Origin of the sequence: Novosphingobium sp., assembly GCF_965229225.1 — a bacterium.
GTDB lineage: Bacteria > Pseudomonadota > Alphaproteobacteria > Sphingomonadales > Sphingomonadaceae > Novosphingobium.
In genome coordinates, this window is the sequence record NZ_OZ245867.1 from 1,864,003 (window position 1) to 1,919,479 (window position 55,477).

A 55,477-nucleotide genomic window follows, 5' to 3' on the forward strand; every position below is an offset into this window, starting at 1 on the left:
GTTCAACAAAGACCCGGAAGGCTGCCGGCGGATTGCGGCGGCTGGGGTAATAGAGACAAATCGGCGCAAGCGGCGGTGTCCACGCCGCGAGCAACCGCGCCAGCCTTCCCGCCGCGATATCCTCACGCACATCGGATTCCATGAAATAGCCGATTCCGACGGAGGCGAGCACAGCGATCCGCGCCAGACTGGCCTCGTCGAGCGTAAGCGGGCCATCGACATCCACCTGCACCGGCTGCCCTTCGGCTTCGAACTGCCAGCGCAGCAGCGCGCCATTGGGCAGCCGCGTGCGGATGCAGTCGTGTCTGGCGAGGTCCGCCGGAACATGAGGCTTGCCGCGCTCCGCCAGATAGTCGGGTGAGGCGACCACAGCGTGACGACGCGGCGGTCCTAGCGGAATGGCGATCATGTCGCTGGGCACGAGATTCCGGCTGCGGATGCCGAAATCGAAACCATGGGCAACAATGTCCACGAGGTTGCCCTCGGTCACCAGATCGATGCGGATCTCGGGAAACCGCTTCAGGCATTCGAGCACCAACGGGCCAAGCACCTCGCGCCCGGCGGTGGCGAAAGTGTTGATCCGCAGGGTGCCGGCAGGAGTATCCTGCTGCGCGCGAACCGTGTCGAGCGCCTGGTGAATATCCGTGAGAGCAGGCGAGACCTGTTCGATGAACCGGCGCCCCGCATCCGTCAGCGCAACGCTGCGCGTGGTGCGATTGAACAGGCGCACGCCAAGCTGGCTTTCGAGTTTGGCAATCATGTTGCTGAGCGCGGTCGTTGACACGCCAAGATCGAGCGCGGCCGCGCGGAACGAGCCTCTGCGCCCGATAGCCAGCACCGCATCGAAATCAGCAAGGCTGTAGCTGCGCATTGTCCCATTTCTCGAAATTCCTTGTCCCTATTTATCCCGCTTATGCGGACGACGTCAAAGCCCTATTCCGGTGTCGGTCATTTTCGAACCCAACCGGAGAATGCTGATGAGCCTTGATCTGCCCGACCCGATCGCCCGCTATTTCGCTGCCGACAAAGCCAGCGACGCCGGATCGATTGCCGCCTGCTTCACGCCCGATGCCATCGTGATCGACGAAGGCAACACTTATGCCGGGCGCGAGGCGATCCGTCAGTGGATGGCGCATGCCTCCACCCAGTACACCTACACGGTCGAACCGTTCGCGATGGCACAGGATGGCCACCACACCGTCGTCACCAGCCGCCTCTTCGGCAATTTCCCCGGCAGCCCGGTAGATCTGCGCTATCGGTTCGTCACCGAAGGAGACCGGATCGCCGAGCTGGAGATCGTCCCATGAGCCCGTTCCTGACGCTGGAGGGCAAGCGCGCCCTTGTCACCTCCGGCACCCGTGGGGCAGGAGCTGCCACCGTTGCGCTGTTCGAAGAACTAGGCGCACGCGTACTCACCACGGCACGCAGCAAGCCGGCCGACATGCCGGACGCGCGGTTCATTGCCGCCGACCTGACAACGAGTGCAGGATGCACCGCGGTCTCCGACGCGGTGCTGGAGCGGTTCGGCGGGGTCGATATCATCGTGCACATGCTGGGCGGTTCCTCATCGCCCGCAGGTGGCTATCAGGCGCTGGGAGAGGCGCATTGGCAGAGTGAGCTCGATCTCAATCTGATGCCCGCTGTTCGGCTCGATCGCGCGCTGGTTCCGGCCATGACGGCGCGCGGCTCCGGAGTGGTCATCCACGTCACATCGATTCAGCGCGAATTGCCCCTGCCTGATGCGACCACCGCCTATGCGGCGGCCAAGGCGGCCCTATCCACTTACAGCAAAAGTCTGTCCAAGGAGGTCGCGCCCCAAGGCGTGCGTGTGGTGCGGGTGTCGCCCGGCTGGATCGAAACCGAATCGTCGATCGATCTGGCGCGCCGGCTGGCCGCCGAGCACGGCGTCAACGTGGAGCAGGGTAAGCAGATGATCATGCAATCGCTCGGCGGAGTGCCGATCGGCCGCCCATCACAGCCCGCAGAAATTGCCAGTCTGATTGCCTTCCTCGCATCAGATCGCGCCGGCACGATCACCGGCACTGAATATGTGATCGATGGCGGGACCGTGCCGACGGCCTGATGTTATTTCCGAGTCCACGACGCGACCACAACATTCGCTCGCTGCGACTGGTGATCCTATCGAGAAGCTGCTCAGCAACCAAATGTGTCGGCCCAAGCCTCCTTCCCGCCCAGGGCCAGCCTTTCATAAACTGGCCTGGTCGGAGTTCTTGGCCAGGCGGGCGAAATCTGGGTGTCGGGTTTTGGGAAAGAACCTGCCGTACAACGCGCGACGAGGGAACGACGGCTTCGTCCCAAGATCGGCCCTTTGTACGATCATCATCCAGAGATGTCGGAAGCGGCAGATTGGTTTTCGATCCTTTTAGTTCCAGAACTGCCATAGAGCTCTCGGGTGCCCCGGTAAAATTGCCGATGACCTAGCAGGGCGGCGCGCCGACCGAGCCACGCTGGCAAGTCGGTCGCTACACCTGACGGGCAGGGTCAGCACTGCGGCGCAATCCCTTAGCTGGCCCGCTTCCATCGGGCCCACTGCCCGGTAAAACCTTAGACGGCCTCGGCCTGCCGAATCGGCATGACAGTGCCGCCAGCCGTGGCGGGGTGGGCGCAGTACTCGGCCCATGCATCCATCAGCTTGACGCGGCGGGGTAGCAACGTGGCGCGGGCATAGGATGCCTCAGCCTTGTCCGGAATCTGGTGCGCCAAAGCGTGTTCGATCACTTCGTGGGGGAAGGCCGATTGCTCGCCAGCCCAATCACGGAAGGTGGAGCGGAATCCGTGCGAGGTAATCAAGCGCCCGCCTTCCTTGCGATCGATCCAGCCGGGCCGGCCCTCGGCCTGCTCTGCTTTGTGCATCCGGCGGATAAGCATCGCCATTGCCATGCCGGACAGCGCCTCGCCATCGCTGGCGGGGAACACTGGGGAAGCGGCGCGGCGCTTGGTGTTGAGCGGCTGGACGGCCTCCAGAATGGCCACAACGCGCGGGGGAAGCGGCACGGTATGTTCTTTGCCCGCTTTCATGCGGCTGGCGGGAACGGTCCAAATGGCCGCCGCTAGGTCGATCTCGGCCCATGTCGCGCCGATCACCTCGCCGGTGCGCGCGGCTGTCAGGATTGTAAACTCCAGCGCCCGCGCTGCGACTGCCTCCCGCTTGCGAAGGTCCGCCATGAATGCGGGCAACTCGCCATAGGCAAGCGCGGCATGGTGGCCCCGTTGCAGCTTCCCCGGCTTTGGCAGGATATGGTCCAGATGCCCGCGCCAGAGCGCCGGGTTTTCGCCAGAGCGCATTCCCTGCACCGTGGCAGCGGACAGCACGTTTTCAATCCTTCCCCGCACCCGGCTGGCGGTTTCCGGCTTGGAGCGCCAGATCGGCTCCAGCACCTGCAAAACGTGATCGGTGCCAATCAGCGAAACGGGCAAGTCACCGATGATCGGATAGGCGTAGGTCGCGAGCGTGTTGCGCCATTGCTGGCGATGCTTGTCATTGCGCCAGCCGCCCTCTTTGCGATCAATGAACGCCTCGGCCACGTCGCGGAAGCTTCGGCGCGTTAAAGCCTCGGCTTGTGCCTGTGCGGCGGCTTTGCGGGCTTTGGTACGCTTGCCCTCCAGTGCCTCGCCCTTCGCGGCTTGTATGGACAGTTCGCGGGCCATGGTGCGTGCATCGGCCAGCGCGATCGCACCAGCACCAGCAGCCGGGCCTAGACCAATGTCGCGCGCCTTGCCGCCAGCGGTGGAACGGAACAGCCAAGAGCGTGCCCCGCCATCCTGAACCCGCAGATACAGTCCTCCGCCATCAGCATGGCGACCGGGGGCGGCGCTGCGGACAGAGACTGGGGTTAGAGCATTGTGCAGCTTGCGAGGCATGGCGGACCGTCCTTGTTGCCCATAGCGATGCCCACGATAATAGCGCGGTTGCCCATGAACGGAAAGGGACAGATGCGAACGCATATGAACTATCAATCTCATAAACTACTATGTTTTAGCCCATTATCTGACATCCTGCGACCGTATCCGAACCTTAGTTAGACGGACTCCGTCTCCGCCAACGGCCTATTTCAGGCCGTTTCCCAAAGTTCTTAAGCCGGAAAAGGCTCAACCACTTAGGCAGGGTGACGCGCTTTAGCCTCTTGCCGCTCATTTCCATCTGTCTCCCACAGGCGTGGGTAAGGATATGAGTTAGAACCTCTGGCAATCTGAGTGTAACGACGTTGCGCGGCCTCTCGGTCGGCGGCCGACAGACTGTTACTGCGCATGACAAGCAAGGTCGCGCGCTCATGCATCTGCCGGGGCCTGGCGCCAGAGGTATGGACTGCTCTGTCCTCGTCGATATCGGGGACGCTGTCGCCGCAGGTCCCGCGGGTTTCGGTGGGGAGATCTACTTTGGCAGCGATGAACTCGCAGCCGTGCCGCTTGGTGCCGGCCTGATCTCAACTCAGTGTGGAGTGAATGCCCCCCCGATCGCGCGCCGACCGAGCGTAGCGCGCTGATCGGCACCCGGCTCAGCGCTCCATGTGCACGAGCAGCGATTCAAAGCCGACCCAACGGCGATAATCGGTTTGCTCTTCGTATTGACGCTCCTCGCCCAGCACGGTGATCGCGCTGGTCTGTGTGGCCAGTTGCTGGATGAGGCTGCGCAGGATCGCGCGGGCCTGGGTTGCGCCGAGGCAGTTGTGCACCCCGCTGCCGAAGCCCAGGTGCGGATTGGGCGACCGGTCGAGCCTGACCACCCCGGGATCTTCGAACACGCGTTCATCGTGATTCGCCGAAGCCCAGCACAGTGAGATGCGCTCGTCCGCCTGCACGTCGTGGCTGCCCAGTTGCGTGCGATGGGCACAGACGCGGCCGATGTGGGTGAGCGGTGATATGAAGCGGACGAACTCTTCGGTCGCGAAGGCGATCCGCTTGTGATCAGCGGCAAGGGCGGCAAGCTCCTCGCGGTGTGCGGCAAAGTAGGCAATGATGCGGCTGACCGAATGGATCACCGTGTCACGGCCGCCGGCAAAGGTCAGATTCGCGATCCCGATCATCTCGTCGATTGTCAGCGCGCGGCCATCGACCGTTGCGCGGCGCAGGATCGCAAAGAAGTCGGTGCCATGGACGACATCGGCGGCATCGAGCGCACCGCGGATATAGCGGTCAAGCGTTGCCCCCTTCCCCGTGCTGTCTTCGCCATCGTGAAAGACATGGGTGCCCCAGCCGATCCATTCCTCAGCCGCCTCTTCCGGCATGCCCAGCAGATAAGTGAGCGCGCGCGATTGCAGCGGCAGAGCAAACCCGCGCACGATCTCGATCTCCGGCTGGGCGGTGGCGGCTTCGATCAGCCGCGCGATCAGCGCGTCGATGCGGGCCTGATAGTCCGGCGCCAATGGGCGCAGGAAGATCGGCTTGAGCAGATCGCGAAACTGGGTGTGGAGCGGCGGATCGGCCTCGATCGGCAACTGGCGAACCGACCGCACGCCCTCCTCTGACGGGATCGGCACCCGCATCGGCGCATCCGACGAGAAGATCGTCCAATCCTTCGCTGCCTGGCGAACATCGGCATGGCGCAGGATCATCGGGATGGTTTCGCCGACGAAATCGGCAATCAGGATGCCATGGGCCTGACGCTCGGCGCGAAACGGATCAATGCAATCTTGGTCTGACATGGAAAGATTATCGCACGGGCTGAGCTTGGAAAACCAGCGGACAAAACCAGTCAATTGCTTTCGTGTTCTTGACCTTTGCGGGCCTTGGCCCGGTACTCGCGCGGGCTCATGCCGAAGCGCCTGCGGAACTGGTCGGCAAGGTGCGCGGGGCTGGCAAAGCCGGTCTTGTAGGCGATTTCGTTGATCCGCTCCCCGCCCGAAAGCAGCCGCTGCGCCGCCAGTCGCAACCGATAGGAGCGCAGGCAATCCGAAAAGGTATTGCCAAAGACCAGCTTGAAGCGGCGCGAGAAATAGGCTTCCGAGAGGTGGCAGGCACTGGCCGCGCTGCTCAACGTTATCGGGCTTGCAGGGCTCCGCGCCACGAGGTCGAGCGCTGGCCTGAGCCGATCGAGCCCGCCGCTCTCGCCAGGCGCTTTCTCCGGGTGGCCATCACCGGCGAGCGCAATCGTCCCGAGTATCAGTTCGACGATGCCCGCGGTTGTCGCACGCGCAGGGGCGGGATTGGCCGCAAGTTCCAGTAGCCAGTCGAACAGCGTGTTCATGCGGCCGCGCATGGCGCCATCAAACGTGATCGCCGTGCAGCGGCCGAGCGAGATCTGCGCCTCGCGCGCAGAAATGGCCGCTGTCAGCGATGGATCGAGATGTGCCAGAACCCAGCTGTGCGCGCCCTCGGTTATGGCAAAATCGTGATGGCGCATGGAAGGCACGAACACGAGCGTTCCGGCGCGCAGCGTGAAGACACCGTCCTCGCTGACCAGTTCACCCGAAATCGCCTGGAACCAGACCAGTTCGGCGGCATCGTGAAAGTGCGCAAATCGTTCGGGCGCAGGGTCGGCCAAGGCCGCCATGACGCGCTCGGCCCGCACCAGGGCACGAGGGTGGACCTCGACCGGTTCACAGATTGACCCTCTCGCCATCCTGCAACGCTAACAGCGGTGCCAGGCAAGGTCCATGCGATCTGCGGGCGGCGGATTCCGGCCTCCATTCGCCAAGTCTGAATTCGTATGTCGCTCTGTTTTCATCGCGGTGGCGGCAAGGCAAAGGGTGCCGCCGCATCATGGCTGGTGATTGGAGAGACAATGCCCCGCGCAAGCCAGTTCGTCGAAGCCCGGGCCGCCATTACCACCGGTGCGGGAGACTTGCGGCTCCAGCAGGTACATAACAATTAATGCAAGTAATTGAAAAATATAAGTTATGAAAAGGAAGTCGAGATCGGTGGGTGATAATCTGTGCAGATCGATACGCACGCCCCCAGCCAGGACAGGCGCACGCCGCCATTCTCCATCTGCAAATTCACCCACCTACTCGGCATTGTCCTGCTACCGAGCCACATCACGGTGACGTCGGTTTGGAAATTGGGCAGCAGCGAGATCACTGCCCGAGGTCACTGCACCAGGTCATTTCCGGGCCGTGGACCGCGCTGGCGTTCCCTGCTTGGGCGCCGCGCTCTTCGCAGCGGCCTGTTGCTGCTTGATCTGGCTCTCGCCCATCGCCGAGACAAGCGCATTGCCCTTGCCCGAGAAATTGGCAGCCGGCAGCGTGGCGGTTGCGCCATCGACCTTGACGAGGACCGCCTGCACTTCACCATGCGTATCCGCGATAACACTGCGGACCTTGCCCAGGCGGTTCCCGTCAGGGCCGAGGACGCTCATGCCGCGGTTGACGGAGAAGGCTCCTTCGCCAGCCGCCGCCAGACTGCCCGCAGCAGCCAGATTGCCCGATGCGCCAGACAGCAGGCCGTTGGCGCTGCCGTTCGCCGTTCCCGTTGCACCGCCGCTGGCCGAACCCGCATTCTGCCGGGCGGCCGAGCCGATCATCCCCGCGCTGCTGCGCGCGGTCATCGCGGCATCGGACGCAGCGGTGCGGGCCGCGGTGAGTGTGCCCGTGGCGGTCTGGGTCAGCGCATCGGTGCCGATGAGCTGCGCATCGGCGCTACCTGCGGCGCTGCCCGAAGCGCCACCCGAGGCGCTGCCCGCCATCGCCTGTGCAGGCGTGGAAACTGCCTGCGCCGCCATCCCGGTCAGCCCGGCATTGGCGCTGCGATCGGCATGAACCGTGCCGCTTTTCGCGTTGACGTTCTGACTGCCGGCGGTGCGGGCGCTGGACTTCGAGCTCGCGCGCGTGGCGGTCCCGACAGTGTCGACCGGCGAGCGGACGGTGTCCATCGTCGAGCCAATGCTGCCCGGGCCGCTCAAGGTGCCGCCCAGCGTTCCGCCCAAGGTGCCACCCAGTGTGCCGCCCAGTGTGCCGCCAAGTGCGCCGCCTCCGCCGATGAGCTGGGCGTGCGCGGGCACGATGGTAAGAAACAGCGCGGTGGTCGATGCGAGAAGGATCTTCATGGCAATTCCCTTTCGTTCCGGTGCGGGCACGATCCTTTCGTGCCGCATGCAAGGGAAACGGATGGGCGTTGCGGCTTAATCCATCACAGGCAAAAATTTCATCGCATGCGGCGGCACAGGCCGCAGATGAGGCCGCGCCCGAAGACGGGATCAGGCCCGCGGCGGCCAAGATCGTGCGCTTCGCCGTCAAGCTCGGCCTGCCAGCGCGCGTCTGCAACTGACAAGGCATGCGCGGCACGCACCGCGACCAGAGGCGCGGCGAAGGATGTGCCGCGCACCGGCTTCCACACCCCGGCAGCGTTGGCCGCCAGCATATCGGCGCCCGGCGCGGCATAATCGAGATGGAGCGCGCGGCCGGCTTCGATCAGGGCGCGGTTGCGGCCATCGACTGCTGTCACGGCGAGCACGCCGGGATAGGAAGCGGGAAACGACGCCGGCGCGGCAGGACCATCGTTGCCGACAGCCGCCACCACGACCGCGCCGCGCGCCTGGACCGCCTTGATCGCGCGCTCCAGCACCGGATTGCGCGGACCGACCAGGCTGATCGAGACGACCCGCGCCTGCTGCGCGACCATCCAGCCCAGCGCCTGCGCGATGGCCATGGCATTGCCGCCGGCGGGATCGGTGCCATAGACATCAGCCGCCACGATCTGGGAAGCACCCGCATGCCGCAGCAGCGAGACGACCGCGCTGCCATGATCGCTGGCAAGCGGCGCACCGCGCGCAAAGCCGCGCAAGGCAGCGACGGCCGCGGAAGCCGCAGGCGCCCCGTCGATCACCCCGATCCGCGTGGACACGGCGCCGAGCGGCGGCACCGCCTTGCCGGGCGAGCCGGCTGCTGCCTTGCCAGATGCGAGGTAGAGCTGATCCGCAGCGATCGTCGCGCCAGGCAGCAGCCCGTGCAGCTCCCGCTGCGCTCGGGCAAGCGACTGGCCGGCTGGCACCGCAAGGCGGACGACCGAGATGCCAAGCTCGGGCACATCCTCTCGGGCGATGAGGGTGAAACCGTTCTGCAGCGCACGTGCGAGCGATGCATCGTCCGCACCTTCGAGCAGAAGCTCGCCGCGCCGCGCGGGCTGGCCATCCCCGTCGAACTCGATCGCTTCGCGGTGATCTCGCACCAGCCGGTCCAGCCGCAGGGTCCGGACCGAGGCAAGGCGATCCACCGTCTCGAGGCTGGTGCTCACCGTCTGATCGACAAGACCGTCTATGCTGCCCCTGACCCGGCCCAGCGTCTGGTCGATGCCGGGCAGGCCGAGCTGGGCAGCAGCCGGAGCGGCAGCAACGACCAGCGTGAGTGCTAGGAGCAGGCGCAAATGCATGACTTTGAAGCCTTGATTCTTTTTGCTGAACTGCGGATTAAACGAGTGGGGCCGAGCGTTTCATCCATGAAAGGGCAGAAAGCTGGCCGAACGCTTCGAATTGCAGATCCTGACGCACCTGCCGCGCCTGCGGCGGTTTGCGGCCGGGCTGGCGCGCGATCAGGCCGATGGCGACGATCTGTGCCAGATGACCATCGAACGTGCGCTTGTCCGCCGGGATCAATGGCAGGAAGGGACGCGGCTCGACAGCTGGATGTTCAGGATCATGCGCAACATCTGGATTGACGAAACGCGTTCCCGCTCACGCCGGTGGCAAACCTTCGTCGATGAGGAACACGGCGCAGCCGAAGGAGCCAGCGGCGATCAGGAAGCTGTTGTCGAGCTTGGCAACATCGATCGCGCCCTCGCGCGCCTGCCTACCGAGCAGCGCGAGGCGGTGCTGCTCGTGATGGTCGAGGGCTACTCCTACAAGGAAGCCGCCGAGATCGTCGGCTGCCCGGTCGGTACGCTGAATTCGCGGCTGGTACGCGGCCGCGATGCATTGCTCACTTTGCTTGGGACTACGCCATGACAATCACCCCGGAACAGCTTGCGGCCTTTGCCGATGGTCAGCTCCCGGAAGCGGAGGCGCGGGCCATTGCCGCAGTGGTCGCGCTCGACCCCGATCTTGTCCGCCAGGTGGTGCAGCATCGCGCACTGCGGGACCAGCTTTCCGCCCATTTCGCCCCGATCATGGATGCGCCCATCCCGGAGCGACTGACGGCAGCATTGGGGGAGCCACAAGGCCAGGTGATCGATTTCGCCGCAGCGCGGAAGGAACGGGCGAGCCGCCGGCCGGCTCCCGCTACGGACCGGCGGCCAGGCTTGTCGCGGCGCTGGGCGTGGATTGCCGGACCTGCGTTGGCTGCCACGCTGGTTCTGGCCGTCCTGCTGCCCCGGCTTGCAGATCGGGAAACCCCGATGGCGAATGGTTCGGACTATGCTTCAGGGCCACTTGCCGATGCGCTCGGCAAGCAACTGTCCGCTGAAACATCCGGGACGGCACCGACGCGCATCCTGCTCAGCTTCCGCGACAGGACCGGCACTTATTGCCGCGCCTTCGCGGGCAAGGCGCAGGCCGGAATCGCTTGCCGCGATGAACGGGGCTGGCAGCTACGTAAGGTGTTTGGCGCTCCGGCAGGCCAGTCGGGCGATTATCGCCAAGCGGGCAGCACCGATGCCGCGCTGATGGCCATGGCGCAGGACATGGCGCCGGACGGCGCACTCGACGCTGCGCAGGAACAGGACGCGAGGGCGCGCGGTTGGCGCAAGACGCCACAATGAATGCCGACACGATGGATTAAGCGGCGCGCGGCGTTCGTTTTCGCCACGAAGGCACGGCCCTGTGAGCCGCCATCTCGTGGAGACGACCATGCGCAAATTCATGATTTCCGGCGTTCTGACCGCAGTTCTCTCGTTGCCCTTCCCCGCCTCGGCGCAGGAGCTTTCTGCACCTGGCCCGCATGAGCCCCCAAAAAGCCGAACTACTGCCGAGGTCTTTGGCGGTGTGGACTATGAACAAGGCACTTACGGCACCGGTGCGAAGGTCGAAACCGCTTCGGCGAAGATCGGTGTGGGACTTCGCAAGGGGCGAGTGAGGCTGGCAGCGGCCATACCTTATGTGCGGACAACGGCGCCGATTGACGTGGTCGTCAGTCAGGGCGGTCTGTTTGGAACCCCGCTGCTGGGCAGCAACACCAGCCAAACGGTGCGCACGCGGCGCGAAGGGATCGGCGATGCGGCAATCGAGGCCGCCTACGACCTGCCAGCAGAAGGCTTCATCGCCTCGCTCGGTGCCGGGGTAAAGCTGCCGACAGCCTCGCGCAGCAAGGGTCTGGGAACCGGCAAGGTCGATTACGCAGTGAACGCCGAAATCGCGCGTCCCTTGCGCGGCGGCATTACCCCGTTTGCGGCGGTGGGATACACTCTCGTCGGCAAGCCGGCGGGGTTTGCCGTGCGCAACACGCTCGCGGCCTCGGCCGGAACGCGCATTGCGCTCTCTTCGCGGGCATCGGCGGCGATTTCCTATTCCTACGAGCAATCCGCAGCGCGCGCGCGCGCTGACCGCCAGAGCATCGGCTTCGGAGTGGGCGTTGCTCTTGGACGCAAGCTGCAGTTGGGGCTGCAAAGCGAAGCCGGGCTGAGCCGGGGCGCGCCCGATGTCAGATTGGGCCTGCGCTTGGGAGCAGGTTTCTAGGTCGCTGCGCTCAGCCCGGAGGCATCAGCCTGATCCGGATCGTGCCGACCCGGTCAGTCGGCACAATGCTCAGGCGTTCGTCACCGTTGAGGTTTCGACCGGGCTTCCAGCCCTCGGCAGTCATGCGACCTTCTTCCACCCGGTCGAGTTCGGCGAGCGCCGAACCCTTGGAGAAGTCTGCAGTAAAGCCCTTGCCGATGATCTGGAACGTGTCGTTCCCCTCGGCAATGATGATGCCGAAGGCCCTGCCATCGCCCGGCGCAGGCCGGGCCAGCGGGCCTTCCGTCTCGCTGGGGAGTGGCGGTGGCGGCGGGGGTGCCTGCAGTCCAACGTCGAGCAGCATTTGCCGCAACAGTCCCATCGTTTCCTGGACCGTAATGCTGTAGCCGCCCAACGTGATCACGGCGGGCTTGCCATCGTCGAGCAGAACCCCTGCGATGCGTCCTTCCGCCTGCGCGCGGGCAATCACCGCGTCCATGCCGGAGAGCTGGGACAAGGCTTGCGCGAGTTGGCTATCGACCCGCCCATCCTCGATCCCGAATACCGAGTAACCGATCGCACGGTGCTGCCCGAGCGCCCAGAACAGGTTGCCAGTGCGAAATTCAGCCTCGGGCACGAACACGGGGTTTCCCGCATGATCGTAGTCGGCCAGCACCTGCTTGACGTTGGGCGTGTAGATGTCGGGTGAGAGCATATCGAACGAAGGCGCCGCTGCGCGCCAGACATCGAGCACGCGCCGCGCGGGGCCGCCGCTGGGATACTGCCCTGCCGTGGGCTGGCCTTCCTGCGGACCGAGCCAGCCATTGGTATACATCGGCAGCTTGAGTTCCCGTTTGCCCGCTGCGGCCAGAGCTTCCATGTATCGGGCAAAGTGCCAGGCCATGAACACCTCGTCGGCCTGCCAGTCGGTTCCGAATACCTCGGCCCACGTGCCGGAGGCGCGGCGACCCTGACGGGCCCACAACGCATCGAGTTCGGGTTTCAGGGCACTGCGGTTTGCGGCAAGGAACCTCAAGAGTTCCGTCGGCACCGGTGCTCTCCACGCCGCTTCTGCCAGAGCCGAGCGATCGCGGCTGTCGCGTAGCAGTCCGGATTCGTTGTTCACCTGCACCATGATCACGCGGTGGTCCGGATCGGCCGTGGCCAGATGCTTCATCAGCGCCGCGAAAGCCTTGCGATCAGCCTTGAGCAATTCGGGCGAGAACACCGAAAGCACCGGCTTGGGCATGGCGCCGGGGTAGGTGAACACCTCCTTCAGTGCGCCCTTGGCGACCGCACGGGGGAAGCGCGAAGTGTCTGCGCGGACCCACGCTGGCGCATACGTTGACGCCGCATTCTTGAACGCCCCGAACCAGATCAGCACGATCCGCATATCGCGCCTGCGCGCCTCGGCGATCTGCGCGTCGACCAGGCTGAAATCGAACCGGCCTTCCTTTGGCTCCGAGTCATCCCACGACACGGTCGAGATCACCGTTCGCACGTGCATGGCCTGAAGCTTGTCCCACACCGAACCCATGTATTCCGGGCTGGAAGCGCTGGAATTGTGGAGCTCGCCGCCCAGCGCCAGATAGGGTTTGCCGTCCACCAGCAGTTGGCGATCGCGAAGGGCGGGAAGCGGTTCGGCGGCCATGGCAACCGACACCGGCAACGCCGCCAAGGCCATGGCCATTCCGAGCAGGCGTTTTTGCAAGACAGGATCCTCTTCGCGCTGGCGCATTCTTCACACAACTAGAATGCTCCTTCTCATTTGGCAAATCGTGGTTCAAAGACGTCGTGCAAGCAGGCTCGCTGCCTCGACAGACCTTTTCGCGCAGAGTTTAACGCAATTCGGCATTGTCCGGCCCGCCGAACCGCAGATGCCAGAGCAGCGGGTTTTTCAGCACTTCCGCCCAGAGGAGACTCTGGGGGTCGGCGCGTGCATCAGCACGAAAAGCTTCACCCGGGTGCGGTTTTCCGCCGCGAGCGCGAAGCCTGCCATGGCCGCCGTCAGCGAGCGGCTACCTGAACTGGAACGCGCGATCGCGGCCTGCCTGATCCAGCGCACCGCGCGGAAGCACGCGTTGACCGAGGGCGCGGAGCTGTTCGTCTGCTACTCGCCCGCAGCGCGTGAGCGAAAATGACGGTGCTGATAAACTGGCTGAGAGAGACCTTCCGCAACCCTCCCTGCTGGGACCTCTAGCTCTGTGCCTGGGGCGCGACGATGAGCAATCGGATAGCTACGCGCCAGACCCGGCCATGCCTGACCGCTTTCCCGATACCGGGCATATTGGGGCGTTTCGGGCAACAATCAAATGCCGCGCTGGCCGATAACACTTGGCGGGAAACGGGCTTAACTCGGCAACAGCAAAACGAGGCTTCGCCGATGCCGGAGACACTGCCATGAGCGACCTGCCCAGCGATCTTGCCCGCACCGCAGAGGCAGCCCCTGCCAAACGCGATGGCAGACATCCTGCGCTTCGGCCCACAATCTGCGGGGGGCTGGGCGCCTCGGGCAATGATCGCGGTCACCGCGGCCGAGAGCGGCCCTTGCGCTTTACTTTCGGCAAGCCAAGTACCGAAAAACACGATAAAAATGTTGCTGGAACGCGCGATTCCGGGCGGCATCGATAACACTTTGCATTTGCCTTGCACTGAAGGAGCGAGATCATGACCACCTGGCTTGAAACACTTGTGACCGACACGCCCGAAGCCGGCTTTGCCCTCGCGATGAAGCTGTCGCGCATGGCGGTGAAGCTCACCCAGCCTTCGGACGAAGTGCGCCAGAAGTTGCGTCCGATCTACGAGGACGACGCGAATGCCCTCATCGCCTCATCGCATGTCGTGGCGGTGAACTTCCAGACGATCGCCGCCGCCAATGCCTATTGGCGTTGAGCGCGGCAGCAATGCGGGCGGGCATTGAAGGGGCGCCACGATGACCGAGGAGGCGCCCTATGTCTTCAAGCCGCACGAACGGCCGACGCTGCCGGGTTCGCCCGCGAATCCCGATCATCCCGCATCGCGGCGGCGCGGCGGCGCGGCTATTTCGCGATTGGCGCGCTGGTCGGCATCACCGGCGGGCTGGGCAATGCGCTGACCCTTGTCAATCTGGGCTTCGCGCAAGGCTCGCTCGGACTCTACAGCGACGAGGCGACCTGGCTGACGGCGGCGTATTTCATGACAAATGTGCCGTCCAACCTCTTGCTGGTAAAGTATCGCCAGCAGTTCGGATTGCAGCCGTTCATCCGCTGGATGCTCGCGGCCTATGCGGTGTCCACGCTGCTGCACCTTTTCGTTCACGATTTCTGGTCAGCAGTCGCCGTCCGGGCGATTAGCGGCATCGCGGCAAGCGGCCTTTCGACGCTGACGATCCTCTATTTCATGCAGAGCATGACCGCGCCGCGCCGGCTGGCGGGCGCGATGATCGGCATCTGCGTGCCCATGCTGGCGACACCGCTCGCCCGCGCGCTCTCGCCCCGGCTGCTGGATTGGGGAGACTGGCACATGCTCTACTGGTTCGAGCTCGGCCTCGCGCTGGCCACGCTCGCGGCGGTCATGGCGCTCCCGTTGCCGCCTAGCGAGCGCGAAAAGGTGTTCGAGCCGCTCGATTTCCTCACCTTCGCGCTGTTTGCGCCGGGCATTGGCCTCCTCGTCGCGGTGCTCTCCGAAGGCCGCGTCGAATGGTGGACCGAGCGCCCGTGGATGGGGATCGCGCTGGTGCTGAGCGTCGTGCTGATCGGCGCCTCGCTCATCCTGGAGCATCTGCGGGAAAATCCGCTGATCCAGACACGCTGGCTCGGCACGCGCCACCTCGTGCGGCTGATCCTCGTTGCCGCCTCGATCCGCATCCTCCTCTCCGAACAGGCATTCGGCTCGATCGGCCTGCTCACTGTCCTTGGCATGAGCAACGACCAGATGGTGACGCTGAACCTGATCGTCGTTGCCGCCTCGCTCGCGGGCCTCGCGACGGCAATTCTTACGTTCCGGCCCAGCAACCTCACCGCGCCGATCAACTTTGCCGTGCTGCTGATCGCGATCGGGGCGTTCATCGATGCCTCGGCCACCAATCTGACGCGGCCGGAAAACCTCTATTTCAGCCAGGCGCTAATCGGGTTTGCCTCGCTGCTGTTCCTGGCGCAGGCGATGGTCATCGGCATCTCGCGCACGCTACTGGCGGGGCCAAAGCACTTCATCAGCTTTGTTGTCCTCTTCGCCATGAGCCAGAGCGTCGGTGGGTTGGTCGGGACGGCGCTGCTGGGCACCTTCCAGATCGAGCGCGAGAAGTACCACTCGCACGAACTGGTGCAGTCGATCGTGATGACCGATCCGGTCGTCGCGGCGCGGATGCGCGGCAGTGCGGTGGTGCTAGCGCCGACCCAGGGTGACGCCGCGCTGCGCGGCGCGGCAGGCGGCGCGCTCGTTGCGCAGCAAGTTGCGCGTGAGGCCAATATTCTCGCCTTCAACGATGTGTTCCTGCTGGTCGGCGCGCTGGCGGTGCTGACCGAGCTGTGGGGCCTTGCCATTCGATGGTCGATCTGGCGGCGGCGCGAGCCATCACCCGTCATCCTGTTGCAGCAGAAAATGGCGCAGGCTGCACAGGCAGCCGCGCAGCCAAACCCATGAGGCCAAAGCCATGACCGAGACCGCCACCATCACCTCTTCTCCGCCCGGCACCGCTTCGCCGCCCGGCACCGCCGCCGATCCGCAAGTCGCGGCCACACCGCCCGCAGGCTGGAGCCCGCCCACCAAAAGCCGGACGACGGTGGCGATCATCATCGTGGTGGCGCTGCTGGCGATCGTGGCCCTGCTCTATGCGTGGCGTCTCCCGCCCTTCACCGGGATTACCGAAGCGACCGATAACGCCTATGTGCGCGGTCGGGTAACAATCATCGCGCCGCAAGTCAGCGGTTATGTGACATCAGTGCCGGTGCAGGATTTCACCGAGGTGAAGGCCGGCCAGATCATCGCGACGATCGACGACCGCATCTACCGCGCGCGGGTGGCGCAGGCCGAGGCCAACGTTGCGGCACAGGAAGCCGCGCTGGCTAATTCCGCGCAGGCCCAGCGCTCGCGCGAGACGGCGACGCTCAGCCAGGATGCCGCAATCGCCAATGCCCACGCGCAGCTCGATCGTGCCCGCGCAGACATGAAGCGCGCAGATGCCCTCGTGGCCGACGGATCGATCTCGGAGCGCGAACGCGACCAGACCCACGCCGCGCTGATGGCAGCGGAAGCCGGGGTGCGTCAGGCCGAGGCAGGGCGCGCCATCGGCACGCAGGATGTGCGAACCGTGGTCGTCGGACGCGACGGCCTGCGCGCGGCAGTCGAGGCGGCAAAAGCGCAGCTGCGGCTGGCGCAGATCGATCTCGAAAACACCGTGATCCGCGCGCCGGCCGATGGCCAGCTTTCCGAGATCGGCGTGCGCAATGGCGCCTATGTCACACCGGGTACCCAGCTCGTCTTCCTTGTTCCCCACGATGCTTGGATCGTCGCCAACTTCAAGGAGAGCCAGACGCGTGCCATGGCGGTCGGCCAGCCTGCCACGTTCCGCGTCGATGCGCTGGGCGGGAAGGTGCTGACCGGCCATGTACAGAACATCTCCCCCGCTGCCGGATCGGAATTTGCGGTGATCAAGGCTGACAATGCGACCGGCAATTTCGTCAAGGTCGCGCAGCGGATCGCGGTGCGCATTGGGGTAGACCCCGGACAGGCGGCGGCGCGGCGGCTGCGGCCGGGCATGTCGGTCGAAGTGTCGTTGGACACACGCGCGATGGGGCAATGATGATGCGCGCCGCCCTGCTCATGCCTGTCCTGCTTTTGGGCGCCTGCGTTTCCGGCGGGCAGCCGCAGAACGCGCCGCCGATAGCGCCGCCGCCTGCGTGGCGCGGCGGGGCCGATCAGGGTGGCGGCGCCATCGATGCGCAGTGGTGGCAATCCTTCGGCGATCCGGCGCTCGCGCAGCTGGTCGAGCACGCCGTCGCCAACAACCCGGATGTCGCCATCGCCGCCGGGCGAGTGCGCGAGGCGCGGGCCAATGTGGCGCTGGCGCGCGCGCAGCTTCTGCCCACGCTCGATGCAGGACTGGCGGGCGGCCATTCGCGCACGGTCAGCGCCTTCGGCACCCCGCTCAATCAGGACTTCGCCCAGCCGCAGCTTTCCGCAAGCTACGAAGTGGACCTGTTCGGTCGCCTCGCTGATTCCGTGATGGCCTCACGCGCGGCCTTTCTCGCGAGCGAGGCGGCGCATGACGGTGTGCGGCTGGCTGTGGCGGGGGCTGTGTCCAGCCAGTACATCGCACTGCTCGGCCTCGATGCGCGGCTGCACGTCGCAAGAGAGACGCTGGCCGCCCGCGCTGAGTCCCTGCGCATTGCCCAATCGCGCGACCGGGCGGGCTATTCGCCGAAGCTCGAGCTGCAGCAGGCCCGCGCCGAATATGACGCGACCGCGCAGATCATCCCGCAGATCGAGGCCGCGATCCGGCGCAACGAAGACAGCCTGAGCCAGCTTTCCGGGGACACTCCCGGTGCCATCGAACGCGGCAAGCCGCTCGCCAGCCTTGCCGTGCCTGCGGTACCCGCCGGGCTGCCTTCGGCCCTGCTCGAGCGCCGCCCGGACATTGCCCAGGCGGCAGACCAGCTCGCCGCCACCGACGCAGCGCTTTCCGCCGCGCGCAAGCGCTTCCTGCCGCAGCTGCGCCTCGGGCTGAGCGGGGGGCTGGCGATTTCGAGCCTGCTCGCTGATCCCATCACGCTCTGGCAGCTCGGCGGCAGCGCGCTTGCACCGATCTTTGCAGGCGGGCGCCTGCGCGCGGGGGCCGAAGCCGCGGCGGGGCAGCGCGATCAGGCCGCCTTCGCCTATCGCCGCGCCGTGCTGCAAGGTTTTCGCGAGGTCGAGGACGCGCTGGCCTTCATCAAGGGCATCGACGAGCAGATCGCGCTCGCGCGGCACCAGCGCGATACCTTGGCCGAGGGGCTGCGGCTCGCCACCAATCGCTACCGCGCAGGCTATTCGGGCTATCTCGAACAACTCGACGCGCAGCGCGGGTTGCTGAGTGCCGATCTGGCGCTCGTCAGCCTCGAAACCGATGCGCTGACGGCGCGCGTGCAGCTTTATCAGGCGCTCGGCGGCGGCTGGACAAGGACAGCGGCGGCCTTGGAAAGGTGATGGGCACGGGCTGACCCGGCCAACCCCTGATCGGAGTGCTGCCATCGGCGCTTTGCTTCGCTGAGCGGCTAATTCCTGCGCTGGCAGCCTTTTGGCCGCATTCATCCCCCTCGTATGACTGCCGATACCGAGCGCTGAGTCCGCTTGGCACAGAGGTAGTCACCGGCCTCAGGGAGCATGATCATGGCGAGCGTTCGCGACGAGGTTGGAGTTTACGAATACAGCGGCGGCATCGTCGGGCCCGGCATCGCACCGGCTGCAATCGTGCGCGATGGCGGCGTCATCCGCACGGGGACGCCGCCCGGATGCTGGGGTCCGATGATCACGCCGAAGTTTCAGGGCGGGCACGAAGTAACCCGGCCCGTGCTCGTCGAAGGCGCAGAGATCGGCGATGCGATCGCCATCCGTCTGCGCAAGGTTCGGGTCACTTCGCTGGCGACCTCGTCGGGCGTGATGGAGTTCGTCGATGGCCGCTATGTCGGCGATCCGTTCGTGGCCAAGCTGTGCCCGGCTTGCGGAACGACGGCGCCTTCCAGCCATGTCGAAGGCATAGGTGACGATGCGGTGCATTGCGACAGCTGCGGCGCAGAAGTGAGTGCCTTCCGTTTCAGCAATGGTTATGTGATCGTCCTCGATCGCGAGAACCAGGTCTCGCTGACCGTGAACAAGCAGGTGGCCGAGGCGCTGGCGCAGGACGCGAAAGTCAATTCCGCGCTGCCTGAGGCTTCGGCCCAGCACTCGATCCTCTCGCTGGCCCGCGCAGACATCGCCGGCCTCGCCGCCCGCATGCGGCCTTTCCTCGGCAACATCGGCACATCCCCCTCACGCGATCTGCCGGATTCGCACAATGCCGGGGACTTCGGCACCTTCCTGCTCGATGCGCCGCATGGCTACAGCTTCTCGCAAGAAGAACTCGACCGGCACAAGACGGACGGACACATGGACACGAACAGCGTCCGCGAAGGTGCGATCCTGATCTGCCCGGTCAAGATTCCCGGCGGCGGAATCTACATGGGCGACATGCACGCCCAGCAGGGCAACGGGGAGATCGCCGGGCATGCCACCGATGTCGCCGGCGAGGTTGAACTGCAGGTCGAGGTGATCAAGGGCCTCGCGCTCGATGGCCCGATCCTGCTGCAGAATCTCGACGATGTCCCGTTCCTCGCCCGTCCGCTCGATGCCGCCGAACGGGACGCGGTGATCGCACTCGGCGCCAGGTATGGCCAGAACGAGATCGAAGACAACGCACCGATCACCTTCATCGGGTCGGGGGCAACCCTCAACGATGCGACCAAGAACGGCCTCGATCGCGCGGCGCGGATCACGGGCATTCCCTATGACGAAGTGATGAATCGCGCGACCATCGCGGGGTCCATCGAGATCAGCCGGCTGCCCGGTGTGGTGCGGGTCACCTTCATGTGCCCCAAGACGATCCTCGCCCGGCTCGGCATCCTTCATCTCGTCGAGGAACAGTACGGCTGAGCGCATTTGTGCGCCCCGCGTGCAGGGCGGTGCAGTCGCGGGATAGCGATGCGGCTGACCGCAAGGCTAGCTCATCGGCGCAGGATTGCTGAGGGGGAGGCAAGTCCCCGCGCAGCACAGGTCCAACCCATCAGCGCGCCCGGTCCGATCCGAGAGTGACAGGCGCAGGAGAGCGAGCATGGCAACTGAGGCACTTCAGATCGACAAGGAACCCGGCCGCTGGGCGCGCAAATACCCCGATCTCGGCCAGGAACCGCTTCCGGTCGCGCCCTACATCGACCCCGCGTACTACGAAAAAGAGAAAGAGAGGATCTTCAAGAAGCAGTGGCTCTATGTCGCGCTTGAACGGGAAGTTCCGGAGGTAGGCTCCTACAAGGTCCGCCGGCTGGACCTCGCCGATACCTCGGTGATCATCATGCGCGGGAAGGACAAGGTCATCCGCGCGTTCCACAACGCCTGCTCGCACCGCGGCAACACCGTGGTGACCGAGACCGGCCAGGAAACCTACGGGCGCAATCGCGCCGGGGTGGTTACCTGCCGGTTTCACGGCTGGGTCTACAACGCGCAGGGCGAGCTGGTGAACGTGCCGCAGGAGGAGCGCTTCTACAGCTGCTTCGACAAGGCTGAAAACGGCCTGACCGAAGTGCACTGCGATACCTGGGCCGGGTTTGTTTTCGTCAATGTCGATCCCGGCCCGGTCCAATCGCTCAAGGACTTCCTTGGCGGTTATGCCGATCATTTCGGCGGGTTCGATTTCGCCGCCTGCGACCACGGCTTCACTTATTACACGACCCTCAACTGCAACTGGAAGGTCGCATCGGACGCCTTTGCCGAGGCTTACCATGTCGACACCATCCACGCCGGGTCCTTCCCCAACGTGTTCAAGGGGCCGATCGAGGATGTGGAGCTGTTCGGACCGCACCGGACTTGTTCGGTCAGGCTTCAGGTCGACAACCTGCCGCGCACCCCGATCGGCGATCTGGCCAACGAGCGCTCGCGCGGATCGCTGGCCGCGCAGGGCGGCGCCTCGAGCCTGCCGCCAACACTCAACCCCAACCGCGAGCCGGACTGGGCCTTCGAGCTGAGCGTGCTGTTCCCCAGCGTGCTCCTGCACGTCTCCGAGGGTATCTGGTTTACCCACCAGTTCTGGCCGATCGCGCACGACAAGACGCTGTGGGAAGGCAAATATTACCTGAAGAAGCCGCGCACCTACAGTGAGCTCTGGGGCTTCGAACGGTCGATGGTTCTCCAGCGCAACGCCTGGCTGGAGGATACCGCGACGATGGAAGACACCTACCGCGCCATGCTTTCGGGCGCGAAGAAGGTCCAGCACCTGCAGGACGAAGAGATCCTCATCCGCCACAACTGCAAGGTTGTGGACGATTACGTCAACGCCTGATCCCGCTGGAAGGACCCTGAGCATGAACCAGCCAATGACCGTCCCCGCCGGGTTCGAGGCACTGATCCCCTTCGCCCGCTGGAACCTTGGCACTGCGGACGAGCGCACCTGTGCGCGCCGCGAAGCCAGCGAAGCGGATCTTCACGCCCTTTATGGAGGCGTGCTGCCGCATATCGAGGCGATCCTCGATGCCTGCGACGCCTTCCCGCTCGGCGAGCTGCCGGAATCGCATCGTGGCATTTTCAACATTGCGCTGTCGATGGCCGAAGTCGCGCCGCACATCGAGTTCTACCGGGGCCAGGTGGGCGTGCCTTACGCCTTCGAGGAACAGCGTTTCGTCGCGGTCCACGGCCGCGACCAGACCTGGCAGGCGCTCCCGCCCAACGGACCGCGCTGATCGTGCCCGCCGAACTCGAACTGCGGCTGCGGCGCATCGAGGCCTGTGAGGCGATCCGGAAACTGATCGCGACGTATGCCGTGGGCGCCGACCGCAAGAACGATCCCGCCATCCTCGAGCCGCTGTTCCATCCGGATGCCGAATGGCAGCTGGACGGCGTTGCGCACCTGCAGGGGCGCGACGCGATTGCCGCCGGCTTGTCCGAACTGGCGCAGGGCTTCGTCACCTGGTCGCTGCACTACATGGTCTCGCCGCTGATCGAACTTGGCCCGGATGCGACCACCGCGACTTGCCGGTGGTACCTGTGGGAGCTCGCAACCATGAGGCAGGACGACGGCAGCGCGTGCGATACCTGGTACGGCGGCTGGTATGACAGCGAACTCAGCGAGCACGGCGGTGAGTGGCGGTTCGACCGCGTGCGGCTCGATCCGCGCCTTTCCAGTCTGGCCGCAGCGCCGTGGGCCGGCAAAGTGCCCATGGCCTGAGCGTTCGTGGCTGACCATCCGATCTTAAGGAGACCTCTGTGTTGACACTGTGCCGGGCCGCCGACGTGCCCGCCGACGAACCCCTGCGGGTGGAGCTGGACGATGGCCACGCGCTGGCTGTCTATCGCTGGAAGGACGGCTTCTACTGCACGGACGACTTGTGCAGCCACGGCGAAGCCTCGCTGTCGGAAGGCTATGTGGAGAATGGCCAGATTTTCTGCCCGTTCCACATGGGATCGTTCTGCATCAGCACGGGCGAGCCGCGCGCGGCGCCCTGCTCGGTGCCGATCCGTGCCTACGCGGTGATGGAACAGGACGGCGAACTGCGCATCGAGCGCTAGGACATTAGTCGAGAAATTCCAGTACCGCCTCGGCAAAGGCCGCAGGCTGTTCGATGTTGGACAGGTGGCTGGCATCGAACGAGACGAGCGTGGAGCCGGTAATTGCCTGATGCAGAAACTCGGCATGCTCGGGCGGGGTTGCCGGGTCCTGCACGCCGCTGATCACGAGCGTGGGCCGGTCGATAAGCGAGACAATCCGGCGCAGGTCCATGTCGCGGATCGCGGCGCAGCACCCGGCATATCCAGCAGGGTCGGTTTTCAGCAGGGTTTCGAGAACTTCGGCAGTTGCGGGGGTGCTGGCAAACGCGGGGGTGAACCAGCGCGCGATCACCGCGTCGGCAATCGCGGCCATGCCTTCGCGGCGCACGCGGTTCATCCGATCCTGCCAGCCGGTCGGTGGTCCCATGAAGGCGGAAGTATTGGCAAGCACCAGTCGCCGCACCCGGTCCGGCGCGAAAACGCCCAGCCATTGCCCGGTCATGCCCCCCAGCGAGAGGCCGCAGAAATCCACCTGATCGAGGCCGAGGGCATCGAGCAGGTCCACAACGTCGCGGCCCAGACGATCGAGGCCGTAGTCACCCAGGGAAACGGCTGACTGGCCGTGGCCCCGCGTATCATAGCGCAGGACGCGGTAGCGGGCGGCGAACGCCGGCAGCTGCGGTTGCCACATGGCGCTGCTCGTCCCCAGAGAGTTGGACAGCAACAGGACCGGACCATCCTCCGGCCCTTCGAGGGTCCAGGCGATGGCCGCGCCATCGTTCATCGCTGCAAGGCCGCTGCTTTGTGTCATCGTCTCACCTGTCGAAAGTTGGTTCAGCCGGCCAGGCCGGTCAGATCGAGCGAGGCGCTGGTGCGTTCGCGAACGGTTTCGGCCGAGACGCCGGGGGCGAGTTCGAGCACCTTCAGCCGGTCCGCGCCGCGCGTGCAGGCCAGAACCGCAAGATCGGTGATGATCATATCCACCACCCCGCGGCCCGTGAGGGGGAGCGAACACTGGGTGACGATCTTGGGCGCGCCGTCCTTGCTGCAGTGGTCCATGATGACGACCACCCGTTTGACCCCGGCGACAAGGTCCATCGCCCCGCCCATGCCCTTCACCATCTTGCCGGGTATGGTCCAGTTGGCGATGTCGCCGCGCGCGCTGACTTCCATCGCGCCGAGGATGGCAACGTCGATATGCCCGCCCCGGATCATTGCGAAGCTCGCGGAGGAAGAAAAGAAGCTCGACGAGGGCAGCTGGGTGATCGTCTGCTTGCCCGCGTTGATGAGATCGGGATCGACCTCGTCGTCGAAGGGGAAAGGCCCCATCCCGAGCATGCCGTTTTCCGATTGCAGCGTCACGTGGACGCCGGACGGAATGTGGTTGGCAACAAGCGTGGGGATGCCGATGCCAAGATTTACATAGGCGCCATCGTGCAGTTCAAGGGCGGCGCGCGCGGCCATTTGATCGCGAGTCCAGGGCATCAGGCCGGCTCCCGCTGGCGCACAGTGCGCTGTTCGATCCGCTTTTCGTTGATCGTGCTGAGAACCACCCGGTCGACATAGATGCCCGGCGTGTGCACGCAGTCCGGATCGATTGCGCCTTCGGGGACGATTTCCTCCACTTCCGCCACGGTCACCCTGCCTGCGGTTGCCATGTCCGGATTGAAATTGCGCGCGGTCTTGCGGAACAGCAGATTGCCTGCGGTATCGGCTTTCCAGGCCTTCACGATCGCGAGGTCTGCCCTGAGCCAGGTTTCCCGCACATACTCGTCGCCTTCAAAGATCTCGGTCGGCTTGCCCTCGGCAACCACCGTGCCGACGCCCGTGCGCGTGTAGAACGCGGCAATCCCGGCTCCCCCTGCCCTGATCCGCTCGGCCAGAGTGCCCTGCGGGTTGAGTTCAAGCTCGAGTTCGCCCGAAAGGTACTGCTGTTCGAACAACTTGTTCTCACCCACGTAGGAGCTGATCATCTTCCGGATTTGCCGGGTCTGCAGCAGCATCCAGAGCCCGAAGCCTTCGGCTCCCGCATTGTTGGAGATCACCGTGAGGTTCCGCACCCCGCTGGCCCGGATCTCCGGAATCAAGCTCTCGGGATTGCCCGAGAGCCCGAACCCGCCGGACATGATGGTCATTCCATCGAACAGCAGCCCTTCAAGCGCCGCCGCCGGAGTGGGAAACACCTTGCTCACGCGGCTGCCCGCGGGCGCTGCGAGAAGCCTTGCTCATCAGCCGAGCGGGCCTTCTGCATGCAGAAGTCGAAAGCGATATGCGCCCCATCGCCGGTCCGCTCGGGCACAGGCAGCAGCCCTTCGCGCGTACCGAACGCGAAGTCGTCGCGGGCGTGTGGATCATCGCCGAAATTGATCTGAGTGGTGAGCGTGCGATACCCCGGCGCTTCAAGGAAGAAATGGACGTGAGCCGGGCGGTTTCCGTGCCGGCCGAGCGCGTGCATGAGCTGCTCGGTCGCACCGCCGGGAGGGCACGCATAGCCGCGCGGCATCTTGGAGCGGAACGCGTAGCGGCCATCGGAACCGAGTTTGATCCGGCGGCGGTTGTTGAACGGCGATTGGGCGCCGGTCGGGTCGAAGTGCGAATAGAAGCCCTTGGAGTTGGCGTGCCAGACATGCAGCACCGCATCCTTCACCGGCTCGCCATCCGGGCCTGTCACGGTGCCCGACATCGTCAGGGTTTCCGTTTCATCGGGATCAGTGGTCAGGTTCACGTCGTTGGTGCGGGTCAGGTCGCCATCGACGAGCGGGGCACCGGCCACATAGAGCGGCCCTTCGATCGTGCGCGGCGTGCCGCCGCTGACGCCCTCTTCCGCGTCCTTGGCGTCCATGTGCAGATCAAGGAAATGCTCGATCCCGATTCCCGGTGCGATCAGCCCGAACTCCTGCACACCGTTCTGGAGGAAGGACAGCCCGGCCCAGAACTCGCTTTCGGAAATGTCGTGCTTCTCGATGGTGACGGCGAGCGCCTCGAGCAGATCGCGCAGGATCGCCTTCAGCCGCGCGTTGCCGCCGGTCTGGTCCAGCCCGGCGGCGCGGTCGAACAGGGCCTGCACGGCCGGTGATTTCACGATGTCGGTCATGGCATCCTCCTCGTTGCGGTTCAGTCGGCGGAGATGGCGGAAGGGTGGCGGCACAGGGCCGTCACCTCGGTGGTCATGTAGGGGAACAGCGGGAGGCTGATCATCAGTTCGTGGAGCTCGGCCGCATCGGCGACATCGAAGATGCTGATGTTCGCGTATTGTCCGGCGATGCGCCAGAGGTGCCGCCATTTGCCGCTGCGCTGCAGGTCCTCCGCCCGCGCTTTCTCGGTGGCCTTGAGTGCGTCAAACTTCGCAGGATCGAGCTCGTGGGGCACGTGCACATCCATTCTTACCATGAAAAGCATCAGCTGTTCTCCTGTCGGCCCGGCGTGCTGACCGTTCTTGACGGCGCATCGCGGCGAAAGTGGTTGATCTTGTCGAGATCGAGACTGAGCCCGAGCCCCGGCGCAGCCGGTACCGTCAGGGCAAAGTCGCGATATTCGAGCGGTTCGGTCAGAATGTCCTCGGTCTGGAGGAGCGGCCCGAACAGTTCCGTGCCCCAGCCGAGCGAGGGAAGCGTCGCGAACAGGTGCGCCGATGCGGCGGTGCCGATGCTGCCTTCCAGCATCGTGCCTCCGTAGATGCCGATCTGCCCGGCCTCCCCGATCGCCGCAACGTCGCGCGCCGCGAACAATCCGCCAGCCTGCGCCGGTTTGATCGAGAAGGCATGGCAGGCCCGGGCGGCGACGTAGTCGACCGCATCGACCGGGCCGCGCAAGGCTTCGTCCGCCATTATGGGGAGGGGCGAATGCCTGGTCAGGTGCGCCATCCCCAGTCGATCGGCGCGGGGCAGTGGCTGCTCGATCAGATCGACGCCGGCGTCGGCGAGCATGGCGGCACCGCGCAGTGCGGTGACGGCGTCCCAGGCCTGATTGACGTCGACCCGCACGGACGCCTCGTCGCCCAGCGCGCGCTTGATTGCGGCGACATGCGCCACATCCTGACGCAGAGCGCGCTTGCCGATCTTCAGCTTGAAAATGTTGTGTCGCCGGTCGGCGATCAGGGCCTCCGCCTCCGCAATATCCTTGGCGGTGTCGCCACTCGCAAGGGTCCAGAGCACCGGAATCCGATCGCGCTGGCGCCCGCCCAGAAGCGTGGAGAGCGGCACGCCGAGCCGCTGCCCCTGGATATCCAGCAGCGCGGTCTCCACGGCGTTCCTGGCGAAGTGGTTGCCGACAATGGTGCTGCGGATCGGTGCCAGCTGCGCGGCCGGATCGATCAGCATCTGACCCATCAGCAAGGGCGCCATGTACTGGTCGATCGTCAGCTTGATCGATTCCGGGCTCTCTTCGCCATAGGCCAGCCCCCCGATCGTCGTGCCTTCGCCGAGCCCGATGACGCCATCGGAAGTGTGAATGCGGACCAGCGTCATGCTTTGGCGGCTGATTGAGGTCATGGCCAGAACGTGCGGGCGAATTGTCGGTACATCGACAATCCAGGTATCGATGTGCGTTATCTTGACTGTCATGGCAGGATGGTCTTTGAAGCTGATAGAGACTGAAAACAGGTCGATTTTTGCCGATTGACCATGAATGCCCCCGGAAAACGGCAAGACCTTGAGGGTATGATATGGATCTCAGGCGCCTCAGGTACTTCGTCGCCGTCGCTAGGGAGCGCAATTTCACGCGCGCGGCGCAAGTGCTCAACATGGCGCAGCCGCCCCTCAGCCGGCAGATCCGCCTGCTTGAGGAAGAAGTCGGGGCTGAGCTGGTCGACAGGTCGAGCCGCCCGTTGAAGCTGACCGAGGCAGGCCGACTTCTGCATGAGCAGGCGGTCCAGGTGCTGGCCGGGATGGAGCAGATCCAGTCGATGGTCGGCCGCCTGTCCGATCAGGGCGGGCGCCGGTTCGTTATCGGCTTCGTCGGCTCGACGCTTTACGGGTTGCTGCCGCAGGTGATCCGCCGCTTTCGCGAAGAGTCGATCAGTGCGGACGTTTCGTTGCTGGAGTGCTCTTCGGTCGAGCAGATCACGGCGCTCAAGGAAGGCCGGATCGATGTGGGTTTCGGCCGCCTGCGCGTCGAGGACCCGGCGGTTCGTCGCATCGTGCTGGCGGATGAACCTCTGGTCGCGGCGGTTCCGGCGGATCACCATCTCGTATCGGTTGGCCGCGCCGTGCACTTGTCCGAATTGTTGGTTGAGCCGCTGATCGTCTATCCGAGGCCGGCACGCCCGAGCTACGCGGATCAGGTGCTGGGCGTGATCCATGACCTTGGCCTGACGCCCGCCAAGATCATGGAAGTGCGCGAACTCCAGACCGCGATCGGCCTGGTCGCCGCCTATGCCGGTTTTGCCGTTGTCCCGGAGTCGGTGCAGCGCCTGCGCCGGGATGATGTCCGCTATCTGCCGCTTGCGGACCGCGGCGCGCGCTCGCCAATCATGATGGTCCATCGCTCCGGCGATGTAACGCCCGAACTGGCGACGCTGATCCGGATCAGCTGCGAGATCCACGCGAGCGCTGCGCACGGCCACGGCTAGGCGAAGGCCCGGAGGGAAACGGACGTGTCGCTGACCAATGCCCGGTCAAGGCTCGCACGCGTCCCGATCAGCTTGCGGGCAACCATGAACTCGCGGGCATTGTTGACACAATCGACCGCGATCATCCGGCCTTCGCGCAGATAGACGATCGAGAACGGGCCGTGGTCCAGATCGCCGCGCACCACAAAGTCGTCTGCATCGCGCGCGATTCCGGCCGATTGCAGCCGCAGGTCATACTGTTCGGACCAGAATGTCGGCACGTCCTGATAGACCCGCGTTTCGCCCATGATCGTCATGGCGGCCACTGCGGCGGAATCCTGGGCATGCTGCACGGATTCGAGGCGCCACATGCCGCCCGCGAAGTCGTTGGGATGGCGCGCGCAATCGCCGATCGCGAGGATGCGGGGGGCTGAACTGCGGAAGTGGGCGTCCACCACAACGCCGCCATGGCAGGCAATCCCGGCAGCCTCGGCGAGAGCGGTCTCGGCATCGATCCCGATCCCGACGATGACCGCATCCGCCGCCACCTCGGTGCCATCATCCAGCACCACCGCCTCGACGCGTTCGTGGCCTGCGAGCGCCGATACGGCTCGCCCGAGGTGGAAATCCACGCCATGGCGCCGGTGCATGCTTTCGAAGAAGCGGGATACGGGCGCGGAGGTCACCCGCGAGAGAACCCGCTGTTGCGCCTCGATCACCGTGACGGACTTGCCCAAAGCGCGCGCGGATGCCGCCACTTCAAGCCCGACATAGCCGCCCCCGATCACCGCGATGTTCTGCGCGGTGGCGAGGTGCCGACGGAGGCGCTCCATATCGGCATGATTGCGCAGGACATGGCTGCCCGGCAGATCGGCGCCAGGACAGGTGAGTGCCCGTGCCCTTCCGCCCGTGGCAAGGACGCACCAGTCGAACGCAATGGCCCGGCCATCGGACAATGCCGCCTTTCGCTCCGGCGGATTCAGGGCGGCAACTTCCACCCCGCTCACAAGGTCGATCTCGGCATCGGCCCAGAAGTGGCGGGGACGCAGCAAGGGCGCTTCAGCTTGCGCTGCGTCGAGCAAGCAGAACTTCGAGAGCGGCGGGCGCTCATAGGGCAGGCGCGCCTCGTCGTTGACCAGCATGATCGGGGCGGCATAGCCAGCCTGGCGCAACTGCGCGGCAACGGCCGCGCCGGCGTGCCCTGCCCCGACCACGAGCACGCCCGTTGTCATAGTCTTGCGCATGGTCACTCCCGGATCTCTCGGCGCGTCAGCTCAGGCAAGGCCGCGGACGCAGCGCTCAACCCCATTGCCGAGGTGCCGGACCAGTGTTTCCTCATCCTGGAAATGGATATGCTGCTTCGCGCCGGACTTGAGCTGCGCGCAGATCAGCTCATGGGTGAAGCAATCTTCCATCATCGGATCACGCAAGCCCACCTTGGAGTATTCACGCGCGAAGAGCTCCCCGGCGGTCGTGACCGGCGGATAGTACCCCTTGATCTCCCACACGCTACGGTCGACCGCGACGGGCCAGATGTTGAACGTGAAGTAGAGACCGTTCAGCAGCCCCACGAAGAAGTTGGGGAAGATGTGCCAGAAATCGAACGAGCCCCGAAACTTGTAGCCTTCACCCTCGTTCTCGACCTTCGCGCCAAAGGCCTGGACGGTACCGGTGCCAAAGCGGCTGGCCAGTTGCGCCACGGGCGAGGGCGTGAAGCTGTCTGGCGGCGGCGAGCCGAGCACGCCGTGAAGTCCGTAAAGCTCGATGCTGGCGTGCCGATACTGATTGCCATCGGTCTTCACGGCGCGGGCGAGGGTCTTTTCATGCAGGAAGGGCAGGTGCCAGCCTTCCAGCTGCGCTTCCTGCAGCGTCTTCCAGTTCACCGCCTCATCGATCCGGTAGGAGAATGCCGGGGTGAAGCCGCTGAAGTCGTATCGCCCGATCTCGCCCGCCACCGGGGCGAGGAACTCGGCCAGCGTCTCTTCCGGCTCGGCGGCCAGATTGACGAAGACGAAGCTCTCCCAGACCTCGCAATGAACGGGGGTCAGGCCGTTGTCTTCAGGCTTCACGCCGGGGAAATTCTCGGCATCGGAGATATGCACCAGCTTGCCGGTGGTATCGTAGACCCAGCCATGGAACCGGCAGGCCAGATAGCCCTTGCACGAGCCCTGCGCATCCCACGCCACCGGCGCGCCGCGGTGCGAGCACTGGTTGTGGAAGGCTCTGAACTTGCCATCCTTGCCATGAATGACCAGCAGCGAAGTATCGAGGATCTTGAGGTCGGCGACAAAGTAGTCCCCGGGCTTGGGTGCCTGGAGCACATTGCCGACGTTCAGCCATTTGCGGCGGAATACGCGTTCGCGCTCAAGATCGAAGTATTCCGTGGAGGTATAGCGCTCCACCGGGACGGGATCGCGGCCTTCCTCGGGGTAGCGGTCCATGAAGCGGCACGGCGCGGTGGTCATAGCGTTGCTCCCCGGTTTGCAGCATCCCAGGTGTCGTGCACCGGCACGAACCGTTCGATGGGAAAGACGTATTTGGGCTGCGGATTCTCGTACATCTCGATGGTCGCCGAACACTCGGCGAGCGCGAGGCACAGGTTCAGCAGGCTACGATCCGGTCCGCTGATGGCATCCAGCGCGAACCCGCCGAGATACTCCAACGCCGCCGGTCCGCGCTCGAGCATGGCGTCGTAGAACCGCTGGCTCTCTTCCAGCGAGGAACGCCACCGCTTGGCGTTGCGCCCGACTTCGGTTGGCTGTGCCCATTCGAGAAACGGAGCGAGATCGGCGAAATGATCCGGCAACTGACTTGTGCTCGTCATACCCTCTCCATGACTCTGCTTATTCGCCCAAGGCTGCGCCCTGGGATCAGGTCGGGCTATCCCGAAGGCGCAAGGGCTGGCCGCTGACTGCGGAAATGGGCCAGAGCGGCAGAAAGGTGTCCCGCCGGGAGATGATCGGGGAGCGTCGGATCATACCTTTTGGGTCTGGTACAGTGCCGCATTCAGTATTGGACCTGATGTCACGCGCGGGTCACCTTATTGTCATCGAGTGATCGGGCTGCGGCGCGCTGCCCTGCCTCGCCGCAGAGGCCGTTACCGGCTGAGCCAGCTATCCAGTGAGGTATGGCGTGAGCGACCGAAAGATCAGGATGATCATCCCCGTACCTGTGCCGGAAGAAGGTCTGCGTGCCTTTTCCGCTCAGGTTCCCCCGGAGCTGGCGGATCGGGGGGTGACGGTCGAGATGACCTGCGCGGCCAGAGGCGGCGGCGCGCTCGGCTCGATCTACGAGGGTTCGATTGCGGATGCCTTCTGCCTCGAAGCCGGTGCGAGCGCTGAAGCCGACGGGTGCGCTGCGGTCTGCGTCAACTCGATGAGCGACTCCGGGGTCGCCGCACTCCGCTCGCGGCTGTCCATTCCCGTAGTCGGCGCAGCCCAGCCGACATATGCCCTCGCTGCACAATTGGGGCGCCGCTTCTCGATCCTCAGCATGTGGGACCGGTGGCGCTGGCTTTATGACAAGATCCTCGCCGAGAACGGCCTCGCTGGACGATTAGCGTCGGTACGCTCGATCGGCGTGCGCCCCGATACCAGCGAACTGCTGGCCGGCAAGGAGGACAGCGTGTTTCCGCTTTTGCTGGAGGCCGCGCAGCGCGCCATCGAAGAGGACGGCGCCGATGTTCTGATCCTCGGTTCAACGACAATGCACCAGTCGCACCGCTATCTGGCCGAGCATTTGCCCGTGCCTGTTCTGAATCCCGGGCTGGTAGGTCTGATGACATGCGATATGCTGCTGAATCAGGGACTCAGCCACAGCAAACGGGCCTATCCGAAGCCCGATGTGATCATGGATGGAGTGGTTCTGGGAGCCTGACCGGCTATTGGATAACAAAGGGGGGAGCCGCGCTTATGGTACCTGCACTCGCATCAAGCCGCTGGGACGGCAGCGGCATGCCGCTGGCGAGTTTTCCGCGTCTGCTGTCGCACGACATCGACCAGGTGCATCACCACATGAGCGAGATGTTCTGCCCGCACGATTTGCGCCTTGAGGGCGGCAGGCCGCCCATCGCTTTTCGCCACCACCATGCGTCGCTTCGATCGGTTTCCTTCAACGCCACGGACTATGGCAATCCCTTCGGGCGGGTCATCGTCGACATTCCCCCGATGGATAATCTCTATCTCGTCCAGTTCTCGCTGTTCGGCGCGGTGAGGATCACGCAGGGCAAACGGACTTTCGAGCTGGAGCCGGGGCACATGTGCGTGCTCAATCCCGGAGAGCGGGTCCAGCAGGTCTTTGGCGAAGGCTACAAGCATTTCACGGTGAAGCTATCGAAGGGCGGTCTCGAGGCCGCGCTTTCCCAGGAACTCGGGTTCAAGGCGGCTGACCTGCGGTTCTGCCACACGCCGGTCTCGCTCGCGGGCGCCGCCGTCAGCTTCGCGCAATTGGTGCGCACGATCTGCGACGATCTGGACCGGGGATCATCCTCCTTCAGCCATACCCGCGTGGTTGGCTCGGTCGAACAGGCGCTGCAGCGGTTGCTGCTTGCCGCCGTGCCGCACAATCATTCCGAACTCTTCGATACCCCGGCCGCAGCACCGGCTCCTTACTATGTGCGCCGGGTCGAGGAGTTCATCCGGCACCATGCCGCCGATCCGATCACGCTTGACGAGATGATCGTGGTGTCGGGCGTATCGGCGCGCTCGCTGCATACGGGCTTCCGCCGGTTCCGCGGGACGACACCCATGGTATACCTCAAGAACTGCCGACTTTCGCTCGCGCATCGCCAGTTGCAGGAGGCCGCCGAAACCGGCCTCACGGTGACTGAGGTCGCCCTCTCCTGCGGGTTCACCCACCTGTCGAAGTTCGCGCGCGACTATACCGAGCGTTTCGGGCAGCGCCCATCGGAGACGCTGAAGCGCATCGGCTTCCACTGAGCCCAACCGGCGCCGCCAGACCCGGAACGGTCAGCAGGCGAGGATCTTCGTACAGTTTGAGCAGAAAGGGGGCGGTCGCAAGGCTGCCCCCTTGTTCGTGGCGCCGTCCCGCATGGCTGCCTTCAGTGTACGCGCGGACGGTTCTCCCCAAGCAGTATGCTATCCATGGCCATGTTCGCGGCGCTGACATGTCCTAGCCGGCGTTCAGAGGCTAGCAGCTTTGCGGGCACTCAAGGCATCACACTTGCATAATCGGGCTTGGGGTCCGGGCTGTCTGGCAAACCATCGCCACTGGCCCGTTCTGCTCCGGTCGCACACAATCAGGTAATGACGGGGAGTTAATTATGCAAAGATTGTCGGTGATGTCCGGGGGGATGCCGGTCAAGCAGATCCGTGCGGAAGCGATCAAGCGCTGCGGGTTGCTCATGGGCGCATCGCTGTTTGCAGTGCTGGTTGGGACCGGGACTGCGCACGCGCAGGCCGCCGACACGGCCCAGCAGGCACAAGCAGCCGAAAACACCGGGGTCGAAGAGATCACCGTCACCGCACGCCGGCGCGCTGAATCGCTGCAAGACACCCCCATCGCCATCTCCGCAGTCACCGGCGCTGGCCTGCAGGAGCGCGGGATCGACAACGTCACCCAGATCGGCGACTTCACCCCGAACGTGAAGTTCAACAGCTCGGTCCCGGTTTCCGCCAGCAACGCCACCGCCGCGATCTTCATCCGCGGCATCGGCCAGAACGATTACCAGCTCTCTGCCGATCCCGGTGTCGGGCTCTACCTGGATGGTGTCTACATCTCGCGCGGCGTGGGCAACGTGCTGGACGTTCTCAATGTCGAGCGGATCGAGGTCCTGCGCGGGCCGCAGGGCACGCTGTTTGGCCGCAACACCATCGGCGGCGCCGTGAGCGTGGTGACCAAGAAGCCGGGCCGCGATCTTGGCGGTGCGCTGGAAGCCACCACGGGCAGCTTCGGTCGCATCCAGATCAAGGGCAACGTCGATGTGCCGCTTGCTGAAGGCGTCTATTCGAGCTTCGCCGGGTTCTATCACAAGCGCAACGGCTACGTGAAAGGCGTGATCGCGGGTGCACCGGATCTCGGCGATACCGACAATCTGGCGGGCCGGTTCGCGCTCAGGCTGGAGCCGAGCAGCGATTTCACCATCGACCTTGCGGTGGACGGTTCGCGCACCCGCGAGAATTCGGCGCCCAACGTGGCCATCGCCATCAACGAAAACGCACCGGCTGCCCAGTACTGGAATGCCGCCTATTCCGGCGCACCTGGGGTCTGCCTCGACACGACCAACCCGGCGCGGCTGACCAATACCTCCTGCTACAACAGCCAATGGGTTGTTGGACCCTACCGGCATGGCGGCACTTTCACGACCGTCTCGAACGTGTTCAACCGGTTCAATCCCAAGCCCTATCAGTCAGCCTCGAATGTGAACATCTGGGGCGCTTCCGGCACGGCCGAGTGGAAGGTTGCTCCCAACTTCTCGATCAAGTCGATCACCGCCTACCGCAAGGTGACTGGCTTCTGGACGCGCGATTCTGATCACAGCCCTGCCTCGATCATCCAGACCAACAGCGACTGGAAGCAGCACCAGTTCTCGCAGGAAGTGCAACTTCTGGGCGATTTGTTCGACAAGAAGCTCAACTGGGTAATCGGTGGCTACTACTCCGACGAGAGCGGCAACCATCGCGATCTGGTTGAGATCGTCGACGCCGTCTTCCTTAGCGGCGCGGCGCTGAAGGGCCAAAGCTTGGCATTCTTCGGCCAGGCGACCTACGAAGTGGTGCCCAATCTCAACCTGACCGCAGGCATCCGCTGGACGCAAGACAAGAAGTCCTTCAGCAACGAGAACCAGTTCGTGGTCGAAGCCGGCTTCCTGACCGGTGCGCCGCTCAATCCTGATGGGTCCGGGCTCAAGAACGGCGATCCGCTGATGGGGCCGCTGGGGCGGACGTCCTCGATCAAGGACAAGGCGTGGACGCCGATGACCAGCCTGTCCTACCGCTTCAGCCCTGAGCTCCTGACCTACGTGTCCTACTCGAAGGGCTTCAAGGGCGGCGGCTTCACCCAGCGTGTGTTCCCGCCCTTCGCGTTCATTCCCTCGTTCCGGCCCGAAACCAGCGAGACCTACGAATTCGGCTTCAAGAGCGATCTGTTTGACCGCAAGCTTCGCCTGAATGGTGCAGTGTTCCTCAATAATTACAAGAACCTGCAGATTACGGTGAACGATCCCACCCTCGGCTTTGCACCGATCATCCAGAACGCTGCCGAAGCGCGCATCCAGGGCTTCGAACTGGAGTTCCAGGCGCGGCCCGTGGATGGACTGCGGATCGAGGGCGGTCTCGGCTATCTCGATGCCAAGTACCGCAATGTCGACATCCGCGCGCTCAATGCCGGTGTCACGACAGCAACCAAGCTCCAGAATGCCCCGCGCTGGACGATGAGCGCGGCGGTTTCCTACAACATCCAGGCGGGCAACATCGGCAGCTTCCAGCCGCGCATCGACTGGTCGTACCGCACGCGCGTCTACAACGATGCGATCAACACGCCGCTGCTGATCCAGGACGGCTACCACCTCGTCAACGCGGCGATTGCCTACACCGACCCGACGGAGAAGTGGGGGGCGACCCTCGGCGTAAAGAACCTGACCAAGGCACTCTATCTCGGCTCGGGTTACGCCGATTCCTTCGGCGGGGTCACCGAGGGCGTCTATGGCCGCCCGCGCGAGTGGTATCTCTCGGCACGGTTCTCGTTCTGACGAATGCCGGGGTGGCCCAAGGCTGTGGCCCCGTGCCACCCCGGCAGCGACAGGGAGAAAGACATTGGACACAGGCAATCTCGAACAGCGCCTGCGCCAGCTTGAAGCGCTGCGCGCCATTGACGACCTGATTGCAGACCTCGGGCGCGCCTTCGACGCTGGTCCATCGGCAGCAGCGCTTCGCCCGCTGTTCACGGCTGACAGCCGGTTCGTGATCGATCAGTACGGCAGCTTCGAGGGAAGCGAAGCGATCGCCGCCGGGGTCGCGGGCAACGCCGATGCCGGCTTCCGGTGGACACTCCATTTTCTGGTCTCGCCCATGGTTGCCCTGGCCGAGGATCAAACGACGGGAACGGTCGACTTCTATCTGTGGGAGGCAGCCACGGCAGCCAGCGGCAAGGCCTACTGGATCGGCGGCCGTTACAAGGCGCAAGTCAGGCTCGACGAGGGCCGGTGGCGCTTCGCCTACCTCGAGCTCGAGGCGGACCTGATCTCGCACTACCCGGACGGCTGGCAGCCGAAACCGGCACAATTGTCGGACGCCTGAGCTCGTCCCCATTCCTGACCTAGGAGACTTCACATGAATGATCTTTCCGGTGCAACGCTGCGTCCGGGCGCGGAGAAATTCGCCCATCTCGGCCGTTCGATCGATCAGATCAGAACGGAGCTGGGCGTCGGTCCGGTCGCGATCGATGCCATTCGCGATCCCGAAATCTATGCGCTTGAGCGGGAGAAGGTCTTCGGTCGTGCCTGGCTCAAGGTCGCAACGGATTGGGAGATCCCCGACCGGGGCGACTACAAGGTCAAGGAAATGCCGGTCGCCGATACTTCCGTGCTGATCGTGCGCGGCAAGGACGGCAAGGTCCGTGCGTTCCACAATGTCTGCACCCACCGCGGCAACAAGGTTGTGCCAAGCAGCGGCTTCGAGAGCTTCGGCAAGGCGAGGGCCAATGTCCTTTCGTGCCGGTTCCATGGCTGGGTGTTCAGCACCGACGGACCACTGCGCTCGGTGCCGCTGGAAAGCGGCTTCGGGCAGCTCGACAAGGCCTGCCTCGGCCTGCGGGAGATTACCTGCGATACGTGGGAGGGGTTCATCTTCATCAACTTCGCGGATCAGCCTGAACAGAGCCTCGCCGACTATCTGGGAGACTTCGGCGCCTTGTTCAGCGGTTTCCCCTACCACGAGGCAACCACGGCATTCCGCTATTCGACCGTGCTGGAATGCAACTGGAAAGTGGCCCTCTACGCGTTCTCGGAAGGGTACCACGTCCCCACCATCCACGCCGGATCGCTGCCTGGCTTCACCGGCATCGAGCACGCCGATTTCAAGCTGGTAGGGCCGCATGCCTCCTCGACGATCTACGGTGGCGGAATGGACGCGGCAGCCTCGACGGCACAGTTTGCCGGGGTTCTTCATGCCGACCGCGAGCATGGCCCGCGGCCCGAACTCGTGCCGCCCGGGATCAATCCCACGGGGCGCAGCGACTTCCAGTTCGAACTGCCGAACATCTTTCCGAACTTCCTGATCCACCTTGCGGCGGGGTGCGGCTATCCCGGCATGGCCTTTTTCACGCACCAGTTCTGGCCGCTCGATCATGGCCGCACATTATGGGAGGGCATCAACTACTTCAGGCCTGCCCGCAATGCGGCAGAGCGGATCGCGCAGCTGCACGTCAATGCGCTCCACCGCAATGCCTGGCTGGAGGACACCGGCACCATGGAGGACACCTTCCTCGGCATTCGCTCGGGTGCGATCGATACCATGCAGCTCATGGATCAGGAGTTCATGATCCGTCACGCCGCGCGCACGCTCGACCAGTATCTTGCGCGCTGAGGAGAACGCCGATGACCACGACACTTGCGCTGCCAGCTGCGTTTTCGGACCTCACCGCCATCGCGGAGCAGTGGGGGCGGGCCACCGAGAATGATCGCAGCCGGATCCGCTGGGGCGCGAGCGCGGCAGACTTTGCCAGCTTCTATGCGGCGGTCATGCCTCGGCTGCCGGATATGCTGGAGGAACTGGCCAACTACGCGCTGGACGGGATGGACGAGGCGCAGACCAACCTCTTCAACCTTGCCGCTGCGTTCGCCGAAGCTGCTCCGCACCACGAACTCTATGGTGGAAGCGCCGACGTGCCGTTCAGCTTCGCCGCCCCGCGGTTTCAGCCAGGCCACGGAGACGCAGCATCAACTGCCACGCTGCTGCGATAACGCCGAGCCAGTTGGTGGCCGGAACGCCAGCAATGGATTTGGCCAGATTCAGCGCTGATCGGATGCGCAGTCGCCCTGCCGATATCGTCAAGCAATGTTCTGTCGTCAAAATCGCCGCTACTTGAACATCGTTCCGGCGACAGCGATGGGCAGGTTCATCCGGATTCCCCCAGATTCCAGCGTATTCTGCGTGTTCGAGGCTGGACGCAGGGCGCAGGCCAAGCTAACCGGCGCGTCCAACCGTTGGAGAATTGGGATCATGAATACTGCTGAACTCGCCGAAGCCGTTGCTGCCAGCGCGGGCCTCACCAAGGCCGATGCCAAGAAGCTGGTCGACACCGTGTTCGCGGCGATTGCCGATGCGGCTGCCAAGGGCGAGGAAGTCTCGCTGAGCGCGTTCGGGAAGTTCAAGGTCAAGGAAAGCCCGGCCCGCGAAGGCCGCAACCCCTCGACCGGCGCCCCCATCCAGATCGCCGCTTCGCGCAAGCTGACTTTCGCTGCCGCGAAGTCGGTCAAGGACAAGCTTAACGGCTGATCCGTCATGCGCCCGCAAGGTGCGCTGATGATGCCAGAACGGCACGCGGGGGACCTTCTCTCGCGTGCCGTTCGCGTTTTGGGGAGGAACAAGGCTGATGGGCTTCGATGATCTCATGCGCCGCTACTTCGGCACGGCGGACCTTGGCGGCCTCAGCGCTGCCGAGCTTGCTGCCGGGGCCGAGCGCCTCTCCGTCGATTTCGGGCTGGAAACCGATCCGGCACGCCGCTTTGCGCTTTGGGCGCTGATGCACATCCTGGGCAGCGCGCCCGATCTCGATATTGCCTTCAAGGATCCCACCGAACGCGATGCGGCGCGCAATTTCATGGATCTCTACGGCGGGATGTCGCAGCCTCCGCAATAAGCAGAGGTGCATGGCCCCGCGCGCCGTGGTCAAAGCGGCCCTGCCTACCTAAGGATCACGCCATGACCGATCTCATCCTCGTCGATATCGCAGACGGTGTCGCCACCGTCACGCTCAACCGGCCCGAGGCGATGAATGCGCTGTCGAAGGCCCTGCGCGCGCGCCTTGCCGAAGTGATGACCGCGCTCGATGCAGATGATGCCGTTCGCGCCGTCGTGCTCACCGGCGCCGGCACGCGCGCCTTCACCGCCGGGCTCGATCTCAAGGAACTCGGTTCCCAGGCCGGCGCGCTGGGCGCGGCGAACGCTGAAGGCGCTTCCGAAAATCCGGTCAAGGCGATCGAAATCTGCCGCAAGCCCGTTGTCGGCGCGATCAACGGTGTCGCCATCACCGGCGGCTTCGAAGTCGCGCTCGCCTGCGATGTGTTGATCGCCTCCACCAACGCGCGCTTTGCCGATACCCACGCACGCGTCGGCGTCTATCCCGGCTGGGGCCTCTCGCAGAAGCTCCCGCGCCTGATCGGGATCAGCCGGGCCAAGGAACTCTCGTTCACCGGCAACTTCCTCGATGCTGCCACCGCCGAGCGCTGGGGCCTCGTCAACCGCGTGGTCGAGCCTGAGGCCTTGCTATCCGCCGCGCAGCAGATCGCGCGTGACATGGCTTCGATCGACCCCACTTTCCTGCGCAATTACAAGGCGCTGATCGACGATGGCTATGCCCTGCCCTTTGGCGAGGGCATAGCGCTGGAGGCCAGCCGCTCCTCCGCCGCAAACTCGGCGGTCAAACCGGAAGAAGTCGAAGCGCGCCGCCTCGCGGTGCAAGCGCGCGGCCGCAGCCAGTAGGCCGCAGCCTTAGCGGGCCAGCGCCTGCGCTGCAGCGTGGAACGCAGCGACCACTGGACCTGCCGGGCATCCGGCACCGAGCAGAAACGCCCGGTGGCGACTGATGGCGGCCTGCTCTGCCAACCCCGGAGGTGCGGCAATCCAATCCCGCACCAGCACGACAAGAGCCAGCGCCTGCAGATAGACCGGCAGCGCAAGCACCCCGGAATGCTCCACCGCGCCGCTATCACCGGGCAGGAACGCACCGACAAAAGCGATCAGCGCGCCCAGAAATGCGGCTTTGTCCGCTTCGGACATGTGGGGCAATTCCTGCGCGGCAAGGCGCTGCAAGCGCCTGACTTCGCCCAGCAACCCGGCCCTGCCATCGAGCCCGAACAGGCGATCGGCCCGCTGCTTGTTCTCGTCCTCGGCCACTGTCAGCGCGCTCCGCGCCAGATCGTGCCACAAGGGCGCGATCCTGGCTTCGATCGCCGCAGCCATGGTCTCCAGCCGGAGCAGGCCCTCGATCAGTGCGGCCGCGTTGCCGCCTGCACCGGTGCTATAGGCAAAAAAATCAGCATAGGGCTCTACCAGCGCGGCAAAGCCTCGCGCCAGCGGGGCTCCTGCCGAATCGCAAGCCTCTGCCAAACGATAGTTTGCATCCCGCTCCGGCGCTGAATGCGCCTGGATTGGCAAGGTATGCCATACCATACAACAAGTTCCCGACGGTCCGACCAGATGGGACTAGCGGATTCCTGCTATGGAAACCAGCACCGATACATATCTTTAGATATATTTCATACTGTATAAGGAGTGAGTGCGGCGACGGGCGGCGCCTGCCGTCCGCTCCGCGTGCATTATCCGGCGCCGCACCGCCACGCCCACAAGTCCTAGACAGCCACCGCCAGTTCGGTCGCTTGCAGAATCGCCCGCTTGGCATCGAGTTCCGCCGCCTCGTAGGCACCACCGATCAGCTGCGGCGAAAGGCCCCGCGCGACGAGGTCATCATAAAGCCCGCGCGCCGGTTCCTGCCCGGCGCAAACGATCACGGTATCGACTTCCAGCAGCCGAGGCTCGCCCTCCACGCGGATGTGGAGGCCGGAATCGTCGATCCGGTCATACTCCACCCCGCCCAGCATCTGCACGCCGCGCCGCTGCAAGGTGATGCGGTGCGTCCAGCCGGTGGTGCGGCCCAGCCCCTTGCCCACCGCGCTCGCCTTGCGCTGCAGCAGCCAGACCTCGCGCCCGCTCGAGGCGACTTCGGGCACCACCCCGGTCACCCCGCCGCGCGGGTGGTTCTTGAAATCGATGCCCCATTCCTTGGCAAACACATCGACATCGAGCGAACCCGGCGTCCCCGCATGAGTGATCAGCTCCGCTACGTCGAAGCCGATCCCGCCCGCGCCCATGATCGCCACTTTCTGGCCCACCTGCGCCTTGCCGGTGATCACATCGACATAGCGGACGGCCTTGGGGTGATCGATGCCCTCGATATCGGGCTTCCTCGGCGTGATGCCGGTGGCGATCACGATCTCGTCGAACCCGCCCGCCGCCAGCATATCGGCATTGACCCGCGTGGCGAGCTTCAATTCGATCCCGTTCACCTCGATCATCCGCCCGAAATAGCGGATCGTCTCGTCGAATTCTTCCTTGCCCGGGATCTTGCGCGCCAGATTGAACTGCCCGCCGATCTCGTCCGCCGCATCGAACAGCGTCACCTTGTGTCCGCGCCCCGAAGCGATCGTCGCATAGGCAAGCCCCGCCGGCCCTGCGCCGACCACCGCGATCCGCCGCGCCGTCGTGGCCGGCGCCACCGTGATCTCCGTCTCGCGGCACGCCCGCGCGTTGACGAGGCAGCTCGTCAGCTGGCCGGTGAACGTATGATCAAGGCAGGCCTGGTTGCAGGCGATGCAGGTGTTGATCTCGTCCTCGCGGCCTTGCCATGCCTTCTTCACGATCTCCGCGTCGGCCAGCATCGGCCGCGCCATCGAGATGAGGTCGGCATCCCCGCGCGCCAGCACCTCTTCGGCCACATGCGGCATGTTGATGCGGTTGCTGGTAATGAGCGGGATCGAAACCACATCGCGCAGCTTGCCGGTCACCTGCGCAAAGGCCGCGCGCGGCACCATTGTCGCGATGGTCGGCACCTGGCTTTCGTGCCAGCAGAAGTGCGTGCTGATCACGTCCGCGCCGTTCGCTTCCAGCGCCTTTGCCAGGCTCGTCACTTCCTCCCACGCGAGCCCGCCTTCGAGCATGTCCATCGCGGAAATGCGGAAGATCAGCATCTTGTCATCGCCGAGTGCGGCACGGGTGCGGCGCACGATCTCGATGGGAAAGCGCATGCGGTTTTCCCACGAGCCGCCCCAGCGGTCGGAGCGCTGGTTGGTCTTCTCGACGAGGAAGGTGGAAATCAGATAGCCTGCCGAGCCGATGATCTCGACCCCATCATAGCCCGCCTCCACGGCCAGCGCCGCGCAGTTGGCAAAGGCGGCGATCTGTTCCTCGATTCCCGCTTCATCGAGTTCGAGCGGCGCATGCTTGGCGAGGCGCGAACGAACCGGCGAGGGACCGACTGCTTCGCGCACGTTAGCCATTGGGCCTGAGTGCAGGATCTGCATGCAGATCTTGACCTCCGGATCGGCGGCATGGACCGCTTCCGTCACCGCGCGGTGCATCGGAATTTCGCTCGGCTCGCTCAGCTTCGCGCCGCGCCCGCCGCTGGGGTGCGGGGTGATGCCGCCGGTGATGATCATGCCGACCCCGCCTTTCACGCGCTCGACAAAGTAGGCCGAAAGGCGCTCCGCCGCATTGGGCAGATCTTCGAGGCCGGAATGCATCGAGCCCATGATAATGCGGTTCTTGAGCCGGTTGCCCCGGATCGTCAGGGCGGAGAACATCAGCGGATATTTGGCGTGCGACATGGTCCGTTGTCCGTTCAGTCTGGAATGTAGTTCGGGCGGCGCTTTTCGAGGAAGGCGCGCATCCCTTCGGCGAAATTGGGGCTGGCGGCGGTCATCAGCTGGTTGCGGTTCTCGATCGCCATCGCTGCTTCAAGGCTCGGCGCATCCACCGCGAGGCTCAACCCCTCCTTGGTCATGCGCAGCCCGCGCGGTGAGGCCGCGAGCATGTCAGCGACATAACCTTCTGCCACGGTTTCGAGCTGGTCGTCGGGCACTACCTCGCTCACCAGCCCCGTCGCCAGCGCGCGCGGCGCATGGATGAAGCGCCCGGTCAGCATAAGCTCCGAGGCAACCGAAGTGCCGACGAGGCGAGGCAGGAAGTAGCTGACGCCCATGTCGCAGGAGGAAAGCCCCAGCTTGATGAAAGCAGCATTCATCCTGGCGCTCTCGCCCGCAATGCGGATGTCTGCCGCCAGCACGAACGCAAAGCCTCCGCCGCAAGCCGCACCGTGCACCAGCGCCAGAATCGGCTGCGGGCAGCGCCGCATCTTCACATAGACGTCTGCCAGATGGCCCTGAAAGCCGAAGCCCCCGCCAAACGGATCAGGGCCATTCGCCGCTTGTCGGTCCTTGATATCAAGCCCGGCGCAGAAGGCCCGCCCGGCCCCGCGCATCACCACCACGCGCGTTTCGCGGTCGTTGAACAGGGCGCCGAAGTAGTGGGAAAGCTCGTCCACCATCTCCAGCGAAATGGAATTGAGCTGATCGGGGCGGTTCAGCGTCAGCCAGTCCGCCGCGCCGCGCTTCTCCACCGTGATCGTGCGATAGGTCATGCCGCCTCGCTCCCCCTTCGCGCCTCTGCGGGCGCAAACTCCGTTTCTGTCATGCCGCGCCGCGCGGCAAACCTGCCCATATTGACAGCCAGCCCGGTCATGCGCCGATCCCGCCGATCAGCAGCTCCGCCACCCGCGCCGCATAGGCCGTGATCGCCGCCTCGCTCATCGTCTCCCCCGGCCCGAGCCGCCCGGCATGCGATTCCATGGCCGAAAGCAGCATGTCGGACGCGAGCGCCGCGCTCACGCCATCGCGCAGTTGGCCCCGCGCCCGGCCTCGCCGCAGAATCGCGATGGCCTGCGCCGTCACAGCGCCCAGCACTGGCCCGATCCGGGCTGCAAGCTCGGGATGGGTCATGAGATCGCGCCGCATGTGCCGCGCCACCCCGCCACCCGTCTCCAGATAGCGCGCCAGAACCAGCGCGCCGAATGCGGTGAGATCGCCGTGGAGACTTCCGGTGTCGATCGCCGCCAGCGCCTGCCAGCGCTGCTCGATCATCGCGCAGAGCAAGTCCTCCCCGCTCGTCCAGCGCGCATAGAGCGTCGACTTGCCGATCCCCGCCGCCCGCGCCACCGCATCAAGGCTGAAGCCCGCCCAGCCCCCCGCGCCATAGACTTGCGCCGCCGCCGCCAGAATGCGCGCCTCGAAGTCTGGATTGCGCGGACGCCCCCTCGGTCGCGGCTCCGCAACAGGCGCAGAATCGGGCGAAGAACGTTGCATGGATTCCTTGTATCCTTTATGGACGGTGTTCGTCCAATAATAATCGGGAGGGACCCGGAATGCAGCCAGAGGCCATCGATCGCCCGCTTTCCGGCCTCGTGGTGGTCGATCTCGTCGCCAGCCCGCTCGCGGGAATTGCCCGAACCATGCGTGAACTCGGCGCCGAGGTGATCCGCCTTGAACTGGGCGGACGCGGCGGCTGCCCGCAGGATCAACCCCGCGCCGAACTCGCCTATTGGACGGCCAATCTCGGCAAGCGAATCGAAGCGATCGAGGAAGCAGACCTCCCCGCACGCCTGGCCTGCGCTGACCTGATCATCGAAGACCTCTCCGCCGAATCGGACAGCATCGATTGGGCCGCGATCCGCGCCGCCAACCACGCGCTCGTCCACATGACCGCCACCGGCTTCGGCCTCGGCAACGCATGGTCGCACTGGCAGTGGACTGACGGCGTGCTCCACGCCCTTACCAGCGAACTCTCGCGCTCAGGCATCAAGGGCCGTGCGCCGCTGCTCCCGCCGGGCGAGATCGCGCTGCAATGCGCCGTGGCGCAAGGTGCCTTCGTCGCCATGGCCGCGCTGACGCAGGCGCTGGTGAGCGGCATCGGCACCCATGTCGACTACGCTGCGCTTGATGGCGCGATGCAGGCGCTTGATCCCGCTTTCGGCATTTCCGGCAGCGCCACCAATGGCCGCCCTGCCGCCTCGCTGCCCCCCGGCCGCCCGCCCAAGGGCGTGCAATATCCGATCATCCCCGTCGCCGATGGCTACGTCCGCCTTTGCGTGCTCGCCCCGCGCCAGTGGCAGGGGATGCACGCGATGATGGGCTCGCCCCCGGAGTTCGCCGGCGCCGAATTCAACGACATCATGGTCCGCTTCAAGAGCAGGGAACTGCTCGCGGCGATGCAGGCGTTTCTGGCGGACAAGACCCGCGCCGAGATCGAGGCGCTCGGGCAGCAGCACGGCGTCCCCCTCGCCGGGCTCAACACCCTCGCCGATTGCCTTACCGCCGACCATATCCGCGCGCGCGGCATGTTTGCCGAGGCAGATAGCGACGCAGGTCGCCCCGTGCCGTTCCCCAATGGCCTGATGGTGATCGATGGCGAGCGCATGGGCCCCATCCATGCCAGCACTGCCGAGCACCCCACCCCCGCCCCTACCCCCGCATCAGTCCATCCCGCCAGACCGCTCGAAGGCCTTAAAGTCCTCGATCTCGGCGTCATCGTCGTCGGCGCGGAGACCGGGCGGCTGCTCGCCGATCTCGGCGCAGATGTCGTGAAGATCGAATCGAGCGCCTTCCCCGATGGCTCGCGCCAGACCTGGCTGAAGATCGGCCTTTCCAGCAGCTTCGGCGCCGGGCACCGCAACAAGCGCAGCCTCGGCCTCAACCTCAAGTCCGAGGAAGGAAAAGCCCTGCTGCGCCGCATGGTGGCGGATGCGGACGTGATGCTCTCCAATTTCAAGCCCGGCACACTGGAATCGCTCGGCCTCGGCTATGAAGAGCTCAGCCGCATCAACCCGCGCCTGATCGCGGTCGAATCGAGCGCGTTCGGCGCGAGCGGCCCATGGTCGAAGCGCATGGGCTATGGCCCCCTGGTGCGCGCCGCCGCGGGGCTGACCGCGATGTGGCGCTATCCTGACGATCCCGAGAGCTTCTCCGATTCGGTCACGATCTACCCCGATCATGTCTGCAGCCGGATCGGCGCGAGCGCGGTCATGGCGCTGCTGGCGCGCCGCATGCGCACCGGGCGCGGCGGTCATGTCGACGTGAGCCAGGCCGAGGTAATGCTGGCGCACCTTGCCAACGAGATCGCGGCCACGGCGCTGGGCCTGCCCGCGCGCGAGGATGCCGCATCGGGCGTGTTCGCCTGCGCCGGGGAGGACGCATGGTGCGTCGTCAGCCCGCGCGACGCGGCGGACCGGGAGCGCCTCTCTGGCGTGATCGGCGGCGAGGATCTGGCCGAATGGCTTGCGCAGCGGACCCCGGAAGAAGCGGCGCAGACCCTGCAGGCCGCCGGCGTGCCCGCCGCGCCCATGCTCCGCGCCGCCGATCTTGCCGATCACCCCTACTACGCCGCGCGCGGCCTCTTCCGCAGCGATCCGCACAATCTGCTCCCCGAACCGATGACCGCCGAGCGGCGCCCTGCGGTCTGGCAATCGATCCCGGATGCGGACGCCCGCCCTGCCCCGCTCATGTGCCAGGACACTTACGCCGTGATGCACGACTGGCTGGGTATGGACGAAGCCGAATGCTGTTCCCTTGAAGCGGCAGGCGTGCTCGAAACGATCCCCGAGAAGATCCGCGAGATGGTCGCCACCAAATCCTATCTGGAGACTGCCCGATGAATGCGATGACCGATCCCGAACGCATACCTGTCATCATCGGCGTCGGCCAGTTGAACGACCGGCCCGCGAGCCCCGATCTCGGGCTCGATCCGCCGGGCCTGATGGCCGCAGCGCTGCGCATCGCGGAAACCGATGCGGGCGGAAATCTGCTCGGCGACCTCGACAGCCTCGCCATCGTTGACCAAATCAGCTTCCGCCACCTCGGCAATCTGTGCGACCGCGTGGCCGCAGCCATCGGCGCGAACCCGGCGGTGAACTACCAGTCCGAAGCCCCGCATGGCGACACCCCGATCCGCCTGCTCAACGAAGCCGCAAACCGCATCGGCGCAGGCGAAGTGAAACTTGCCGCCGTGGTCGGCGCGGAAGCCCTGCGCACCGCCGCAGGCCTTGCCGCGCTGGCGGCAAAAGGCGAGGACAAGAGCTACAACGCGGTCCGCAATGTCTCCACCCGCCGCGATCCCACTTACGCGCAGGCGCATGGCCTGACCGCGCCGGTCGATGTCTACCCGATTTACGAAAATGCCGGTCGCGCCGCTTATGGCCAGACCTTGGCCGAAGCGCAGGCCGAAAGCGGCGCGATCTGGGCGGGCATGAGCCAGGTTGCCGCCGCCAATGAAGGCGCGTGGATCAGGAAAGCCGTGAGCGCTGAGGAGATCCTTACCCCCGGCCCAACCAACCGCCCGCTCGCTTTCCCTTATACCAAGCTCACCGTAGCCAATTCGTCGGTCAATCAGGGTGCAGGCTTCCTTGTCGCCAGCCTCGCCGAAGCGCGGCGGCGCGGCATTCCCGAGGAGCGGCTGATCTACGTCGGCATGGGCGCCGCTGCGAAGGAGGACCCCAGCATCCTGCGCCGCGACCGCTATGATCGCTCCTCCAGCATGGACACCGCGATCCGCCGCACGCTGGAGCTCAACGCGATGACCGGCGCCGACTTCGACCATGTCGAGCTTTACAGCTGCTTCCCCTGCGTCCCCAAGATGGCGCGCCGCGTGCTCGGCTGGCCACTGGATAAGCCCGCCACGGTGTTTGGCGGGCTGACATTCGGCGGCGGCCCCATCGCCAATTACATGAGCCATGCGGTCGTCTCGATGGTGGAGCGCCTGCGCCCGAATGACTCAGGGGGCGGCGATGGCCAGACCGGGTTCCTGTTCGCCAACGGCGGCTACGCGACGGACAACCATTGTATCGTCGTCTCGCGCCAGCCCATCGCCGCCGCGCGCTTCCCGCAGAACTTCGACTATCAGGCCGAGGCGGATGCGGCGCGCGGGCCTGTGCCCGAACTCGACAAAGACTATGTCGGCCCCGCGAAGGTCGAGAGCTACACCGTGTTCCACAATCGCGAGGGCGTGCCTTCGGCTGGTGTGGTCATCGCGCGCACGCCAGAGAGCAAGCGCACGCTCTGCCACATCGATGTGGCCGATCCCGCGATGCTTGGCTTCTTCATGGATGGAACGGTGGAGCCGGTCGGCACCAGCGGTGCGATTGCCGTGGTGGGCGAACGACGGGTTTGGGGGCGGTAATCCCAGATCAAATTTGCCAGTAGGGCGCTGCCGCCGCGCGCTCTAGGATCGCGCCAGGATATCAGGGAGAGAGCAATGAGCGGACGGTTCGCAGGCAAAGTGGCGCTGATCACCGGGGGCACTTCGGGCATCGGGGCGGGCACCGTGCGGCGGCTCGCGAGCGAGGGCGCGAAGGTCGTGTTCACCGGCTCCAAGGCCGATGCCGCCGCCGCGCTCTGCGCCGAAACCGGCGCGCAGTTCGTCGCGCACCGCGTGGAAGATGCCGCCGCGTGGGAGGCGCTGATGGCCCAGATCAAGGCCGAGCATGGCCGGCTCGACATTGCCTTCGCCAACGCCGGTATCGAAACCGGCGACAGCAGCGTTGAGGACATCACCATGGAAGCGTGGGAGCGGGTCATGGGGGTAAACCTCACCGGCGTGATGCTGACCATCCAGCACGCGATCCGGGCGATGCGCGCCAACCCAGATGGGCCTACCGGCTCGATCGTGGTGAACTCTTCGATGAGCGCCTATCGGCCGCTCGCCAACTATGTCGCCTATTCAGCGAGCAAGGGCGCGCTGATTGCGCTGATGAAATCCTCGGCGCTCCACTGCGCCACTCTGAAGACGAAGATCCGCGTCAATTCGATCCACCCCGGCGTGGTCGAGACCGAATTGATCCGGGGCGTGATTGACCGCTCGCCCGACAGCGCCGCCGCGCGTGCACAGTTCGAAGCCATGGCGCCGATTGGCCGCATGGCGCAGGTCGAGGAAGTAGCCGCGCTGGTGGCATTCCTTGCCTCGGACGAAGCGGGTTTCATCTCCGGTTCGGAATATGGGATCGATGGGGCGAGCACGGCGGGGATGATGGGGGTTTAAGGTCCGCCCCAATACCTCGTCATCTCCGCGAAGGCGGGGATCCAGGGCAACATTGCGCTGCGCCGGCTCTGGATCCCCGCCTTCGCGGGGATGACGAAATGGTGGTTGGGGTTTGGACGGCCCTCAGGCAGCCGCCCCTAAATACCCCAATTGTCCCGCCTTGAAGACGGCCTGGCTGCGGTTCACCGCGTTGAGTTTCTCGCCCGCGCGCTGGATGTGATAGCGCACGGTGGCGTGGCTCAGCGCCAGGATCAGGCTGATTTCCTTGTCGGTCTTGCCGATGGCGGCCCAGCGCAGGCATTCCACTTCGCGCTTCGAAAGGCGGCAATCGCTCGGGATCCACTGCTGCGTGCGCATCGTGCTGACGTAGCTCGCCACGAAGCGCCGGGTCAGCGCGCCGAGGAAATCGCCGTGCTCGGCAAACACGTTCGAAAGGTCGTCGAGCGTCTTGTCCACCGGCACGAAGCTCGCCGCTGCGATCTGGCCGAACGAGAGGTGCGAGGGGATGACGATCATCGCCCGCGCCTTGCTGAACTTGTGGAACTCCGAAAAGTTCAGGTCTTCAAGGTAGTTGTTGCGGCTGACGGTGAAGGCACCGTGGGCGTTGCACCAGAAGGGCTCGCTCTCGTAGCGGCTGGCGCGCGGGAAGGGCGAGGAGAGCGCCAGCGTGCCGTTCTCCCACCAGCGCTCGCCATCGGCGGTCCAGCCGAAGATGTCGGCGTTGATGATCTTGCCATCGGCATCGAGCATCTGCTCCTTCGACGAAATGTCGGGGCAGACCGCTATGCGCAGGTCAAGCTTCAAGGCAACGTCGCGAATGGCAATTGCGGCGGGCCGCACGTCTTCAACGGCCCGAATCGTCACCTGCTCGAAGGTGGTGTTCGCCCAGTCCATGCTGCATCCTCTGGCCGGTGCCGGTTATTCCGCCATCCGGGTCGATTCGCATGCTAACCTACTGCGTGCCGTAGCGGAAGCCCCATCCGAAACGGTTCGGAAGTGGGGCTTCCGGGTAACAGGTCAGAGGCCCAAGACCTGCTTGGCGATAATGGTCTTCTGCACTTCGTCCGAGCCGCCGAAGATCGTGTAGGCGCGGCCGTTGAGATAGGCGGGCATCGAAAGCTGCGCAGCGCGGCTGCCGACATATTCGGGGGCCTCGTTGCCATAGAGCGGGCGGGTGACGGGGAGCTGCAACCCGTCATAGCCGAACAGGTCCACCGCGAGTTCATCGATCGCTTGCCGCAGGTTCGAGCTCGTCAGCTTGACCAGCGAGGTCTGCGGCCCGGCCGGGCGGCCCTTGGCGAGCTCGGCCAGGATGCGCAGCTCGGTCACTTCGAAGGCTTGCGCCTCAAGCCGCAGGCGGGCCAGACGCTGAGAGATGTTGGGATCGTGGATCATGGTGCCGTTGGTGCCCGAGGCTTCCTCGCGCGCCCAGCGTTCGATCCGGTCTAGCTTGGCCAACAGCGCCGGTGCCGCGCACGAACCACCGCGCTCGTTCTCGAGCAGGAACATGGCGATCGTCCAGCCCTGCCCTTCCTCGCCGATCAGGTTGTCCGCCGGGGTTTCGGCATTGTCGAAGAAGGTCGCGTTGACCTCGTGGTCATTCGCCATCGTGATGATCGGTGAAACGCTGACCCCCGGCTGCTCCATCGGGATGAGGAGGAAGCTGATGCCGCGCTGCTTCTGCACGGTGGGATCGGTGCGGACGAGCGCGAAGATCCAGTTGGCGTGATGCGCGTGGGTGGTCCATATCTTGGAGCCGTTGACCAAGTATTTGTCGCCCACACGCTCCGCACGCGTCTTCACGGCGGCAAGGTCTGACCCCGCGCCGGGTTCCGAATAGCCCTGGCACCAGTAATCCTCGCCCGAAATGATGCGGGGGAGGAAACGGGCCTTCTGCTCGGGCGTGCCGAAATGGCAGATCACCGGGCCAACGAGGCGCAGGCCGAGGATCGGCAGCGAGGGCGCGCCGGCAATCGCGCATTCCTTCTCGAAGATGTACTTCTGCGTCGGCGTCCAGCCCGGACCACCGTCCTCGACCGGCCACGAGGTGGCGAGCCAGCCCTTCTCGGCGAGGATCGCCTGCCATTCGCGGGTGATGTCGGGCTCGGTGAACACGCTCGGCGTGCTGGCCGCGCCCTCGCGCAGGCGGGCGTTGAGCTTGTCGTCGAGGAATGCGCGCACTTCCTTCTGGAAGGCGAGATCCTCGGGGGCAAAATCCATATCCATCAGGCTATCTCACTCATGGCCCAGCGAATGCCGCGGCGCAGTGTCTCGTAATACACGGGATAGTTCCAACTGCAGCGTTCGGGATGTGTCCAAAAGGGCAGCAATTCAATGACATCGAAGTGGCTGCGGCAGTGGCCGAGCGTATTGTAGAGCACCCCGCCCTTGCCGTGATCGCGCAAGTAGAGGATCGGCACGACGACATTCGAATAGTTCGCTTCGATGAATCCGGTTGCCTCACCATCGAAGCGCGTCTGCATCAGGATCTTGATCGGCGCCTTTTCCTTCATGATGTAAAGCTCGTCGATCACGTCGAAATCTTCGAGACCCTGCGTAAGCGGATGGGTCTTGTCGACCACCTCGACACGAAACGGCCCGATGGGCGGATGCGCCTTGAACTGGGTGCCGAGCACTTCCATCACGTCGTCGCGCTCTTCGGGGCAATCGACCCCGCCTTCGACGAACTTGAGGATCGAATTGGTGCCATGGAGCGCCAGCCAGCGCCCGCCCCGATCGAGGAATTCCTTGATCTTCACCGTTTCTTCCGGCGTCGGCAGCACAGTGCAGGTGTAGGTCACGAGGAACTGGCACTGCTCCAGCCGCTCGGTGTTCGAAAAGTCCATCGCGACGGTGGTGCGGATTTCCGGATGCTCGCCCAGCAGCTTGAGCACTTCGAGCCGGGCGAAGTCGATATCGTGGTATTTGCCGGCGGCCACGAAGTGGGCATCGATCCGCTTGGTCATTCCTAACACTCCAATTACCCGCCGCGGTCACGCCGCGCGGGCGTAATCCAGAATATCGCTCGCCGGATCGCCGAACAGCTTGGACAAGAGCACGATCCGCTTGAGCCCGTGGCCGATGCCGAGCTCGTCGCTCATGCCCATGCCGCCGTGCAGCTGCACCGCCTGATGGCCGACCCAGATCGCGTTTTCAGCAACATGGGCCTTGATCGCCGCCATCGGCGCCGCAGGCTGCAGCAGCGCGCGAAGAATCGCGGACTGTATGCTCTCGACCCGCGCATAGGCATCGACCATGCGGTGCTGAAGCACCTGGAACCGCCCCAAGGGCTGGCCAAACTGCTCGCGCGTCTTGAGGTATTCCAGCGTGTCGGCAAACAGGCGCTGGGCAATGCCGGTCATCTCCGCCGCCGCCATCAGCCGCGCCTCGTCGATCACCGCGGCGAGGTCCGCCGTGAGCGGGCCTTCCGCCGCCGCATCGTGGAACGTCACGATCGCCGCGACGCCGCCATCCGCGACCGGATAGGGCCGCACTTCGACTTCCGCCGCCTTGGCATCAACCACGTAAAGCCCGGTCTTGCCGTCTTCCTCGGCGGTCACCACGAACACATCCGCCGCACCGCCGCCCAGCACGAACTGCTTTGTGCCGGAAAGCTTGCCGCCCTTCGCCTTGACGCCCTGTGCTTCGAGCACGAAGCGCCGACCCGGCTCGGCAAAGGCGAAGGCCGCAATTGTCTCGCCCGCGATGACGCCCTCAAGATGGGCCGAGCCAGCCAGCAGCCGCGCGGGGAGGAAACCGCATTCGAGCCACGGCTCGACCGCCTGCGCATGGCCCAGCGCCTGCGCCACCACGGCGAGATCGCCGTGCGATCCATCCATACCGCCATCGGCTTCACCGGCAGCAAGGCCGATCAGCCCCAGTTCCGCCAGCTCCTTCCACCGCGCGCGGTCGATGCCGCCCGGAAGCGACCGCGCCGCGCGCCGAGCCGCCACGTCCTGTCCCTGGCAAAAGCGCTCGACCGCCGCCTTGAACAGCTCCTGGTTCTCGTCGAGATCGAAGTTCATGCAGCTGCCTTCTTGAAGGTAATTGGCACCGAAACGAACCCGCGCAGCAGCAGGTTCGGGGAAACGCGCAGCTCCGCGCCGTCCTTGATACGGATATCGTCGAGCCGGCGCAGTAACTCGGTGAAGGCGACAGTCATTTCCTTGCGGCTCAGCATGTTGCCCACGCACATGTGGATGCCCTTGCCAAACGCGAGGTGCGTGCGCGCATTGGTGCGCTCGACATCGAACTTGTCAGGATCGGGATACTTCGCCGGGTCGCGGTTCGCCGCAGCATAGCGCAGCATGACCATCTCGCCCGCCTTGTAGCTGCGCCCGCCCAGCTCGGTGTCCTTCTTCACCAGCCGCCACATGCCCGCCGTCGGCGTATCGAGCCGCAACACTTCCTCGATCATGTTGCCGATCAGCGCGGGATTGGCGCGGACCTTGTCCTGCTGGTCCGGATTCTGCGCGAGGTGGACGATGCCGCCCGCCAGCGAGTGCGTGGTCGTCTCGTTGCCAGCCACCATCAGCTGCTGCGCGATCGAGAGGATTTCGGCATCGTTGAGCGGCGTTTCGCCGTCGAGCCGGGCGTTGACCACGTCGGACAGCAGATCGTCGGTTGGCGCCTCGCGGCGCGCGTCGATCTTGACCTTGAGCTTGCGCTGGAAGTCGACGATCTCGTGCGCGCACTCGATCTCGCGCTCACGCGGGATCATGTGGCCGAGCCGGTCCGCAAAGGCGTCCGACCAGCGCTTGACGTCGGCGCGCTCGGCTTCGGAAAAGCCCAGCTGCTCGCAGATCACCTGCACCGGCAGGCCGACGCTGAACGCGGTCACGAAATCACACTCGCCGTCCTCGATGAAGCCGTCGATCAGCTTGGTCACCTTGTCGCGAATACCCGCTTCGAGCGCATTCACGCGCGGCATCGAGAAGGCGAGGTTGACGAGCTTGCGGAAGCGCGTGTGGACCGGCGGATCGGCGGTCAGCAGCGTGTTCATCTGCGGCCAGCCTTCGGCCAGAATGCCGCTCACTTCCGGATCCTCGGCCAGCGCGCCCGAAAGCACGCCGCTGAAGTCGTTCGAAAAATCATCCGGACGCCCTGCCGCTTCCGAACACATCTCGTAGCTCATGATGATCTTCATGCCAGTTTCGGGCAGCTCGATCACCGGCGCATTGGCGTGGGCCCACTGGTAGAGCGGGAACGGGTTCTGCATCACCTCGGGATCGAGCAGTGATTTCGCGCTGGTCATTTCATTCATGGTAGTTCCCACTTGGTTCAGCTTGGATGTGGCACCGTCAAATACCCCGTGCCACGCGCGAAAATGCTAGGTTCGTTTGCCCTGCCGGGCAGGTTTTCAAGAGTGTACCATAACGCCGCCGTCGACCATGATCCCCTGCCCCGTGATAAAGCGCGCATCGTCGGTCGCAAGGAACACCATGACATCCGCCACATCTTCCGGCTGACCGATCCGGCCCAGCGCCGAACGGCCCGCGTAATAGTCCTTCGCGCCCGGCGTGCCTTCGAACAGATCGCGCGTCATGCCCGTCGCAATGGCGCCCGGCTGCACGCAGTTCACCGTGATCCCGTTTGGCCCCAGTTCCATTGCCAGCGCGCGGGTCAGCCCCAGCACCGCATGCTTCGAGGTGGTGTAGGCCACCAGCCCCGCATCGCCATAGCGCGACATGATCGAGCCGACATTGACCACCCGCCCATGGCCGGAGGCGGCCAGCATCGGCATCAGCGCGCGGGTCAGCTTCATCACCGCGGTCACGTTGATCGATAGCGCGGCGTTCCACGCTTCCTCGGTCATCTCGGTAAACGGGCCGTTGGGGCAGACGCCCGCGTTGTTGATCAGGATGTCGCAGCCGCCGAGCAGGCTTTCCGCCGCCCCGGCGATCGCGGCGATGGCTTCGGGATCGCCAAGGTCTGCCACCAGCGTATGCGTGCCGACGATCCCTGCGCCCACCCGGTCAACGCCGAGCACATGCGCACCCTCGGCCAGCAGCCGCGCCGCTGCCGCCGCGCCCATGCCCGATGCCGCGCCGGTGACGACAGCGCGCCGACCGGTGAGGTCACGCCCACGCGCAATCGTCATGTCAGGCAAACTCCCGCTGGAACTCGGCCATGTCGAAGTAATCACGCCACCGGCTGACCTTGCCTTCGGCGTTGATCTCGAACGTCCCCGAAACGCGGATCGAACGCCAGCGCCCGGCGACCAGAAACTTGTCGGTACGCTCGGTCAACACGACATTGCCATTGGCGGCGATGTGGTGGGTGATCCACTCGGTGCCTTCGATGGGCGGAAACTGCCCCATCAGCGCCTGA

The 55,477-nt window shown here is 65.0% G+C and carries 57 protein-coding genes (2 of these 57 running past the window's edge); 29 read left to right on the top strand and 28 right to left on the bottom strand.

All coding sequences use genetic code 11. From position 1 onward, the window contains the following. A protein-coding gene (locus ACO06X_RS08490; protein ID WP_421839487.1) for a LysR family transcriptional regulator crosses the window boundary here: on the bottom strand, nt 1–871 show its 5' portion. Its footprint begins 35 nt before the window's first position; 871 of the gene's 906 nt are visible here — the first part of the coding sequence; the start codon lies at nt 869–871; its stop codon lies beyond the left edge, outside the window. Nucleotides 872–977: 106 nt separating this feature from the next. Between ACO06X_RS08490 and ACO06X_RS08495 the strand changes: the two genes are divergently transcribed. Both ACO06X_RS08495 and ACO06X_RS08500 read left to right on the top strand, forming a co-directional pair. Further along, complete coding sequence (locus ACO06X_RS08495) at nt 978–1,307, top strand: nuclear transport factor 2 family protein (protein WP_421839488.1); 330 nt, start codon at nt 978–980, stop codon at nt 1,305–1,307. Continuing rightward, nucleotides 1,304–2,083, top strand: coding sequence for an SDR family oxidoreductase (locus ACO06X_RS08500; RefSeq protein WP_421839489.1), 780 nt, complete (start codon nt 1,304–1,306; stop codon nt 2,081–2,083). The genes ACO06X_RS08495 and ACO06X_RS08500 overlap by 4 nt, the downstream gene beginning before the upstream one ends. Nucleotides 2,084–2,565: 482 nt before the next feature. Here the strand turns inward: ACO06X_RS08500 and ACO06X_RS08505 are convergent, their stop codons facing one another. The 6 genes from ACO06X_RS08505 to ACO06X_RS08530 form a co-directional block, all read right to left on the bottom strand. Continuing rightward, nucleotides 2,566–3,882 (bottom strand): tyrosine-type recombinase/integrase, encoded by a 1,317-nt coding sequence (locus tag ACO06X_RS08505; RefSeq protein ID WP_421839490.1) that lies wholly within the window; start codon nt 3,880–3,882, stop codon nt 2,566–2,568. A 635-nt stretch (nt 3,883–4,517) separates the two neighbouring features. Further along, nucleotides 4,518–5,663: a cytochrome P450 gene (locus ACO06X_RS08510; RefSeq protein WP_421839491.1), complete on the bottom strand. Its 1,146-nt coding sequence runs from the start codon at nt 5,661–5,663 to the stop codon at nt 4,518–4,520. A 50-nt stretch (nt 5,664–5,713) separates the two neighbouring features. Further along, on the bottom strand, nt 5,714–6,502 hold the full coding sequence (locus ACO06X_RS08515) for an AraC family transcriptional regulator (RefSeq protein WP_421839492.1): 789 nt from the start codon (nt 6,500–6,502) through the stop codon (nt 5,714–5,716). A 216-nt stretch (nt 6,503–6,718) separates the two neighbouring features. Beyond that, a complete protein-coding gene (locus tag ACO06X_RS08520; RefSeq protein ID WP_421839493.1) occupies nt 6,719–6,964 on the bottom strand; it encodes a hypothetical protein in 246 nt (81 codons plus the stop codon). Between the two features lie 96 nt (nt 6,965–7,060). Then, nucleotides 7,061–8,002, bottom strand: coding sequence for a hypothetical protein (locus tag ACO06X_RS08525; protein WP_421839494.1), 942 nt, complete (start codon nt 8,000–8,002; stop codon nt 7,061–7,063). A 98-nt stretch (nt 8,003–8,100) separates the two neighbouring features. Then, on the bottom strand, nt 8,101–9,324 hold the full coding sequence (locus ACO06X_RS08530; protein WP_421839495.1) for a S8 family serine peptidase: 1,224 nt from the start codon (nt 9,322–9,324) through the stop codon (nt 8,101–8,103). Between the two features lie 100 nt (nt 9,325–9,424). On the opposite strand from ACO06X_RS08530, the gene ACO06X_RS08535 reads away from it, so the two are divergent. The 3 genes from ACO06X_RS08535 (at nt 9,425) to ACO06X_RS08545 (ending at nt 11,560) form a co-directional block, all read left to right on the top strand. Next, entirely contained in the window at nt 9,425–9,895 is a 471-nt protein-coding gene (locus ACO06X_RS08535) for an RNA polymerase sigma factor (protein ID WP_421839496.1), read from the top strand. Next, nucleotides 9,892–10,647, top strand: coding sequence for an anti-sigma factor family protein (locus ACO06X_RS08540; RefSeq protein WP_421839497.1), 756 nt, complete (start codon nt 9,892–9,894; stop codon nt 10,645–10,647). The genes ACO06X_RS08535 and ACO06X_RS08540 overlap by 4 nt, the downstream gene beginning before the upstream one ends. Nucleotides 10,648–10,708: 61 nt before the next feature. Continuing rightward, nucleotides 10,709–11,560: a transporter gene (locus tag ACO06X_RS08545; protein ID WP_421839498.1), complete on the top strand. Its 852-nt coding sequence runs from the start codon at nt 10,709–10,711 to the stop codon at nt 11,558–11,560. A 10-nt stretch (nt 11,561–11,570) separates the two neighbouring features. On the opposite strand, the gene ACO06X_RS08550 is transcribed toward ACO06X_RS08545, so the two are convergent. Next, nucleotides 11,571–13,190 (bottom strand): DUF5597 domain-containing protein, encoded by a 1,620-nt coding sequence (locus ACO06X_RS08550; protein WP_421839499.1) that lies wholly within the window; start codon nt 13,188–13,190, stop codon nt 11,571–11,573. Between ACO06X_RS08550 and ACO06X_RS08555 the strand changes: the two genes are divergently transcribed. From ACO06X_RS08555 to ACO06X_RS08605, 11 genes are all read left to right on the top strand, one after another. After that, complete coding sequence (locus ACO06X_RS08555; protein WP_421839500.1) at nt 13,189–13,680, top strand: hypothetical protein; 492 nt, start codon at nt 13,189–13,191, stop codon at nt 13,678–13,680. The genes ACO06X_RS08550 and ACO06X_RS08555 overlap by 2 nt on opposite strands. A 317-nt stretch (nt 13,681–13,997) precedes the next feature. Further along, complete coding sequence (locus tag ACO06X_RS08560; protein WP_421839501.1) at nt 13,998–14,210, top strand: hypothetical protein; 213 nt, start codon at nt 13,998–14,000, stop codon at nt 14,208–14,210. Then, a complete protein-coding gene (locus ACO06X_RS08565) occupies nt 14,207–14,431 on the top strand; it encodes a hexameric tyrosine-coordinated heme protein (RefSeq protein WP_421839502.1) in 225 nt (74 codons plus the stop codon). The genes ACO06X_RS08560 and ACO06X_RS08565 overlap by 4 nt, the downstream gene beginning before the upstream one ends. A 24-nt stretch (nt 14,432–14,455) precedes the next feature. Beyond that, the gene (locus ACO06X_RS08570) at nt 14,456–16,159 is read left to right on the top strand and encodes an MFS transporter (RefSeq protein WP_421839503.1); all 1,704 of its coding nucleotides are present in this window, start codon (nt 14,456–14,458) and stop codon (nt 16,157–16,159) included. Nucleotides 16,160–16,169: 10 nt separating this feature from the next. Continuing rightward, nucleotides 16,170–17,318 carry an HlyD family secretion protein gene (locus ACO06X_RS08575; RefSeq protein WP_421839504.1) on the top strand — a complete coding sequence of 383 codons (1,149 nt, stop codon included), beginning with the start codon at nt 16,170–16,172 and terminating at the stop codon, nt 17,316–17,318. Next, on the top strand, nt 17,318–18,700 hold the full coding sequence (locus tag ACO06X_RS08580) for an efflux transporter outer membrane subunit (RefSeq protein ID WP_421839505.1): 1,383 nt from the start codon (nt 17,318–17,320) through the stop codon (nt 18,698–18,700). The genes ACO06X_RS08575 and ACO06X_RS08580 overlap by 1 nt, the downstream gene beginning before the upstream one ends. Before the next feature lie 183 nt (nt 18,701–18,883). Further along, on the top strand, nt 18,884–20,182 hold the full coding sequence (locus tag ACO06X_RS08585) for an acetamidase/formamidase family protein (protein ID WP_421839506.1): 1,299 nt from the start codon (nt 18,884–18,886) through the stop codon (nt 20,180–20,182). A 178-nt stretch (nt 20,183–20,360) separates the two neighbouring features. Next, the gene (locus tag ACO06X_RS08590) at nt 20,361–21,581 is read left to right on the top strand and encodes an aromatic ring-hydroxylating oxygenase subunit alpha (RefSeq protein ID WP_421839507.1); all 1,221 of its coding nucleotides are present in this window, start codon (nt 20,361–20,363) and stop codon (nt 21,579–21,581) included. Nucleotides 21,582–21,603: 22 nt separating this feature from the next. Next, on the top strand, nt 21,604–21,978 hold the full coding sequence (locus ACO06X_RS08595) for a hypothetical protein (protein WP_421839508.1): 375 nt from the start codon (nt 21,604–21,606) through the stop codon (nt 21,976–21,978). A gap of 2 nt (nt 21,979–21,980) precedes the next feature. After that, nucleotides 21,981–22,463 carry a nuclear transport factor 2 family protein gene (locus ACO06X_RS08600; protein WP_421839509.1) on the top strand — a complete coding sequence of 161 codons (483 nt, stop codon included), beginning with the start codon at nt 21,981–21,983 and terminating at the stop codon, nt 22,461–22,463. 41 nt (nt 22,464–22,504) lie between these two features. Further along, nucleotides 22,505–22,804 (top strand): non-heme iron oxygenase ferredoxin subunit, encoded by a 300-nt coding sequence (locus ACO06X_RS08605; RefSeq protein WP_421839510.1) that lies wholly within the window; start codon nt 22,505–22,507, stop codon nt 22,802–22,804. 4 nt (nt 22,805–22,808) lie between these two features. On the opposite strand, the gene pcaD is transcribed toward ACO06X_RS08605, so the two are convergent. The 6 genes from pcaD to ACO06X_RS08635 are packed head-to-tail and all read right to left on the bottom strand — an operon-like array spanning nt 22,809 to nt 27,345. Beyond that, nucleotides 22,809–23,594, bottom strand: a complete 786-nt coding sequence (gene pcaD, locus ACO06X_RS08610; RefSeq protein ID WP_421839511.1) for a 3-oxoadipate enol-lactonase — start codon at nt 23,592–23,594, stop codon at nt 22,809–22,811. A gap of 23 nt (nt 23,595–23,617) precedes the next feature. Next, on the bottom strand, nt 23,618–24,268 hold the full coding sequence (locus ACO06X_RS08615) for a 3-oxoacid CoA-transferase subunit B (RefSeq protein ID WP_421839512.1): 651 nt from the start codon (nt 24,266–24,268) through the stop codon (nt 23,618–23,620). Then, complete coding sequence (locus tag ACO06X_RS08620) at nt 24,268–24,975, bottom strand: CoA transferase subunit A (protein WP_421839513.1); 708 nt, start codon at nt 24,973–24,975, stop codon at nt 24,268–24,270. Before ACO06X_RS08620 ends, ACO06X_RS08615 begins: the two co-directional genes overlap by 1 nt. Beyond that, on the bottom strand, nt 24,972–25,877 hold the full coding sequence (locus ACO06X_RS08625; RefSeq protein ID WP_421839514.1) for a dioxygenase: 906 nt from the start codon (nt 25,875–25,877) through the stop codon (nt 24,972–24,974). Before ACO06X_RS08625 ends, ACO06X_RS08620 begins: the two co-directional genes overlap by 4 nt. Nucleotides 25,878–25,897: 20 nt before the next feature. After that, nucleotides 25,898–26,182: a muconolactone Delta-isomerase gene (gene catC, locus ACO06X_RS08630; protein WP_421839515.1), complete on the bottom strand. Its 285-nt coding sequence runs from the start codon at nt 26,180–26,182 to the stop codon at nt 25,898–25,900. Further along, nucleotides 26,182–27,345, bottom strand: a complete 1,164-nt coding sequence (locus ACO06X_RS08635; RefSeq protein WP_421839876.1) for a muconate/chloromuconate family cycloisomerase — start codon at nt 27,343–27,345, stop codon at nt 26,182–26,184. The genes catC and ACO06X_RS08635 overlap by 1 nt, the downstream gene beginning before the upstream one ends. Nucleotides 27,346–27,446: 101 nt before the next feature. Here ACO06X_RS08635 and ACO06X_RS08640 point away from each other — a divergent pair, with 101 nt between their 5' ends. Further along, nucleotides 27,447–28,352, top strand: a complete 906-nt coding sequence (locus ACO06X_RS08640) for a LysR family transcriptional regulator (protein ID WP_421839516.1) — start codon at nt 27,447–27,449, stop codon at nt 28,350–28,352. Here ACO06X_RS08640 and ACO06X_RS08645 read toward each other — a convergent pair. From ACO06X_RS08645 to ACO06X_RS08655, 3 genes are read right to left on the bottom strand one after another with little or no spacing between them, the layout of a single operon-like run. Continuing rightward, nucleotides 28,349–29,575 (bottom strand): NAD(P)/FAD-dependent oxidoreductase, encoded by a 1,227-nt coding sequence (locus tag ACO06X_RS08645; protein ID WP_421839517.1) that lies wholly within the window; start codon nt 29,573–29,575, stop codon nt 28,349–28,351. The genes ACO06X_RS08640 and ACO06X_RS08645 overlap by 4 nt on opposite strands. A 30-nt stretch (nt 29,576–29,605) precedes the next feature. After that, nucleotides 29,606–30,796 (bottom strand): aromatic ring-hydroxylating oxygenase subunit alpha, encoded by a 1,191-nt coding sequence (locus ACO06X_RS08650; protein WP_421839518.1) that lies wholly within the window; start codon nt 30,794–30,796, stop codon nt 29,606–29,608. Next, the gene (locus tag ACO06X_RS08655; protein WP_421839519.1) at nt 30,793–31,155 is read right to left on the bottom strand and encodes a hypothetical protein; all 363 of its coding nucleotides are present in this window, start codon (nt 31,153–31,155) and stop codon (nt 30,793–30,795) included. Before ACO06X_RS08655 ends, ACO06X_RS08650 begins: the two co-directional genes overlap by 4 nt. A 308-nt stretch (nt 31,156–31,463) precedes the next feature. Between ACO06X_RS08655 and ACO06X_RS08660 the strand changes: the two genes are divergently transcribed. From ACO06X_RS08660 to ACO06X_RS08700, 9 genes are all read left to right on the top strand, one after another. Next, nucleotides 31,464–32,207 (top strand): aspartate/glutamate racemase family protein, encoded by a 744-nt coding sequence (locus ACO06X_RS08660; protein ID WP_421839520.1) that lies wholly within the window; start codon nt 31,464–31,466, stop codon nt 32,205–32,207. 35 nt (nt 32,208–32,242) lie between these two features. Beyond that, on the top strand, nt 32,243–33,268 hold the full coding sequence (locus ACO06X_RS08665; RefSeq protein WP_421839521.1) for an AraC family transcriptional regulator: 1,026 nt from the start codon (nt 32,243–32,245) through the stop codon (nt 33,266–33,268). 344 nt (nt 33,269–33,612) lie between these two features. Continuing rightward, a complete protein-coding gene (locus ACO06X_RS08670; RefSeq protein ID WP_421839522.1) occupies nt 33,613–36,039 on the top strand; it encodes a TonB-dependent receptor in 2,427 nt (808 codons plus the stop codon). A 64-nt stretch (nt 36,040–36,103) separates the two neighbouring features. After that, entirely contained in the window at nt 36,104–36,586 is a 483-nt protein-coding gene (locus ACO06X_RS08675) for a nuclear transport factor 2 family protein (RefSeq protein ID WP_421839523.1), read from the top strand. Nucleotides 36,587–36,619: 33 nt separating this feature from the next. After that, nucleotides 36,620–37,873: an aromatic ring-hydroxylating oxygenase subunit alpha gene (locus tag ACO06X_RS08680; RefSeq protein ID WP_421839524.1), complete on the top strand. Its 1,254-nt coding sequence runs from the start codon at nt 36,620–36,622 to the stop codon at nt 37,871–37,873. An 11-nt stretch (nt 37,874–37,884) separates the two neighbouring features. Then, nucleotides 37,885–38,250 (top strand): hypothetical protein, encoded by a 366-nt coding sequence (locus tag ACO06X_RS08685; protein ID WP_421839525.1) that lies wholly within the window; start codon nt 37,885–37,887, stop codon nt 38,248–38,250. A 259-nt stretch (nt 38,251–38,509) separates the two neighbouring features. Next, nucleotides 38,510–38,785 (top strand): HU family DNA-binding protein, encoded by a 276-nt coding sequence (locus ACO06X_RS08690; RefSeq protein WP_292945975.1) that lies wholly within the window; start codon nt 38,510–38,512, stop codon nt 38,783–38,785. Between the two features lie 97 nt (nt 38,786–38,882). After that, nucleotides 38,883–39,149, top strand: a complete 267-nt coding sequence (locus ACO06X_RS08695) for a hypothetical protein (protein ID WP_421839526.1) — start codon at nt 38,883–38,885, stop codon at nt 39,147–39,149. Between the two features lie 62 nt (nt 39,150–39,211). Then, a complete protein-coding gene (locus ACO06X_RS08700; RefSeq protein ID WP_421839527.1) occupies nt 39,212–39,991 on the top strand; it encodes an enoyl-CoA hydratase in 780 nt (259 codons plus the stop codon). Nucleotides 39,992–40,000: 9 nt separating this feature from the next. Here ACO06X_RS08700 and ACO06X_RS08705 read toward each other — a convergent pair whose 3' ends face one another. The 4 genes from ACO06X_RS08705 to ACO06X_RS08720 all read right to left on the bottom strand — a co-directional run bounded on the left by ACO06X_RS08705 (nt 40,001) and on the right by ACO06X_RS08720 (nt 44,424). Continuing rightward, nucleotides 40,001–40,618 (bottom strand): hypothetical protein, encoded by a 618-nt coding sequence (locus tag ACO06X_RS08705; RefSeq protein WP_421839528.1) that lies wholly within the window; start codon nt 40,616–40,618, stop codon nt 40,001–40,003. A gap of 242 nt (nt 40,619–40,860) precedes the next feature. Continuing rightward, on the bottom strand, nt 40,861–42,891 hold the full coding sequence (locus ACO06X_RS08710; protein ID WP_421839529.1) for an FAD-dependent oxidoreductase: 2,031 nt from the start codon (nt 42,889–42,891) through the stop codon (nt 40,861–40,863). A gap of 14 nt (nt 42,892–42,905) precedes the next feature. Further along, the gene (locus tag ACO06X_RS08715; protein ID WP_421839530.1) at nt 42,906–43,703 is read right to left on the bottom strand and encodes an enoyl-CoA hydratase/isomerase family protein; all 798 of its coding nucleotides are present in this window, start codon (nt 43,701–43,703) and stop codon (nt 42,906–42,908) included. Between the two features lie 97 nt (nt 43,704–43,800). Then, nucleotides 43,801–44,424, bottom strand: a complete 624-nt coding sequence (locus ACO06X_RS08720) for a TetR/AcrR family transcriptional regulator (protein ID WP_421839531.1) — start codon at nt 44,422–44,424, stop codon at nt 43,801–43,803. 59 nt (nt 44,425–44,483) lie between these two features. Here ACO06X_RS08720 and ACO06X_RS08725 point away from each other — a divergent pair, with 59 nt between their 5' ends. The 3 genes from ACO06X_RS08725 (at nt 44,484) to ACO06X_RS08735 (ending at nt 49,147) form a co-directional block, all read left to right on the top strand. After that, the gene (locus ACO06X_RS08725; RefSeq protein ID WP_421839532.1) at nt 44,484–46,769 is read left to right on the top strand and encodes a CoA transferase; all 2,286 of its coding nucleotides are present in this window, start codon (nt 44,484–44,486) and stop codon (nt 46,767–46,769) included. Further along, nucleotides 46,766–48,289 (top strand): acetyl-CoA acetyltransferase, encoded by a 1,524-nt coding sequence (locus tag ACO06X_RS08730; protein WP_421839533.1) that lies wholly within the window; start codon nt 46,766–46,768, stop codon nt 48,287–48,289. The genes ACO06X_RS08725 and ACO06X_RS08730 overlap by 4 nt, the downstream gene beginning before the upstream one ends. Before the next feature lie 75 nt (nt 48,290–48,364). After that, the gene (locus ACO06X_RS08735; protein WP_421839534.1) at nt 48,365–49,147 is read left to right on the top strand and encodes an SDR family NAD(P)-dependent oxidoreductase; all 783 of its coding nucleotides are present in this window, start codon (nt 48,365–48,367) and stop codon (nt 49,145–49,147) included. 123 nt (nt 49,148–49,270) lie between these two features. On the opposite strand, the gene ACO06X_RS08740 is transcribed toward ACO06X_RS08735, so the two are convergent. The 7 genes from ACO06X_RS08740 to ACO06X_RS08770 all read right to left on the bottom strand — a co-directional run. Then, complete coding sequence (locus ACO06X_RS08740) at nt 49,271–50,041, bottom strand: helix-turn-helix transcriptional regulator (protein ID WP_298167329.1); 771 nt, start codon at nt 50,039–50,041, stop codon at nt 49,271–49,273. A 123-nt stretch (nt 50,042–50,164) separates the two neighbouring features. Further along, nucleotides 50,165–51,373: an acyl-CoA dehydrogenase family protein gene (locus ACO06X_RS08745; protein ID WP_421839535.1), complete on the bottom strand. Its 1,209-nt coding sequence runs from the start codon at nt 51,371–51,373 to the stop codon at nt 50,165–50,167. Next, nucleotides 51,373–52,113 (bottom strand): ThuA domain-containing protein, encoded by a 741-nt coding sequence (locus tag ACO06X_RS08750; RefSeq protein WP_421839536.1) that lies wholly within the window; start codon nt 52,111–52,113, stop codon nt 51,373–51,375. The genes ACO06X_RS08745 and ACO06X_RS08750 overlap by 1 nt, the downstream gene beginning before the upstream one ends. A gap of 27 nt (nt 52,114–52,140) precedes the next feature. Next, the gene (locus ACO06X_RS08755) at nt 52,141–53,172 is read right to left on the bottom strand and encodes an acyl-CoA dehydrogenase family protein (protein ID WP_421839537.1); all 1,032 of its coding nucleotides are present in this window, start codon (nt 53,170–53,172) and stop codon (nt 52,141–52,143) included. Then, on the bottom strand, nt 53,169–54,410 hold the full coding sequence (locus tag ACO06X_RS08760; RefSeq protein WP_421839538.1) for a cytochrome P450: 1,242 nt from the start codon (nt 54,408–54,410) through the stop codon (nt 53,169–53,171). Before ACO06X_RS08760 ends, ACO06X_RS08755 begins: the two co-directional genes overlap by 4 nt. 96 nt (nt 54,411–54,506) lie before the next feature. After that, complete coding sequence (locus tag ACO06X_RS08765; protein WP_421839539.1) at nt 54,507–55,247, bottom strand: SDR family NAD(P)-dependent oxidoreductase; 741 nt, start codon at nt 55,245–55,247, stop codon at nt 54,507–54,509. A 1-nt stretch (nt 55,248) separates the two neighbouring features. Continuing rightward, nucleotides 55,249–55,477, bottom strand: the 3' portion of a protein-coding gene (locus tag ACO06X_RS08770) for a limonene-1,2-epoxide hydrolase family protein (protein WP_421839540.1). Its footprint extends 137 nt past the window's final position; only the last 229 of its 366 coding nucleotides appear in the window; the start codon falls outside the window, past its right edge — the gene reads right to left on this strand; its stop codon occupies nt 55,249–55,251.

Excerpts from the sequence above, each read along its gene's own strand:
- ACO06X_RS08720 (WP_421839531.1), bottom strand. The coding sequence starts at position 44,424 with ATGCAACGTTCTTCGCCCGATTCTGCGCCTGTTGCGGAGCCGCGACCG.
- ACO06X_RS08640 (WP_421839516.1), top strand. The coding sequence starts at position 27,447 with ATGGATCTCAGGCGCCTCAGGTACTTCGTCGCCGTCGCTAGGGAGCGC.
- ACO06X_RS08715 (WP_421839530.1), bottom strand. The coding sequence starts at position 43,703 with ATGACCTATCGCACGATCACGGTGGAGAAGCGCGGCGCGGCGGACTGG.
- ACO06X_RS08650 (WP_421839518.1), bottom strand. The coding sequence starts at position 30,796 with ATGACCACCGCGCCGTGCCGCTTCATGGACCGCTACCCCGAGGAAGGC.
- ACO06X_RS08665 (WP_421839521.1), top strand. The coding sequence starts at position 32,243 with ATGGTACCTGCACTCGCATCAAGCCGCTGGGACGGCAGCGGCATGCCG.
- ACO06X_RS08615 (WP_421839512.1), bottom strand. The coding sequence starts at position 24,268 with ATGCCCTGGACTCGCGATCAAATGGCCGCGCGCGCCGCCCTTGAACTG.
- ACO06X_RS08695 (WP_421839526.1), top strand. The coding sequence starts at position 38,883 with ATGGGCTTCGATGATCTCATGCGCCGCTACTTCGGCACGGCGGACCTT.
- ACO06X_RS08510 (WP_421839491.1), bottom strand. The coding sequence starts at position 5,663 with ATGTCAGACCAAGATTGCATTGATCCGTTTCGCGCCGAGCGTCAGGCC.
- pcaD (WP_421839511.1), bottom strand. The coding sequence starts at position 23,594 with ATGACACAAAGCAGCGGCCTTGCAGCGATGAACGATGGCGCGGCCATC.
- ACO06X_RS08645 (WP_421839517.1), bottom strand. The coding sequence starts at position 29,575 with ATGCGCAAGACTATGACAACGGGCGTGCTCGTGGTCGGGGCAGGGCAC.
- ACO06X_RS08755 (WP_421839537.1), bottom strand. The coding sequence starts at position 53,172 with ATGAACTTCGATCTCGACGAGAACCAGGAGCTGTTCAAGGCGGCGGTC.
- ACO06X_RS08580 (WP_421839505.1), top strand. The coding sequence starts at position 17,318 with ATGATGCGCGCCGCCCTGCTCATGCCTGTCCTGCTTTTGGGCGCCTGC.
- ACO06X_RS08585 (WP_421839506.1), top strand. The coding sequence starts at position 18,884 with ATGGCGAGCGTTCGCGACGAGGTTGGAGTTTACGAATACAGCGGCGGC.
- ACO06X_RS08700 (WP_421839527.1), top strand. The coding sequence starts at position 39,212 with ATGACCGATCTCATCCTCGTCGATATCGCAGACGGTGTCGCCACCGTC.
- ACO06X_RS08655 (WP_421839519.1), bottom strand. The coding sequence starts at position 31,155 with ATGACGAGCACAAGTCAGTTGCCGGATCATTTCGCCGATCTCGCTCCG.
- ACO06X_RS08690 (WP_292945975.1), top strand. The coding sequence starts at position 38,510 with ATGAATACTGCTGAACTCGCCGAAGCCGTTGCTGCCAGCGCGGGCCTC.
- ACO06X_RS08760 (WP_421839538.1), bottom strand. The coding sequence starts at position 54,410 with ATGAATGAAATGACCAGCGCGAAATCACTGCTCGATCCCGAGGTGATG.
- ACO06X_RS08765 (WP_421839539.1), bottom strand. The coding sequence starts at position 55,247 with ATGACGATTGCGCGTGGGCGTGACCTCACCGGTCGGCGCGCTGTCGTC.
- ACO06X_RS08565 (WP_421839502.1), top strand. The coding sequence starts at position 14,207 with ATGACCACCTGGCTTGAAACACTTGTGACCGACACGCCCGAAGCCGGC.
- ACO06X_RS08635 (WP_421839876.1), bottom strand. The coding sequence starts at position 27,345 with ATGACAGTCAAGATAACGCACATCGATACCTGGATTGTCGATGTACCG.
- ACO06X_RS08505 (WP_421839490.1), bottom strand. The coding sequence starts at position 3,882 with ATGCCTCGCAAGCTGCACAATGCTCTAACCCCAGTCTCTGTCCGCAGC.
- ACO06X_RS08530 (WP_421839495.1), bottom strand. The coding sequence starts at position 9,324 with ATGCATTTGCGCCTGCTCCTAGCACTCACGCTGGTCGTTGCTGCCGCT.
- ACO06X_RS08735 (WP_421839534.1), top strand. The coding sequence starts at position 48,365 with ATGAGCGGACGGTTCGCAGGCAAAGTGGCGCTGATCACCGGGGGCACT.
- ACO06X_RS08730 (WP_421839533.1), top strand. The coding sequence starts at position 46,766 with ATGAATGCGATGACCGATCCCGAACGCATACCTGTCATCATCGGCGTC.
- ACO06X_RS08590 (WP_421839507.1), top strand. The coding sequence starts at position 20,361 with ATGGCAACTGAGGCACTTCAGATCGACAAGGAACCCGGCCGCTGGGCG.
- ACO06X_RS08500 (WP_421839489.1), top strand. The coding sequence starts at position 1,304 with ATGAGCCCGTTCCTGACGCTGGAGGGCAAGCGCGCCCTTGTCACCTCC.
- ACO06X_RS08550 (WP_421839499.1), bottom strand. The coding sequence starts at position 13,190 with ATGGCCGCCGAACCGCTTCCCGCCCTTCGCGATCGCCAACTGCTGGTG.
- ACO06X_RS08625 (WP_421839514.1), bottom strand. The coding sequence starts at position 25,877 with ATGACCGACATCGTGAAATCACCGGCCGTGCAGGCCCTGTTCGACCGC.
- ACO06X_RS08745 (WP_421839535.1), bottom strand. The coding sequence starts at position 51,373 with ATGGATATGGATTTTGCCCCCGAGGATCTCGCCTTCCAGAAGGAAGTG.
- ACO06X_RS08555 (WP_421839500.1), top strand. The coding sequence starts at position 13,189 with ATGGCAACCGACACCGGCAACGCCGCCAAGGCCATGGCCATTCCGAGC.
- ACO06X_RS08725 (WP_421839532.1), top strand. The coding sequence starts at position 44,484 with ATGCAGCCAGAGGCCATCGATCGCCCGCTTTCCGGCCTCGTGGTGGTC.
- catC (WP_421839515.1), bottom strand. The coding sequence starts at position 26,182 with ATGCTTTTCATGGTAAGAATGGATGTGCACGTGCCCCACGAGCTCGAT.
- ACO06X_RS08710 (WP_421839529.1), bottom strand. The coding sequence starts at position 42,891 with ATGTCGCACGCCAAATATCCGCTGATGTTCTCCGCCCTGACGATCCGG.
- ACO06X_RS08670 (WP_421839522.1), top strand. The coding sequence starts at position 33,613 with ATGCAAAGATTGTCGGTGATGTCCGGGGGGATGCCGGTCAAGCAGATC.
- ACO06X_RS08495 (WP_421839488.1), top strand. The coding sequence starts at position 978 with ATGAGCCTTGATCTGCCCGACCCGATCGCCCGCTATTTCGCTGCCGAC.
- ACO06X_RS08575 (WP_421839504.1), top strand. The coding sequence starts at position 16,170 with ATGACCGAGACCGCCACCATCACCTCTTCTCCGCCCGGCACCGCTTCG.
- ACO06X_RS08750 (WP_421839536.1), bottom strand. The coding sequence starts at position 52,113 with ATGACCAAGCGGATCGATGCCCACTTCGTGGCCGCCGGCAAATACCAC.
- ACO06X_RS08680 (WP_421839524.1), top strand. The coding sequence starts at position 36,620 with ATGAATGATCTTTCCGGTGCAACGCTGCGTCCGGGCGCGGAGAAATTC.
- ACO06X_RS08525 (WP_421839494.1), bottom strand. The coding sequence starts at position 8,002 with ATGAAGATCCTTCTCGCATCGACCACCGCGCTGTTTCTTACCATCGTG.
- ACO06X_RS08740 (WP_298167329.1), bottom strand. The coding sequence starts at position 50,041 with ATGGACTGGGCGAACACCACCTTCGAGCAGGTGACGATTCGGGCCGTT.
- ACO06X_RS08685 (WP_421839525.1), top strand. The coding sequence starts at position 37,885 with ATGACCACGACACTTGCGCTGCCAGCTGCGTTTTCGGACCTCACCGCC.
- ACO06X_RS08560 (WP_421839501.1), top strand. The coding sequence starts at position 13,998 with ATGGCAGACATCCTGCGCTTCGGCCCACAATCTGCGGGGGGCTGGGCG.
- ACO06X_RS08540 (WP_421839497.1), top strand. The coding sequence starts at position 9,892 with ATGACAATCACCCCGGAACAGCTTGCGGCCTTTGCCGATGGTCAGCTC.
- ACO06X_RS08595 (WP_421839508.1), top strand. The coding sequence starts at position 21,604 with ATGAACCAGCCAATGACCGTCCCCGCCGGGTTCGAGGCACTGATCCCC.